This window comes from Kitasatospora sp. NPDC059088, from assembly GCF_042738155.1.
Taxonomy (GTDB): domain Bacteria; phylum Actinomycetota; class Actinomycetes; order Streptomycetales; family Streptomycetaceae; genus Kitasatospora.
In genome coordinates, this window is sequence record NZ_JBHYGR010000005.1 from 80,037 (window position 1) to 128,666 (window position 48,630).

General features: G+C 72.4%; 43 protein-coding genes, 1 tRNA gene and 1 pseudogene. 8 read left to right on the plus strand and 37 right to left on the minus strand.

From position 1 onward, the window contains the following. Window positions 1-2,369, plus strand: a pseudogene (locus tag ACFWXO_RS03960) (hypothetical protein); the annotation flags it as partial. A 117-nt stretch (window positions 2,370-2,486) separates the two neighbouring features. Then, a complete protein-coding gene (locus ACFWXO_RS03965) occupies window positions 2,487-3,416 on the plus strand; it encodes a cellulose-binding protein (RefSeq protein ID WP_188306039.1) in 930 nt (309 codons plus the stop codon). A gap of 112 nt (window positions 3,417-3,528) precedes the next feature. Here the strand turns inward: ACFWXO_RS03965 and ACFWXO_RS03970 are convergent, their stop codons facing one another. Together ACFWXO_RS03970 and ACFWXO_RS03975 are read right to left on the minus strand one after the other, a co-directional pair. Further along, window positions 3,529-3,840 (minus strand): hypothetical protein, encoded by a 312-nt coding sequence (locus ACFWXO_RS03970; protein WP_380521989.1) that lies wholly within the window; start codon window positions 3,838-3,840, stop codon window positions 3,529-3,531. Then, window positions 3,837-4,634, minus strand: a complete 798-nt coding sequence (locus ACFWXO_RS03975) for an alpha/beta fold hydrolase (protein ID WP_375892947.1) — start codon at window positions 4,632-4,634, stop codon at window positions 3,837-3,839. The genes ACFWXO_RS03970 and ACFWXO_RS03975 overlap by 4 nt, the downstream gene beginning before the upstream one ends. A gap of 92 nt (window positions 4,635-4,726) precedes the next feature. On the opposite strand from ACFWXO_RS03975, the gene ACFWXO_RS03980 reads away from it, so the two are divergent. Together ACFWXO_RS03980 and ACFWXO_RS03985 are read left to right on the plus strand one after the other, a co-directional pair. Further along, window positions 4,727-5,731, plus strand: coding sequence for an ABC transporter ATP-binding protein (locus ACFWXO_RS03980; protein ID WP_375892948.1), 1,005 nt, complete (start codon window positions 4,727-4,729; stop codon window positions 5,729-5,731). Window position 5,732: 1 nt separating this feature from the next. Then, window positions 5,733-6,500 carry an ABC transporter permease subunit gene (locus ACFWXO_RS03985; protein WP_380521992.1) on the plus strand — a complete coding sequence of 256 codons (768 nt, stop codon included), beginning with the start codon at window positions 5,733-5,735 and terminating at the stop codon, window positions 6,498-6,500. A gap of 13 nt (window positions 6,501-6,513) precedes the next feature. On the opposite strand, the gene ACFWXO_RS03990 is transcribed toward ACFWXO_RS03985, so the two are convergent. Continuing rightward, on the minus strand, window positions 6,514-6,837 hold the full coding sequence (locus tag ACFWXO_RS03990; RefSeq protein ID WP_375892951.1) for an ATP/GTP-binding protein: 324 nt from the start codon (window positions 6,835-6,837) through the stop codon (window positions 6,514-6,516). A gap of 230 nt (window positions 6,838-7,067) precedes the next feature. Between ACFWXO_RS03990 and ACFWXO_RS03995 the strand changes: the two genes are divergently transcribed. Continuing rightward, window positions 7,068-8,375 (plus strand): LLM class flavin-dependent oxidoreductase, encoded by a 1,308-nt coding sequence (locus ACFWXO_RS03995; RefSeq protein ID WP_380521994.1) that lies wholly within the window; start codon window positions 7,068-7,070, stop codon window positions 8,373-8,375. A 65-nt stretch (window positions 8,376-8,440) separates the two neighbouring features. Here the strand turns inward: ACFWXO_RS03995 and ACFWXO_RS04000 are convergent, their stop codons facing one another. Next, on the minus strand, window positions 8,441-8,833 hold the full coding sequence (locus ACFWXO_RS04000; protein ID WP_350504362.1) for an SCO5389 family protein: 393 nt from the start codon (window positions 8,831-8,833) through the stop codon (window positions 8,441-8,443). A 481-nt stretch (window positions 8,834-9,314) separates the two neighbouring features. Between ACFWXO_RS04000 and nucS the strand changes: the two genes are divergently transcribed. Further along, window positions 9,315-9,974: an endonuclease NucS gene (gene nucS, locus ACFWXO_RS04005; protein ID WP_188306031.1), complete on the plus strand. Its 660-nt coding sequence runs from the start codon at window positions 9,315-9,317 to the stop codon at window positions 9,972-9,974. A gap of 4 nt (window positions 9,975-9,978) precedes the next feature. On the opposite strand, the gene ACFWXO_RS04010 is transcribed toward nucS, so the two are convergent. The 5 genes from ACFWXO_RS04010 to ACFWXO_RS04030 all read right to left on the minus strand — a co-directional run bounded on the left by ACFWXO_RS04010 (window position 9,979) and on the right by ACFWXO_RS04030 (window position 16,214). Further along, window positions 9,979-12,324, minus strand: a complete 2,346-nt coding sequence (locus ACFWXO_RS04010) for an ATP-binding protein (protein WP_380521997.1) — start codon at window positions 12,322-12,324, stop codon at window positions 9,979-9,981. Window positions 12,325-12,608: 284 nt separating this feature from the next. Continuing rightward, the gene (locus ACFWXO_RS04015) at window positions 12,609-12,926 is read right to left on the minus strand and encodes an STAS domain-containing protein (RefSeq protein ID WP_375892956.1); all 318 of its coding nucleotides are present in this window, start codon (window positions 12,924-12,926) and stop codon (window positions 12,609-12,611) included. Between the two features lie 390 nt (window positions 12,927-13,316). Further along, entirely contained in the window at window positions 13,317-14,186 is an 870-nt protein-coding gene (locus ACFWXO_RS04020) for a 3-hydroxyacyl-CoA dehydrogenase family protein (protein ID WP_380522000.1), read from the minus strand. A gap of 178 nt (window positions 14,187-14,364) precedes the next feature. After that, on the minus strand, window positions 14,365-15,015 hold the full coding sequence (locus ACFWXO_RS04025) for a response regulator (RefSeq protein ID WP_375892959.1): 651 nt from the start codon (window positions 15,013-15,015) through the stop codon (window positions 14,365-14,367). Beyond that, complete coding sequence (locus tag ACFWXO_RS04030) at window positions 15,012-16,214, minus strand: sensor histidine kinase (protein ID WP_380522003.1); 1,203 nt, start codon at window positions 16,212-16,214, stop codon at window positions 15,012-15,014. Before ACFWXO_RS04030 ends, ACFWXO_RS04025 begins: the two co-directional genes overlap by 4 nt. A 157-nt stretch (window positions 16,215-16,371) precedes the next feature. Between ACFWXO_RS04030 and ACFWXO_RS04035 the strand changes: the two genes are divergently transcribed. Continuing rightward, on the plus strand, window positions 16,372-16,977 hold the full coding sequence (locus ACFWXO_RS04035; RefSeq protein ID WP_380522005.1) for a hypothetical protein: 606 nt from the start codon (window positions 16,372-16,374) through the stop codon (window positions 16,975-16,977). Window positions 16,978-16,985: 8 nt separating this feature from the next. On the opposite strand, the gene ACFWXO_RS04040 is transcribed toward ACFWXO_RS04035, so the two are convergent. The 26 genes from ACFWXO_RS04040 to ACFWXO_RS04165 all read right to left on the minus strand — a co-directional run bounded on the left by ACFWXO_RS04040 (window position 16,986) and on the right by ACFWXO_RS04165 (window position 45,017). Beyond that, window positions 16,986-17,558: a cob(I)yrinic acid a,c-diamide adenosyltransferase gene (locus ACFWXO_RS04040; protein ID WP_360233640.1), complete on the minus strand. Its 573-nt coding sequence runs from the start codon at window positions 17,556-17,558 to the stop codon at window positions 16,986-16,988. Window positions 17,559-17,580: 22 nt separating this feature from the next. Then, window positions 17,581-18,081 carry a DUF2550 domain-containing protein gene (locus ACFWXO_RS04045; RefSeq protein ID WP_030057523.1) on the minus strand — a complete coding sequence of 167 codons (501 nt, stop codon included), beginning with the start codon at window positions 18,079-18,081 and terminating at the stop codon, window positions 17,581-17,583. Window positions 18,082-18,231: 150 nt separating this feature from the next. Then, a complete protein-coding gene (locus ACFWXO_RS04050; protein ID WP_375892967.1) occupies window positions 18,232-18,615 on the minus strand; it encodes a F0F1 ATP synthase subunit epsilon in 384 nt (127 codons plus the stop codon). Between the two features lie 184 nt (window positions 18,616-18,799). Then, window positions 18,800-20,245: a F0F1 ATP synthase subunit beta gene (gene atpD, locus ACFWXO_RS04055; protein WP_375892969.1), complete on the minus strand. Its 1,446-nt coding sequence runs from the start codon at window positions 20,243-20,245 to the stop codon at window positions 18,800-18,802. Window positions 20,246-20,247: 2 nt separating this feature from the next. After that, a complete protein-coding gene (locus tag ACFWXO_RS04060; RefSeq protein ID WP_375892970.1) occupies window positions 20,248-21,162 on the minus strand; it encodes a F0F1 ATP synthase subunit gamma in 915 nt (304 codons plus the stop codon). A 32-nt stretch (window positions 21,163-21,194) separates the two neighbouring features. Continuing rightward, the gene (atpA, locus tag ACFWXO_RS04065) at window positions 21,195-22,769 is read right to left on the minus strand and encodes a F0F1 ATP synthase subunit alpha (RefSeq protein WP_375892972.1); all 1,575 of its coding nucleotides are present in this window, start codon (window positions 22,767-22,769) and stop codon (window positions 21,195-21,197) included. A gap of 162 nt (window positions 22,770-22,931) precedes the next feature. After that, window positions 22,932-23,747: a F0F1 ATP synthase subunit delta gene (locus tag ACFWXO_RS04070; RefSeq protein ID WP_380522011.1), complete on the minus strand. Its 816-nt coding sequence runs from the start codon at window positions 23,745-23,747 to the stop codon at window positions 22,932-22,934. Then, the gene (locus ACFWXO_RS04075) at window positions 23,744-24,304 is read right to left on the minus strand and encodes a F0F1 ATP synthase subunit B (RefSeq protein ID WP_375892975.1); all 561 of its coding nucleotides are present in this window, start codon (window positions 24,302-24,304) and stop codon (window positions 23,744-23,746) included. Before ACFWXO_RS04075 ends, ACFWXO_RS04070 begins: the two co-directional genes overlap by 4 nt. Window positions 24,305-24,341: 37 nt before the next feature. Beyond that, on the minus strand, window positions 24,342-24,575 hold the full coding sequence (gene atpE, locus ACFWXO_RS04080) for an ATP synthase F0 subunit C (RefSeq protein WP_350504378.1): 234 nt from the start codon (window positions 24,573-24,575) through the stop codon (window positions 24,342-24,344). An 84-nt stretch (window positions 24,576-24,659) separates the two neighbouring features. Next, window positions 24,660-25,472, minus strand: coding sequence for a F0F1 ATP synthase subunit A (gene atpB, locus ACFWXO_RS04085; protein ID WP_375892976.1), 813 nt, complete (start codon window positions 25,470-25,472; stop codon window positions 24,660-24,662). A gap of 285 nt (window positions 25,473-25,757) precedes the next feature. Further along, the gene (locus ACFWXO_RS04090; RefSeq protein ID WP_375892977.1) at window positions 25,758-26,201 is read right to left on the minus strand and encodes a hypothetical protein; all 444 of its coding nucleotides are present in this window, start codon (window positions 26,199-26,201) and stop codon (window positions 25,758-25,760) included. A 300-nt stretch (window positions 26,202-26,501) separates the two neighbouring features. Continuing rightward, window positions 26,502-27,782, minus strand: a complete 1,281-nt coding sequence (locus ACFWXO_RS04095; protein WP_375892979.1) for an MraY family glycosyltransferase — start codon at window positions 27,780-27,782, stop codon at window positions 26,502-26,504. Window positions 27,783-27,955: 173 nt separating this feature from the next. Further along, entirely contained in the window at window positions 27,956-29,236 is a 1,281-nt protein-coding gene (gene glyA / locus ACFWXO_RS04100; RefSeq protein WP_380522015.1) for a serine hydroxymethyltransferase, read from the minus strand. A gap of 291 nt (window positions 29,237-29,527) precedes the next feature. Further along, complete coding sequence (locus tag ACFWXO_RS04105) at window positions 29,528-30,169, minus strand: protein-tyrosine-phosphatase (RefSeq protein WP_360233710.1); 642 nt, start codon at window positions 30,167-30,169, stop codon at window positions 29,528-29,530. Window positions 30,170-30,201: 32 nt separating this feature from the next. After that, window positions 30,202-30,849, minus strand: a complete 648-nt coding sequence (locus ACFWXO_RS04110) for an L-threonylcarbamoyladenylate synthase (protein ID WP_375892982.1) — start codon at window positions 30,847-30,849, stop codon at window positions 30,202-30,204. 130 nt (window positions 30,850-30,979) lie between these two features. After that, entirely contained in the window at window positions 30,980-31,846 is an 867-nt protein-coding gene (gene prmC, locus ACFWXO_RS04115) for a peptide chain release factor N(5)-glutamine methyltransferase (protein WP_375892984.1), read from the minus strand. A gap of 63 nt (window positions 31,847-31,909) precedes the next feature. Next, window positions 31,910-32,986 carry a peptide chain release factor 1 gene (gene prfA, locus ACFWXO_RS04120; RefSeq protein WP_375892986.1) on the minus strand — a complete coding sequence of 359 codons (1,077 nt, stop codon included), beginning with the start codon at window positions 32,984-32,986 and terminating at the stop codon, window positions 31,910-31,912. Window positions 32,987-33,133: 147 nt separating this feature from the next. Further along, window positions 33,134-33,355 (minus strand): 50S ribosomal protein L31, encoded by a 222-nt coding sequence (gene rpmE, locus ACFWXO_RS04125; RefSeq protein WP_327680707.1) that lies wholly within the window; start codon window positions 33,353-33,355, stop codon window positions 33,134-33,136. 194 nt (window positions 33,356-33,549) lie between these two features. Further along, window positions 33,550-34,686 (minus strand): LCP family protein, encoded by a 1,137-nt coding sequence (locus ACFWXO_RS04130; protein WP_380522022.1) that lies wholly within the window; start codon window positions 34,684-34,686, stop codon window positions 33,550-33,552. Between the two features lie 139 nt (window positions 34,687-34,825). Further along, a complete protein-coding gene (rho, locus tag ACFWXO_RS04135) occupies window positions 34,826-36,952 on the minus strand; it encodes a transcription termination factor Rho (RefSeq protein ID WP_375892990.1) in 2,127 nt (708 codons plus the stop codon). A gap of 577 nt (window positions 36,953-37,529) precedes the next feature. Next, complete coding sequence (gene thrB / locus ACFWXO_RS04140; protein ID WP_375892992.1) at window positions 37,530-38,468, minus strand: homoserine kinase; 939 nt, start codon at window positions 38,466-38,468, stop codon at window positions 37,530-37,532. Between the two features lie 365 nt (window positions 38,469-38,833). Then, complete coding sequence (gene thrC / locus ACFWXO_RS04145; RefSeq protein WP_375892994.1) at window positions 38,834-39,931, minus strand: threonine synthase; 1,098 nt, start codon at window positions 39,929-39,931, stop codon at window positions 38,834-38,836. 10 nt (window positions 39,932-39,941) lie between these two features. Further along, window positions 39,942-41,234: a homoserine dehydrogenase gene (locus tag ACFWXO_RS04150; protein ID WP_380522025.1), complete on the minus strand. Its 1,293-nt coding sequence runs from the start codon at window positions 41,232-41,234 to the stop codon at window positions 39,942-39,944. Window positions 41,235-41,371: 137 nt separating this feature from the next. Then, the gene (gene lysA, locus ACFWXO_RS04155) at window positions 41,372-42,763 is read right to left on the minus strand and encodes a diaminopimelate decarboxylase (protein WP_375892997.1); all 1,392 of its coding nucleotides are present in this window, start codon (window positions 42,761-42,763) and stop codon (window positions 41,372-41,374) included. Between the two features lie 88 nt (window positions 42,764-42,851). Next, a complete protein-coding gene (gene argS / locus ACFWXO_RS04160) occupies window positions 42,852-44,513 on the minus strand; it encodes an arginine--tRNA ligase (protein WP_380522028.1) in 1,662 nt (553 codons plus the stop codon). 84 nt (window positions 44,514-44,597) lie between these two features. Then, complete coding sequence (locus ACFWXO_RS04165; RefSeq protein WP_375893040.1) at window positions 44,598-45,017, minus strand: response regulator; 420 nt, start codon at window positions 45,015-45,017, stop codon at window positions 44,598-44,600. A gap of 181 nt (window positions 45,018-45,198) precedes the next feature. On the opposite strand from ACFWXO_RS04165, the gene ACFWXO_RS04170 reads away from it, so the two are divergent. Continuing rightward, window positions 45,199-45,270: transfer RNA gene (locus tag ACFWXO_RS04170), tRNA-Arg, on the plus strand. A gap of 139 nt (window positions 45,271-45,409) precedes the next feature. Here ACFWXO_RS04170 and ACFWXO_RS04175 read toward each other — a convergent pair. Both ACFWXO_RS04175 and ACFWXO_RS04180 read right to left on the minus strand, forming a co-directional pair. Then, window positions 45,410-46,411, minus strand: coding sequence for a trypsin-like serine peptidase (locus ACFWXO_RS04175; RefSeq protein ID WP_375893000.1), 1,002 nt, complete (start codon window positions 46,409-46,411; stop codon window positions 45,410-45,412). A gap of 361 nt (window positions 46,412-46,772) precedes the next feature. Next, window positions 46,773-48,392 (minus strand): MFS transporter, encoded by a 1,620-nt coding sequence (locus ACFWXO_RS04180; RefSeq protein WP_380522030.1) that lies wholly within the window; start codon window positions 48,390-48,392, stop codon window positions 46,773-46,775. Between the last annotated feature and the right edge of the window lie 238 nt (window positions 48,393-48,630).

A 48,630-nucleotide genomic window follows, 5' to 3' on the forward strand; every position in this document is an offset into this window, starting at 1 on the left:
AGGCCTACGCCGACCGCGTCCGCACCGAAGCCGAACAGCACGCCACCGACCTGCGCACCGAGGCCGAGCAGTACGCCGCCGACCACCGCACCGAGGCGGAGCAGTACGCCGCCGAGCACCGTGCCGAGGCGGAGCGGGCCGCGGCCGAGCTGCGCGCCCTCGCCCAGCAGGAGACCACCCAGCAGCGCGAGAGTGCCGAGGCCTACGCCGACCGCGTCCGCACCGAAGCCGAACAGCACGCCACCGACCTGCGCACCGAGGCCGAGCAGTACGCCGCCGACCACCGCACCGAGGCCGACGAGCTGCTGGAGCAGGCCGGCGCCGCCGCCGAGCAGCGCCGGGCCGAGGCCGCCCAGGACGCCAAGGCCACCCGCGAGAAGGCCGCCGCCGAACTGGCGCTGGCCGACGAGCAGGCCGAGACCGTCCGGGCCGAGGCCGGCCGGGAGCTGTCCGAGGCCCGCGCCACCGCCGACGCCATCCGCGCCGAGGCCGCCGCCGAGCTGGAGCAGGCGCGCGCCGACGGCCAGGACGTGGTGGCCGCCGCCCGGGCCGAGGGCGCCGAGCTGGTCTCCACCGCCGAGGACGAGGCCGCCGAGGTCCGCCAGTCGGTGGCCGGCCTGCACGAGGCCGCCGCCGAGCAGATCGCCGCGCTGCGGGCCACCGCCGAGCAGGACGCCGCGGACACCCGCGAGCGGGCCGAGCAGGACGCCGCCGAGGTGCGCGAGCTCGCCGACCGCGAGACCGCCGAGCAGCGCGAGGCCGCCGACCGGTACGCCGCCGAGGTGCGCGAGCTCGCCGACCGCGAGACCGCCGAGCAGCGCGAGGCCGCCGACCGGTACGCCGTCGAGGTGCGCGAGCTCGCCGACCGCGAGACCGCCGAGCAGCGCGAGCTCGCCGACCTCGAAACGGCCGAGCTGCGCGCCCGGACCGAGGCCGAGACCACCGCCCTGCGCGAGCGGACCGAGCTGGAGCTCGCCGCCGAGCGCGAGGCCGCCGAGGCCGAGCTCGGCCGGCAGCGGGCCGAGGCCCAGGCCTACGACGAGCAGCTGCGCGCCGAGGCCGACGCCGAACTGCGGGCCGCCCAGGAGGCCGCCGAGCAGCTGCGCGCCGACTCCGAGGCGCAGGCCGTCCGTACGGTCGCCGAGGCCGACGCCCAGGGCCGGCGGGCGATCGCCGACGCCGAGGAGCTGGCCGCCGGGCTGCGCGCCGAGGCCGAGGAGTACGCGCTCGCCACCCGCACCCTGGCCGACGAGTACGACGCCTCCACCCACGCCCGCGCCGACGCCTACGACGCGCAGACCCGGGAGGCCGCCGAGCAGTTCGACAAGGCCACCCGGGACCGCGCCAAGTCCGTGCTGGAGAAGGCCTTCGCCGACGCCGAGTCGCTCGGCGAGGACGCCCAGACCACCGCGCTGGCCACCACGGCCGCCGCCGAGGAGCAGGCGGACGCGATGGTCGCGGCCGCCCGCAAGGAGGCCGACCGGCTGGTCGCGGCCGGCGAGGCGGCCGGTCAGGCCGAGGTCGAGAAGGGCCGCTCCGACGCCGACGTGCTGCTCGCCGAGGCCCGCCGGGACGCCACCGCGATCCGCGAGCGCGCCGAGGAGCTGCGCGAGCGCACCGACGCCGAGGTGGAGGCGCTGCACGAGCGGGCCCGCAAGGAGAACGCGGCGGCCATGAAGTCGGCCGGCGAGCGGGTGGACGCGCTGGTGACGGCCGCCCAGGAGCAGCTGACCGAGGCCGAGGAGCAGGCGGTGGCCACCGTCGCCGAGGCCGAGGACCGCGCCGCCGCCCTGGTCGCGGCCGCCGAGGACCGGGCGTCCGAGCTCACCTCGGAGGCCTCCGCGGAGGCCAGCAAGGTCCGGCTGTCCGCCGTCCGCAAGGCCGAGGGCCTGCTCAAGGAGGCGGAGACCAAGCTCGCCAACTCCACCGACCGGGCCGAGTCGCTGATCGAGAAGTCCGAGGCGAAGCTGCGCGCGGCCGAGACGGAGGCCGAGGAGCGCCTCGACGGCGCGGCCGCCGAGGCGGAGAAGCGGCTGCGCGACGCCGACCGCACCGCGGACGAGCAGATCGAGCTGGCGAAGGCGGAGGCCGAGCGGCTGATCGCCGAGGCGAAGGCCGAGGCCGAGCGGGTCACCGGCGAGGGCCGGCGCGAGCTGGACGAACTGGTGCGCCGCCGCAAGGACATCAACACCGAGATCTCCAGGGTCCAGGACGTGCTCTCGGCGCTGGAGGCGTTCGAGGCACCGACACCGGTCGCCCAGGTCAACGGGGGAAGCAACACCAAGAAGGACGGGGGCGCCAAGGCCGGTGCCGGAGTTGGCTCCCCCCGGTCGGGTGGCAATCGTTCCAAGAACGCACCACCCGATTGAGCGGACATTGACGGTCATTGTCCGTGAGACAACGGCATTTCGCCGTCGACACTCCGGTACCGTGTCAGGATTCCCTCAACCACCTCAGCGGTTTGACGACAGGAAGCCCAGAGTCCCATGAGCGACAGTCACTCCCCTCACGGCTTCGACCTGGTACGCCGTGGGTACGAGCGCGCCCAGGTCGACGAGCGGATCACCAAGCTGGTGGCCGACCGTGACAGTGCCTTGACCCGGATCAGTGCACTGGAGAAGCGCATCGAGGAGCTCCACCTCGAAACCCAGACCGCCCAGGCGGCGGTCGCCGAGCAGGAGCCCTCCTACGCCGGTCTCGGCGCCCGGGTCGAGAAGATCCTGCGGCTCGCCGAGGAGGAGGCCAAGGACCTGCGCGACGAGGCGCACCGCGCTTCCGAGCAGCACCGCGAGCTGGCCGAGGCCGCCGCCCAGCAGGTCCGCACCGAGGCCGAGAACTACGCCAAGGACCGCAAGGCCAAGGCGGAGGACGAGGGGCTGCGGATCGTCGACAAGGCGAAGAGCGACTCCGCCCAGCTGCGCGCCGAGGCCAACAAGGACGCCCAGAACAAGCGTGAGGAGGCGGACGCCCTCTTCGAGGAGACCCGCACCAAGGCCGCCCAGGCCGCGCTGGAGTTCGAGACGAACCTGGCCAAGCGCCGCGAGCAGTCCGAGCGCGACCTGGCCGCCCGTCAGGCCAAGGCCGAGAAGCGCCTGGCCGAGATCGAGCACCGGGCCGAGCAGCTGCGCCTGGAGGCCGAGAAGCTGCGCACCGACGCCGAGCGCCGGGCCCGCCAGACCGTCGAGACGGCCCAGCGCCAGTCCGAGGACATCGTGGCGGACGCCAACGCCAAGGCGGACCGCATCCGCAGCGAATCGGAGCGCGAGCTGGCGGCGCTGACCAACCGTCGCGACAGCATCAACGCCCAGCTGACCAACGTCCGCGAGATGCTGGCGACGCTGACCGGCGCGGCCGTGGCCGCCGCCTCGCTGCCGAACGACGACACCATGGGCGTGCCCGCCCAGCAGTCGCGCTGACGCAGCCGCTGACGCAGTCGCCGGCACAGCCGCCGACCCGGTCGTACGACAGGCCCTCACCCGCCCGGGTGAGGGCCTGTCGCGCGTGCGGCTGTCACCACCTCGGGGGCATTTACCGGGGGTAGGCCCCGTCCGGCCGCTGGTACCCGCTGCTGAGCTGGTTGCCCTCGTCGTCCGACACGGTGCCGTACCAGGAGGTGCACCAGACCGACACCGAGTCGGGCCAGTACTGCACCTCGAAGGGGTGCCCGGACCCGTAGTCGCCGTACGAGGTGACGATGAAGGTCTCGCCGGGGCGCAACCAGTAGTCCTCGCCCAGCGGCTCCAGGGTCAGCTCCACCAGCCCCTCGCCGCGGTTGGTCACCGGCATCCGGCCGGTGACCTCCAGCGCGGAGAAGTCCCAGCCCTGCTCGTCCGGGCTCATCCGGCGGCCGCCCGGGCGAGCAGCCGGCGCGCGGCCGCGTCGAACGCGCCCGGGGACTCCAGGGCGCTCAGGTGGCCCACCCCGGGGACGACGGTCAGCTCGGCGTCCGGGCGGGCCCGGTGCATCAGTTCGGCCTCCTCGGGCGCCACCAGGGCGTCCAGGGCGCCCGCGAGGAACGTCACCGGCACCCGGAGCCCGGCCAGCACCTCCAGGGAGTCAGGACGGGCCGCCATGGCCCGCTGGGCCCAGGCGACGGAGGCGGGCGGCGCGGCGGCCACCATCGCCTGCACCCGCTCCACCAGGTGCTGGGAGTCGGGCCCGAGCTGCCCGGCCGCGACCCGCTCGTCCAGCAGCAGCTGGACGCTGCCCCGGGCGGTCACGGCGGCGGCGATCCGCTCCCGGTCGGCCCGGGTGGCGTCCCGGTCCGCGGTGGCGCGGGTGTTGGCCAGCAGCAGGCCGGACAGCCGGTCCGGGTGGCGGCGGGCGAAGGCGAGCGCCACGTAGCCGCCCATGGAGAGCCCGCCGACCACCGCGCGGTCGATCCCGGCCGCGTCCAGCAGCAGCGCCAGGTCGTCGGCGACGAGGTCCAGCGAGGGTTCGTCGGCGCCCAGCTCGGTCCCGCCGAAACCCCGCTGGTCGGGGGCGAGCACCCGGGCCTCGTCCCCGGTCAGTCCGGGCAGCGCGTCCAGCTGGGCGGACCACATCGAGGCGTTCAACGGAAAGGCGTGCAGCAGCACGAGGGGTGTTCCGGTACCGCTCTCGCGGACGGACACTGCGGAGGGGAGCTGACTCATGCAGCCACCGTATTGCGGCACGCCCGACGGGCCCACTCAGCGGGCCGCGATATCCGCTTTGTCCTAGCCTGCCAGAGAGCAAGGGAGCGCCAATGATCGAGTTGCACGACCTGACGAAACGTTACGGCAAGACGCTCGCGGTGGACCGGCTCAGCTTCTCGGTCCCGCAGGGAGTGGTCACCGGCTTCCTCGGCCCCAACGGCGCGGGCAAGTCCACCACCATGCGCATGATCCTCGACCTGGACCGCCCCACCAGCGGCCGGGTCACCCTCGACGGCAAGCGCTACGGGCAACTCAGCGAGCCGCTCAAGTACATCGGCGCCCTGCTGGAGGCCAAGGCCGTCCACCCCGGCCGCACCGCCCGCGACCACCTGCTCTGGCTCGCCCAGAGCAACCGGATCCCGGCCGGCCGGGTGGACGAGGTGCTCGCCCTGGTCGGCCTCACCCCGGTCGCCCGCAAACGCGCCCGCGGCTTCTCCCTCGGCATGGGCCAGCGCCTGGGCATCGCCTCCGCCCTGCTCGGCGACCCGGAGATCGTCATGTTCGACGAGCCGGTCAACGGCCTCGACCCGGAGGGCATCCTCTGGATCCGCAACCTGATGAAGCGCCTGGCCGGCGAGGGCCGGACCGTCTTCGTCTCCTCCCACCTGATGAGCGAGATGGCCGTCACCGCCGACCACCTGGTGGTCATCGGCAGGGGCCGGCTGCTCGCCGACCTGCCGATGCCGGAGTTCATCCGGCGCAACTCCCGCTCCGCCGTCCGGCTGCGCACCCCGCAGCCCGAGCGCCTGCTCGACGTCCTGGCCGGGGCCGGACTGCGGCACGAACCGGGCCCCGACGGCTCCTACGAGGTGGTCGACGGCGACATCGCCCGGCTCGGCGAACTGGTCTCCGCGCACGGCGTGGTGCTGCACGAACTCAGCCCCCAGCAGGCCTCGTTGGAGGAGGCGTTCATGCAGATGACGGCGGACTCGGTGGAGTACCACGCGGGCGACGGCCCCGGCCGGGACGCCGCCGGCGCGCCCGGCACCTGGGGCGCGGGCTGGCAGACGGACGGCGCGGCGCCGACCGCGGCGGCGCAGCAGGAGGAGAACTGAGATGACGTCCTTCCCGGCGATCCTGCGCTCCGAGTGGACGAAGATCCGCAGCGTCCGCTCCACCGTCTGGACCCTCGCGCTGGCCTTCGTGGTCACCGTCGGCATCGGCGCGCTGCTGTCCCTGCTCACCAACAACAACTTCACCGAGTTCAGACGCCACGAGGAGACCCCGTTCGACGCCACCGGCACGGCCTTCTCCGGCATCATGCTCGGCGAGCTGGCCATCATCGTCTTCGGGGTGCTGGCGATCGGCAACGAGTACAGCAGCGGCATGATCCGGGTCACCCTGGCCGCCGTCCCCCAGCGCGGCACCCTGCTGGCCGGGAAGGCGACGGTGCTGGGCGGGCTGGCCCTGGCGGTCTCGCTGGTGACCGCCTTCGTCACCTTCTTCGTCGGCCAGGCACTGCTCGGCCCGCACTCCACCGCCCTGGGCGAGCCGAACGTGCTGCGCGCGGTGCTCGGCGCCGCGCTCTACCTGACGATGCTCTGCCTGTTCTCGGCCGGCGTCACCGCCATGCTGCACAACCAGACGCTCGCCCTGGGCGTGCTGGTGCCGTTCTTCTTCCTGCTCTCGCCGATCCTCTCGGCGGTGCCGAAGGTCAAGACCCTGGCCCACTACTTCCCCGACTACGCCGGCTCGCGGATGCTGCTGGTGTACGAGCAGAACGGCCAGCCGTACGGGCCGTGGGCGGGCTTCACGATCTGCCTGGCCTGGACCGCGGCCGCGCTGGTCGGCGGCGCGCTGGTGCTCAAGAACCGGGACGCGTGACGGCCCGGCGGACTCAGTGGCGCGGAGCGCCGCGGCCCCGCAGCACGTTGGAGGCCCGGCGCTCCCGCGCTCCCCAGCACGCCCGGTGCCAGTGCCGCCGGTCGTCCACCCCGGCGCCGTGCATCGGCCAGGCCACCACGTGGCCCACCCCGGGCGGGATCTCCTGGTCGCAGCCCGGGCAGCGGTAGAACCGTCCCGACGTCCCGGCGACCGTCTGCACCACCCAGTCGTCACCCTGGTAGTTCTCGGTGCGGCGCAACGATCCGCCCAGCGGGGCGGCGGCCGGTTCGGCGTTCTCGCGGTCGGCGGCGCTGTTGATCCGGTTGCGGCGGGGCACGGCGGACTGCCTCTCTTCCGGGGGCTCGAAGTCGCTCCAGCCTACGGGTGTCAAACCCTTTTATTGGCCCCTATCACGGCTTCGGCCGACCCGTCCGGGGTTTTTGCCGAGATCCACCCGATCATCGGGGAAATTCGGGGTTCCGCGTGCCATTGGCACATGACATCGGATACCCACGAGTGGACAGGCGGGGCCCGCAGACCCTGCGTGCACCCGAGGAGGCCCCCAGGATGACCAAGACCAGCCCGCGCGCCGAGACCCGCCGACCCGTCGGCGTGCGCCCACCCGCCCCGGGTCCGGCGCTCACCTGCGTACCGCCGCTGGCCGTCACCGGCGAACCGCTGACCGCCGCCCAGCGCGCCGGCGCACTGCCGCCCGACACCGCCCCGGTACGGGTCGGCGCGTTCCTGTTGTCCGCGCAGTTCCCCGGGCAGAGCCACGGCGAGGTGCTGGAGCGCACCGTCCGGGCCACCGTCGAGGCGGAACGCGCGGGCCTGGACAGCGTCTGGCTGGCCGAGCACCACTTCGTCCCGTACGGGGTCTGCCCGGACGCCGCCACCCTCGCCGCGCTGCTGCTCGGCCGCACCCGCCGGATCGGCATCGGCACCGCCGTCAGCGTGCTCTCCACCAGCCACCCGGTGGCGCTCGGCGAGCAGGCCGCGCTGCTGCACCTCACCTCCGGCGGGCGCTTCACGCTCGGGGTGGGCCGCGGCGGGCCGTGGATCGACCTGGACGTGTTCGGCAGCGGCGTGGACGCCTTCGAGAACGGCTTCCCGGAGCGGCTGGACCTGCTGCTGCGCTGGCTGCGCGGCTCCCGGGTCGGCGCGGACGGACCGCAGTTCTCCTTCCCCGAGGTCGCGGTGGTGCCGCGGGCCACCGAGCCGGTGCGCCGGCCGGGCCTGGGCAGCTGGCTCGGCCTGGACGAGCCGACCGGCCCGGTGCGCTTCCCCCGCCAGCGCCAGGACGCCGACGGCCTCGCCGAGGAACGCGACCGCACCGGACGGCCGGTGGCCGGCCCGCCGGTGGTGGTCGCCTGCACCTCCCCGGGCGGGGTGCGGCTGGCCGCCGAGCGCGGCCTGCCGATGCTGCTCGGCATGCACTCCGGCGACGAGGACAAGGTGCGGATGCTGGAGCTCTACCGCACCGCCTGGCTGGCCGCCGGGCGCGGCGAGGAGCAGCTCCGCCGGGTGACCCGCCAGCACGTCGCGGCGGGCGTGGCCCAGGTGGACGACCGCACCTCGGCGGCCCGGGCCACCCTGCTGAACGCGATGCCCGGCTGGTTCGAGTACGGGCTCGGCGCCCACCGCACCGTGGACGGCCGCGAACGCAAGATGCGCGACCCGCACCAGTACACCGAACTGCTCTGCGACCTGCACGCGGTGGGCACCCCGAAGCAGTGCGCCGACCGGCTGCTGGCCACCGCCGAGCGCACCGGCATCCGCCGCTTCGCCCTGCTCGCGGAGGGCAGCGGCGACCGCGAGGCGACCCTGCACAACATCGCCCGGCTCGGCTCCGAGGTGCTGCCGCAGCTGGGCTGACCGCCGGCCCGGACCGCCGCCCCTCCCCCCGCACCGGGGGACGGGGGCGGCCGGCTCCGGCCGGATCAGCAGTCCCGCAGCTCCTCGGACTGGTTGAGCAGCTGCTCCCGGACGGAGGTGAAGCGGTCGTACCGCGCCTCGTTGGCCTCCGACGGCACGAACACCGCCACCCGGTGACAGTTCTGGAAGGCCAGCCGGACACCGAAGTGGCGCTGCAGGGCGCCCCGGATGGCATCGCTGGCCAGGGCGCGCAGCAGCTGGCCGCGGGCCTGCTCGCTGGGCGGCGGCACCTGGTTGTCGGCGAAGTCGGTACCGTCGACCTTCGCCTGGGCGACCAGCGAGCTGATCAGGTCCCAGGCGTACGGCAGCGAGACGCGGACGCAGTCGACGAATTCCCGCTCGTCGACCTCGCCCCGCTCGGCCTTTTCCAGCAGGGCCGGTGAGACGTCGAGCGACATGGATTCTCCTCTCGCGGTCCACCCGCGCGGCGCCCGGGTGGTCATGCGTAGTCCAAGCTCACAGTGAGGGTGGGCGAAATCGCAGGAGGTGTCCGGAACACCGTCGGACCGGGGTTTCCGGCACCTGTTGCGAAGGCGGCGGCGCCACGGGACGTGACGTCCTGAACACCGACCGCGTCAGAACAGCGTGGCAGTCAACGGCGGAGCAGGCCGGTCGTTCCTGCGGATTGCTCCGGAAATACGCCGTGGTGCACCAGATTGGCCTGATCCCGTCGGATCGTTCATCTGAAGTCTCCGTCCCCGTTGACAGCGACCCCGCATCCGTAGCGTCACACACCGTAGCGACCCCGGGGGGCGTACGCCAGAGCGCGGCGAGCGGCGGCGGGTCCGCCGAACCTCCATGTTCGCGGGGTTCGCGCTTTCTTCACCCGGTCGTCTCGGAATCGCATCAACTGGCCCCGGTGGGCTAGCGTGGTCGACCGTGCGTCTCGTAATTGCCCGCTGCTCAGTCGACTATGCCGGTCGGCTCTCCGCCCATCTGCCCTCCGCCACCAGGCTCATCCTGGTCAAGGCCGACGGCAGCGTCAGCATCCACGCCGACGACCGCGCCTACAAGCCGCTCAACTGGATGTCCCCGCCGTGCGCCCTCAAGGAGGCCGACGGGGTCTGGACGGTGGTGAACAAGGCCGGCGAGAAGCTCATCATCACGCTGGAGGAGGTGCTGCACGACTCCTCCCACGAACTCGGGGTGGACCCCGGCCTGATCAAGGACGGCGTCGAGGCGCACCTCCAGGAGCTGCTCGCCGACCGGATGGAGGTGCTCGGCAGCGGCTGGTCGCTGATCCGCCGCGAGTACCCGACCGCGATCGGCCCGGTCGACATCCTCTGCCGCGACGCCGACGGCGCCACCGTCGCCGTCGAGATCAAGCGCCGCGGCGAGATCGACGGCGTCGAACAGCTCACCCGCTACCTCGAACTCCTCAACCGGGACCCGCTGTTGGCCCCGGTCAAGGGCGTCTTCGCCGCGCAGGAGATCAAGCCCCAGGCCCGCGTCCTGGCCACCGACCGGGGCATCGGCTGCGTGGTGCTGGACTACGACGAGCTGCGCGGCATCGACGACGACAAGCTCAAGCTGTTCTGACCGGTCACGGGGACTTCGTCCCCGTCGGGGACGGGGTGGCCGGACCGGTCGGCACGGCCGGGGTCGTCGCGGGTGCGGTCGGCGTGGCCGAGCCGGTCGGCTGGCTCGGCGACGGCGAGTTGCCGCTCCCGCCACCGGTGCCGCCGCCGCTCTGACCACCGCCGCCGTTGCCCCCGCCGTTGCCGCCCCCGCCCGACCCGCCGGACTTCTGCCCCGGCGGCTGCTCCGACGGCTGCGGCTGCCCCGGGCCGGGCTGCTGCGACTGCTGCGGGGCCGACGACCCGGTGGCCCCCGGCGAGGCGCTCGACCGCTTCGACGGCGTGGCGCTCGGCGCGTGCGAGGCACTGCCGCTCGCCGAGGGCTCCGTACCGGCCGCCGTCCCCGCCGGGGCACCCGGCTCGGTGCCGCCCGTCCCGGCCGTGCCCGGGGAGGCGTCGGGGGACGGCGCCGGCACCGGCGCGTTGCCGGTGTCCCCGACCTGGTCCAGCTGAGCGTGCGGGTCCTTCCCCTGGTGCTCCTCGGGCCCGGCGAGGCTCATCGCCACCGCCGTGCCGAGCACCCCGAAGGTGAGCAGGGCCGCGGAGGCCACCACCACCTTGCGCCGCCGCCCGGCCCGGGCCCGGGCCTTGAGGCCGGCCGGCACCCGGGCGGCGATCTTCCGGATCACCGGTCCGCGGCCCGACGCCGCCGGGGTCGCGGCGGCCGGCAGCTGACGGCCGTCGGCGCGCAGCAGGTCGATCATCCGGCCCGCGGCGGCCACCCCGCGCGGCTCCCCCGCGGTGGCCCGCAGGGTCAGGGCGGTCTCCAGTTCGGCGATCGCCCGGGAGGGCTGCCGCAGGCAGATCGCGAGCACGCCCGCCTCGTGGTGGAACCAGGCCTGGTCGACCGTCGAACCGGTCCGCCGGGCCGCCTCCAGGCCGAGCTGGAGGACCCGCTCCCAGGCGCCCCAGCGCAGCGCCAGCGCCAGTGCGGGGGCGGCGGCCCGGGCCAGTCGGACGACCGCCTCGTGCCGCCCCGCCGTCCGGTCCGCGAGCAGCACGCCGATCAGCACCTCGGCCTCGGCGGCGATCTGCGCCAGCGACACCGAGCTGTGCCCGACCCACCAGGCGAAGTGCTGGGCGGCGCCGTCCACGCAGCCGCGGGCCGGCCAGTGCGGGGCGAGCAGGTCGAGCGCCCCGGCGGTCAGCCGGTGGTGCCCGCCGATGGACACCGCGAGCCCGGCGTCGGCGAGTTCGGCCAGCGCGCTCTCGCCCTGGCCGACGTCGATCAGCGCGGGCAGGTGCGGCGCGGTGGGGCACTCGCCGCCGAGCGCGACGGCCAGCCGCAGCACGGCCTGCGCGGCCTCGCCGAGCCCTTCGGCGAGCCGGACGGCGGGCGAGGCGGTCTCGGCGACCGAGGGCAGCGGCACGGTGCGCCGCAGCGCGTTCTCCCGGATCGCCGGGTCGGGGTCGTGGGCGGGCTCCTCGACCGCGCCGAAGACGTCCCGCCGGTCCTCCTCGGCGGCGACCAGCGCGTCCACCGAGACGTCCCGCTGGCGCAGCAGCGCGGCGGCCTGGACGAAGCGCAGCGGCAGGCCCTCGGACTCGAACCAGAGGTCGACCGCCCAGGCCTTCTCGGCCACGTCCAGCGGCCGCCCGGCGAGCCGGGCGGTGAGGGCCAGACAGGCGGGCCGGGAGAGGCCGGGGACGAGGTGGTCGCGCAGCCGGGAGTCGGCGGGCAGCACCGGGCCGCCGGGGGCGACCGAGATCAGGAAGGCGCAACCGGGGGCGGCGGCGAGCAGCTCCTCCAGGTCGTCCCCGGCGGGCTCGGCCTCGTCGATCACGACGACCGCGCCGACCCCGGCGAGGTGGGCGGCCAGTTGGCCCGGGTCGGGGCGGTAGCCGGGGGCGTGGTGGGTGGCCGCGAAGAGGTCCTGGAGCAGGTCGGCGGCGGTGCGGCGGTGGCCGCAGAGCTGGACGACGCCGCCGGGGGCGAGGTCGGCGGCGGCCGCGGCGACGGCCGACAGCAGGGTGCTGCGGCCCGAGCCGGCCTGGCCGACCAGGCGTATCGAGCGGCCCTCGGCGAGCAGGCCGAGGAGTTCGGCGATGTCGGCCTCGCGGTCGAGCAGCGGCAGGTCGGTGGGGCCGGCGCCGAGGGCGAGCGGGCCGACCGCCCGGCCGACGCCGCCGACCGGGCCGCGGGCGGGCTCGCTGCGTTCGATCCGGCGCGGGCGGGGCCGCCACTCCTCCGGACAGGGCCGGGCCTCGGAGCCGTCCGGGGCGCCGACGCCGACCAGCAGGCCGCCGGAGACCAGTTCGCCGCCGCGGGTGCGGGCGGCCTCCTGCCGGAACTCCCCGGATGGCTGTGCCACGTTCTGCTCCGCATCGTGTTCGGCCGCCGGCGCCCCGCGCCGGCCGGCACACGTCTCGGTCGCGGCCGCGGGCGGGCTGTGGGCAGCCGGCCCCGGGCGGCCGTCATCTGACGGGCAGACTCTCGCACATCCGGGCCCGGCCGTGCAGTGCGGTCCCGGTGCGGGGAAGGTGAAGGCCGGAGGCGCCGGTCGGGCCCGGCCCGGTCAGGAGGGCGGCCCGAGGGGCGCGCGAACGGGCGTGCGGCATGTTCCGCGAGCCGCTCCGTACGCCCCCGGAACGGGCGTCAGGAGGCCTGGACCTCGGGGATCCCGCCGTCGACGGCGAGGATGCGGTGCAACTTGGTGGCCACCAGCAGCCGCTGGAGCTGGGCGGGGACGGCCCGCAGCACGAGCCGGCGGCCGATCCGGCCGGCCCGCCGGTGGGTGCCCATGATCACGCCGAGGCCGGTGGCGTCCCAGAACTCCAGCCGGCCGAGGTCGAGCACGAGGTCGCCGAGGCCGCCGTCCACGGCCTGGTGCAGCCGGGCCCGCGCGTCGGCGGCGGTGCGCACGTCGAGGCGGCCTTCGATGGCCAGCGCCGTGTGGTCGCCGGTGATGCGCATGCTCTCCTCCTTCGCCTGGGTGGTCTGGTGCGGGGCGGGTCCGGCCCCGGCCGGGACGGACCGGGAGGCGGGACGGCCCCTGGATCGGAGTGGGAGGGCCCGGGCGGAACGCCTGCGACGGCTCGGCTCGCGCCCGGCCCCGGTCGGAGTGCCGGGTTCCCTCATCTGACGGTGGAGCAGCGCCGCAGGTTGCTGGTTTCCGCCCTGATCTGAAGCAACTTCACTCGTCCGAGGGAATATACGCAGGAACTCTCCACACCTACGCTCGATTACCGCCCAAATCACCCGTCTGCGGCACCGGGCGTGAGGAAACTCACCCGGCCCGGTACGGCGGGCCGTACGATGCCCCGATCGCACGGCCCACCAGGGCGTTCGCTCAGTCCCGCGGGCTCACTTGCCCTCGTACGGGTAGAAGCCGCGGCCGCTCTTGCGGCCGAGGTCACCGGCCGTGACCATGCGGGCCATGATCTCCGGGGCGGCGAACTTCTCGTCCTTGGTCTCGGTGTAGATGTTGTGGGCGGCGTGCAGCAGGATGTCGACGCCGGTCAGGTCGGCGGTCTGCAGCGGGCCCATCGCGTGGCCGAAGCCGAGGCGGCAGGCGGTGTCGATGTCCTCGGCGGTGGCGACGCCCGACTCGTACAGCTTGGCGGCCTCGACGACCAGCGCGGTGATCAGGCGGGTGGTGATGAAGCCCGCCACGTCGCGGTTGACCACCACGACGTCCTTGCCGACGCCCTCGGCGTACGCGCGGGCGGCGGCCAGCGTCTCGTCGCTGGTCTTGTAGCCGCGGACCAGCTCGACCAGCTTCATCATCGGGACGGGCGAGAAGAAGTGGACGCCGACGACCGACTCCGGCCGCCGGGTGACGGCGGCGATCCGGGTGATCGGGATGGCGGAGGTGTTGGAGGCGAGGACGGCGCCGTCCTTGGCGAGCTTGTCCAACTCGCGGAAGACGCCCTCCTTGACCTCCAGGTTCTCGAACACGGCCTCGACCACGATGTCGGCCTCGGCGACGGCGCCCAGGTCGGTGGTGGTGGTGATCCGGCCCAGCGCGGCCTCGGCGTCCTCGGCGCTCAACTTGCCCTTCGAGACGAACTTCTCGTACGAGGCGCGGATGCCGGCCAGGCCCCGCTGCAGCGCCTCCTCGGTCACGTCCCGCAGCACCACCGGGTGGCCGGCCTGCGCGGACACCTGGGCGATGCCGGCGCCCATCAGGCCGGCACCGATCACGGCGATCTGCTTGCTGGACGCATTGCTCATGGCTGGGTCTCCCGACGCCGTCGCCGCCCTGCGGGCGGGCCCTGAAGGCGGCTCAGGGCAGGGGTCGCCGCCAAGGAGCCGCATTGCTCTGGCGGGGACTCTAATGCCCAGATCGCCCGTGCCATAGCAATCGGGAGTGTGATCTGCAACCGACCTGGTCACCCGACCAGGATGGTCGTCAGATGGTCAGACCGAGGTCCTGGGCGAGGATCGCCGCCTGCACCCGGCTGCGCAGCCCCAGCTTCGCCAGGATCCGGCTGACGTGGGTCTTGGTGGTCGCCTCCGCCATCTCCAGCCGGAGCGCGATCTCCCCGTTGGACATCCCCGCCCCGAGACAGGCCAGCACCTCCCGCTCACGCGCGGTCAGGCCCGTCACCGCCGTCCGGGCCTCCGGTCCGACCGGCCGCCCGGGGCGGGCGAAGGTGCCGATCAGCCGCCTGGTCACCGAGGGCGCCAGCATGCCGTCCCCGCGCGCCACCGTGCGGATCCCCTCGACCAGGGTGTCCGCCTCCAGGTCCTTGAGCAGGAAGCCCGCCGCGCCGGCCCGCAGCGCGCCGTAGACGTACTCGTCCAGGTCGAAGGTGGTCAACACCAGCACCTGGGCCGCGCCGGCGTCCACCACCTGGCGGGTCGCCGAGACGCCGTCCAGCCGGGGCATCTGCACGTCCATCAGCACCACGTCGGGGCGCAGCTCCAGGGCCAGCCGGACGGCCTCCTGCCCGTCGGCGGCCTGCCCGACCACCTCGAACCCGGGCTCGGCCCGCAGGATCATCACCAGCGCCGCCCGCACCGCCGCCTGGTCCTCGGCCACCAGTACCCGGATCGTCATGCCCGCCCCCCGCTCTCCCGGCCGCGCGGCAGCTCCGCGCGCACCCTCCAGTACCCGTCCCGCGGCCCGGCCTCGAAGCTGCCGCCGAGCAGCGCGGCCCGCTCCGACATCCCCACCAGCCCGGCCCGGGCGCCGGGCAGTTCGCGGCCCGGCCCGCCGCGGTACGGGCTGTCGACCGCGATCCGCAGCGCGTCCGGGCCGAACTCCAGTCGCAGTGCGACCAGTCCGGGCCCGGCGTGCTTGAGCGCGTTGGTCAGCGACTCCTGCACGATCCGGTAGGCGGCCAGCCCGACCGGCACCGGGAGGTCGCCGCGCTCGCCGCTCTCGGTCAGCTCGAAGTCCAGTCCGACGTCCTGCCCGGCGGCCCGGGCCCCCTCCAGCAGGGCGTCCACCGCGGCGAGGTCGGGGGCCGCGTACGACTCGTCGGCCACTCCCCCGCCGCTGTCCCGGAGCAGCCCGATCATGCGGCGCATTTCGGCCAACCCCTGGACGCTGTTCTCCCGGATCACCGCCAGCACCTCGACCAGCGGATCGCCCTCCGGCAACCGCCGCCGCCGGGCGGCCGACTGGGCGCCGGTGGCGTGGATCGCGATCGCCGACAGGTGGTTGGCCACCACGTCGTGCAACTCCCGCGCCATCCGGGCGCGTTCGGCGACGACCGCCTCGCGCCGGTCCATCTCCGAGAGCAGCGCGGTCTGTTCGGCCCGCAGCCGCTCGTTCTCCGCCTGCTCCCGGTGCTTGCGCACCAGGTCCCCGGTCCACACCGGCGCCAGGAACACCAGCGAGCCGACCACCACGACCAGCAGCCCGGCCGAGGTCCCGGCGACGTACCAGACCAGGCTGGAGAGCACCAGCACGGTCGCGCCGCCGGTCAGGTGCAGCACCCGCGACATCCGGCCGGTGCCGTAGAGCACCGCCGCGTACAGCAGGTCGGTGTACATGATCGTGGTCGCCAGCAGGCTGCCGGCGACCAGGCTGCCCGCGAAGGCCAGCCCGCCCAGCGACACCGCCAGCACCGGCCGGGTCCGCCGGACCAGTTCCAGCCCCGCCATCACCAGCAGCGGGGCCGTGACGGCCCACAGCGGCAGCCGGTCCGCCCGGTCGTAGACCTTGAAGGCGATCAGCACCGCGCCGCCGAGCAGCCCGCTCAGGGCGATCAGCCGGTCCATCCGGCGCGGGGCGAGGGAGGGTACGAGCACGCCCCCATCTCACCATCCCCGGCGGCCCGCCCGGCTCCGGTGCGCGGAGGAGGCCGCTACATCGAAAGGTGCAGGCCCGGACGGCACCGGGCGACGACGACAACAGCGCGCCCGCGCACGAGGCTGGGGACACCGTCGGAACGACCGGGAGCAGAAAGTGATCGTCACCCTCATCGTCGCGGCCGAGATCTCCTGGTGGATCGTGCTCGGCCTCGCCCTCTCCGCCCGCTACCTGCTGCGGATGCGCCGCACCAGCACCGTGCTGCTGATCGGCCTGCCGGTGGTGGACCTCGCCCTGTACGCCCTCACCGTGCTGAACCTGCGCGGCGGCGCGCAGGCGGGCTGGACGCACGCCCTGGCCGCGAGCTACGCCGGCTTCTCGGTCGGCTACGGCCCCTCGCTGGTCGCCTGGGCCGACCGGCACTTCCTGCACCGCTTCGCCGGCGGCCCCGCGCCGCTGCCCTCGCCCACGTACGGCCCGGAGCGGACGGCGCACGAGTGGCGGATCGCCCGCCGGACGGTCGTCTCCGCCGTGATCACCCTGGCCCTGATCAGCCTGCTCGTCCCGCTGTCGGCCGGATCCGCCCACTTCGGCACCTTCGCCCAGTGGTACTGGAAGCTGGGCATCGCGGCCGTGGTCAACGTGGTCGTGGCCGGCTGCTTCTCGCTCTGGCCCAAGGAGGCGCCGGCGGGCGTCACCGTGGTGGACGGCCGGGTGGTCGAGCGGCCCGCCCCGGAGAAGGCGTCCCAGGACGCCTCCTAGGGCAGGCCCTAGCGGTTCTCCCCCGGCACCCAGAGCACGTCGCCGCGCTCCTTGTTGGCCACCCGGGCCAGGATGAACAGCAGGTCGGACAGCCGGTTGAGGTACTTCGCGGTCAGCGGGTTGACGGAGTCCCCGTACGCGTCGATCGCCGCCCAGGTCGAGCGCTCGGCCCGCCGCACGACCGTGCAGGCCAGGTGCAGGTGGGCGGCGCCGGGGGTGCCGCCGGGGAGGATGAAGCTGCGCAGCTTCTCCACCTGCTCCAGGTAGTGGTCGCAGTCCCCCTCCAGCCGGTCGACGTAGGACTGCAGCACCCGCAGCGGCGGGTACTTCGGGTCCTCGACCACGGGCGTGGAGAGGTCGGCGCCGACGTCGAACAGGTCGTTCTGGACCCGGACGAGCACGGCCGCGACGTCCTCGGGCAGTGCGCCGACCGCGAGGGCCACCCCGATCGCCGCGTTCGCCTCGTTGGCGTCGGCGTACGCCATCAGCCGCGGGTCGGTCTTGGTGGTCCGGCTCATGTCACCGAGCGCGGTGCTGCCGTCGTCCCCGGTACGGGTGTAGATGCGCGTCAGATTGACCATGCGGCCAGCCTAGCCGGGCACGTTAGGCGACGTTAACCCTTTGCCCCGGGGGAGCCGCCTCCAGCCAGGCCAGGAAGCCGGTGAGCGCGTCCTCGCTCATCGCCAGCTCCAGCGGCGCCCCGTTGTGCAGGCAGCGCAGCACCACCGAGCCGGAGAGCAGTGCCAGCTCCTCCTGGCCCTCCGGGTAGCGCCGGCCGAGGACCTCGATCTCCCGGCGGGGCAGGACCTTGCGCGGGCGGGGGGCGTACGAGAAGACCCGGAACCACTCGATCGAGTCGCCGCTGTACCGGCCGATACCAAAAACCCACCCCTTGCCGTCGGTCGGTGGGACCGGGGCGGAGGTGGGTTTGCCGTTCTCGTCGAGGTCGGGCTGCGTCGAGGCGTCGGCGGGCATTTTGAGCCGGTAACTGCAGTCGAACGTGCCGCCGACCCGCTGGATCAGGCGGCGGCGTACGGCGAAGGCCATCAGGCCGATCACTCCCAGCGCCACGACCGCCGCACACACCACAAGCGCGAGGACCATGCTCACCTACCTCCTCGCTACCCGCGTTCCCCGTTTCACGGCCGTCCCGGACGGCCGCGCTGACCTACCAACTACGACGACAGTCCCGGGGTCACGCTCGCGCGTCCCCGGGACCGTCGGTCGACCCCGCCAAGTCGGGGTCCGGCACACTCAGGCGTGGGCCTTGAGGCCGCGCGCCGCGAACAGCCGGACCTCGGCGCGACGCTCGGCGTGCGCGTCCAGGTCGGACTTGGCCTCCTCCAGCGCGCGCTCGGCACGCGCGACATCGATCTCGTCCGCCAGCTCGGCGATCTCCGCGAGCAGAGACAGCTTGTTGTCGGCGAAGGAGATGAAGCCGCCGTGCACCGCGGCGATGACGGTGCCGCCGTCCACCGTGCGGATGGTGACCGGACCGGTCTCCAGCACGCTCAGCACCGGGGTGTGGCCCGGCATGATGCCGGTGTCACCGGAGGCCGTACGGGCGACGACGATGGTGGCCGCACCGGACCACACCTTGCGGTCGGCTGCGACCAGCTCGACGTGCAGCTCAGCCAACGTGGGCTCCTAGGCTCATGCAACCCCCGATTACTCGGGAGTTTCGGTAAGAATAACGGCCCCGCGCCTCCGGCATGAAACCGGCGGCACGGATTTGACCGGAATCACAGCCGATGTGCCGCGAGGGGTGGTCCCCAGGCTCGGGGGCCACCCCTCACGGTCACTCAGCTGCTACCGGCCGCGATTACTTCTTCGCCAGCTCGGCGGCGTTCTTCTCGAGGTCCTCGATGCCACCGCACATGAAGAAGGCCTGCTCCGGAACGGAGTCGTACTTGCCGTCGGCGATCGAGTTGAAGGCCTCGATGGTCTCCGACAGCGGCACGGTCGAACCCTCGACACCGGTGAACTGCTTCGCCACGTAGGTGTTCTGCGAGAGGAAGCGCTCGATGCGACGGGCACGGTGGACCGTGATCTTGTCCTCTTCGGACAGCTCGTCCATACCGAGGATGGCGATGATGTCCTGGAGGTCCTTGTACTTCTGCAGGATCCCCTTGATACGGACGGCCGTCTCGTAGTGGGTCGCCGTGATGTACCGCGGGTCGAGGATGCGGGACGTGGAGTCCAGCGGGTCGACGGCCGGGTAGATGCCCTTCTCCGAGATCGGGCGCGACAGAACGGTCGTCGCGTCCAGGTGGGCGAAGGTGGTGGCCGGGGCCGGGTCGGTCAGGTCGTCCGCGGGGACGTAGATCGCCTGCATCGAGGTGATCGAGTGACCGCGGGTCGAGGTGATGCGCTCCTGGAGGAGGCCCATCTCGTCGGCCAGGTTCGGCTGGTAGCCCACCGCGGAGGGCATGCGGCCGAGCAGGGTCGACACCTCGGAACCGGCCTGGGTGAACCGGAAGATGTTGTCGATGAAGAGGAGCACGTCCTGCTTCTCGACGTCACGGAAGTACTCCGCCATGGTCAGCGCGGAGAGCGCGACGCGCAGACGGGTGCCCGGCGGCTCGTCCATCTGGCCGAAGACCAGCGCGGTCTTGTCCAGGACGCCCGAGTCGACCATCTCGTCGATGAGGTCGTTGCCCTCACGGGTGCGCTCGCCGACGCCGGCGAACACCGACACACCACCGAAGTTCTCGGCGACGCGGTAGATCATCTCCTGGATCAGAACGGTCTTGCCGACACCGGCACCACCGAACAGACCGATCTTGCCACCCGTGACGTACGGGGTGAGCAGGTCGATGACCTTGATGCCGGTCTCGAACATCTCGGTCTTGGACTCGAGGTCCTTGAACTCGGGGGCCTTGCGGTGGATCGGCCAGCGGACCTCGACCTGCTTGTCGAACTCCGCCTTGTCGACGTTCAGCACGTCACCGAGGGCGTTGAACACCTTGCCCTTGGTGATCTGGCCGACCGGCACCGAGATGGCGGAGCCGGTGTCGGTGACCTGCGAACCGCGGACCAGGCCGTCGGTCGGCTGCATCGAGATGCCGCGGATCAGGCCGTCGCCGAGGTGCTGGGCGACCTCGAGGGTGAGGGTCTTCTTGCCCGAGCCGTCGGGGTTGTCCACCTCGACGTGCAGGGCGTTGAACATGTCCGGAATCGCGTCGACGGGGAACTCCACGTCGACGACCGGGCCGATGACCCGCGCGACGCGGCCCGTCGCCGTGGTCGGCTCAACAGTGGTGGTCATACTCATTCGCTCCCGCGGCTAGCGTCGGCGAGGGCGTTGGCGCCGCCGACGATCTCGCTGATTTCCTGGGTGATCTCGGCCTGACGGGCCGAGTTGGCAAGCCGCGTGAGCGACTTGATGAGCTCGCCGGCATTGTCCGTCGCGCTCTTCATCGCGCGGCGGCGGGCGGCGTGCTCGGAAGCGGCCGACTGCAGCAGCGCGTTGTAGATCCGGCTCTCGACGTACCGCGGCAGCAGCGCGTCGAGCACGCCCTCCGCCGACGGTTCGAAGTCGTACAGCGGGAAGATCTCCGACTTGGCCGGCGTCTGGTCGCTGAGCTGGACCTCGTCCAGCTTCAGCGGCAGCAGCCGCGCCGCGACCGCGTCCTGCGTCAGCATGGACACGAACTCGGTCGAGACCACGTGGAGTTCGTCCACGCCGCCGGTCTCGGCCGTGAAGGCCTCGATCAGCTCGGCCGCCACCGTCTTCGCGTCGCCGTAGGTCGGCTTGTCCGAGAAGCCCGTCCACGAGTTCCCCACCGCCAGGTTGCGGAAGGTGTAGTACGACAGACCCTTCCGACCGACGATGTAGGTCACGACGTCCTTGCCCTCGCCGCGCAGGCGCTCGGAGAGCGTCAGCGAGGCCTTGATGGCGTTGGACGAGTAACCGCCGGCCAGGCCGCGGTCCGCCGTGATCAGCAGGACCGCCGCGCGGGTGGCGTTCGGGTTCTCGGTGGTGAGCGGGTGCTTGGCGTTGGACCGGGTGGCCACCGCCGTCACCGCCCGGGTGAGCTCATCGGCGTACGGAGCGGAGGCCGCCACCGCGCGCTGCGCCTTGCCGATGCGCGCCGCGGAGATCATCTCCATCGCCTTGGTGATCTTCTTCGTCGCGGTGACAGAGCGGATCCGGCGCTTGTAGACCCGAAGCTGTGCTCCCATGGGTCGTTACGTCCTTTCCCTCGCTACCGGACTCAGGCCTGCTCGGAGAGCAGCTTGCCGTCGGCGGTCTGGTACCCCTGCTTGAACGACTCGATCGCGCCGGTCAGGGCGTCGACGGTGCCGTCGGCCAGCAGGCCGGTCTCGACGATGCCGGCGAGCAGGTCCTTGTGCTGCAGGCGGACGAAGTCGAGGAACTCGCGCTCGAAGCGGCGGATCTCCGCGACCGGGACGTCGTCCAGCTTGCCGGTGGTGCCGGCCCAGATGGAGACGACCTGCTCCTCGACCGGGAACGGCTGGTACTGGCCCTGCTTGAGCAGCTCGACCATGCGCGCACCGCGCTCCAGCTGGGCCTTGGAGGCCGCGTCCAGGTCGGAGCCGAAGCCGGCGAAGGCCTCCAGCTCACGGTACTGGGCGAGGTCCAGGCGCAGACGGCCGGCGACCGAGCGCATGGCCTTGATCTGGGCGGAGCCACCGACGCGGGAGACCGAGATGCCGACGTTCACGGCCGGGCGGATGCCGGCGTTGAACAGGTCGGACTCCAGGAAGCACTGGCCGTCGGTGATGGAGATGACGTTGGTCGGGATGTACGCCGAGACGTCGTTGGCCTTGGTCTCGATGATCGGCAGACCGGTCATCGAGCCGCCGCCGAGGGCGTCGTTCAGCTTCGCGCAGCGCTCCAGCAGGCGGGAGTGCAGGTAGAAGACGTCACCCGGGTAGGCCTCGCGCCCCGGCGGGCGGCGCAGCAGCAGGGAGACGGAACGGTAGGCCTCGGCCTGCTTCGACAGGTCGTCGAAGATGATCAGGACGTGCTTGCCGTCGTACATCCACTCCTGGCCGATGGCCGAACCGGTGTACGGCGCCAGGTACTTGAAGCCGGCCGGGTCGGACGCGGGAGCGGCCACGATGGTGGTGTACTCCAGCGCGCCGGCCTCCTCCAGGGCGCCGCGGACGGACGCGATGGTGGAGCCCTTCTGGCCCACGGCGACGTAGATGCAGCGGACCTGCTTCTCCGGGTCGCCCGAGCGCCAGTTGTCGCGCTGGTTGATGATCGTGTCGACGGCCACCGCGGTCTTGCCGGTCTGGCGGTCACCGATGATCAGCTGACGCTGGCCACGGCCGATCGGGGTCATCGCGTCGATGGCCTTGATACCGGTCTGCAGCGGCTGCTTGACCGACTTGCGGGCCATGACGCCGGGGGCCTGCAGCTCAAGGGCGCGACGGCCGCTGGCGGCGATCTCGCCGAGGCCGTCGATCGGGTTGCCCAGCGGGTCCACGACGCGGCCGAGGTAGCCGTCGCCGACCGGAACCGAGAGGACCTCGCCGGTGCGGCGCACGGTCTGGCCCTCTTCGATACCGCCGAACTCACCGAGGACGACGACACCGATCTCGCGGGTGTCGAGGTTCAGCGCGAGGCCGAGCGTGCCGTCCTCGAACTTCAGCAGCTCGTTCGCCATGACCGAGGGCAGGCCCTCGACATGCGCGATGCCGTCCGCCGCGTCAGTGACCGTGCCGACCTCTTCCACAGAAGCGGCGTCCGGCTGGTACGACTGGACAAAGTCGGCCAGCGCGTCCCGGATCTCCTCCGGACGGATCGTAAGCTCCGCCATCAGGCTTCCCTGCTCTCCTAGTTTGCGATCCTCGGCCCGCCGTTGAGGGCCGGCCGCAAGTACTCGACTCTCGGCCGGGTCGTATGAACCGGCCGTACGTTTTGCCGACTCCTTGGGGAGCCGGTTTCCCGACCGAGGGTCGGATGTGCTGCTCGGTCCTGCTCAGCCTTCGAGCGACTGGCGAGCGCCTTCGAGGCGGCTCGACACGGTGCCGTCGATGATCTCGTCGCCGATCTGCACCCGGACACCACCGACGACCTCGGGGTCGACGTCGATGTTCAGGTGGACCTGGCGGCCGTACATCCGGCCCAGAGCACCGCTGAGACGCTCCTTCTGGGTGTCCGACAGCGGCACCGCGCTGGTGACCAGGGCCACCATGCGGCCGCGGCGCGCGGAGGCGAGCTTCGAGTAGGACTCGAGGCCCTGCTCCAGGCTACGACCACGCGGCGCGTTGACGAGGGCGGTGACCAGCCGCACGGTGCCCGCGTTGGCGCGGCCGCCGAGCAGCTTGTTGATCAGCGCGGTCTTCGCGACGGCGCCGGCCTTCGGCTCGGTGAGCGCGGCGCGCAGCTCGTGCGAGCCGCTCACCACCCGGCCGAAGCGGAACAGCTCGTCCTCGACGTCGTCCAGGGTGCCGGCCTTGTCCGCGGCGATGACCTCGGCGTAGGCGGCGAGCTCCTCGGTCGCGTCCACCAGGTCACGCGCACCCGACCAGCGGGACCGGACCAGGCCGGAGACCAGGTCGACGGTCTCGCCCGAGACCTGACCGGTCAGCAGCGAGGTGACCAGCTGGGCCTTGTCCTGACCCGACCGGGACGGGTCGGTCAGGACGCGGCGCAGCGACACCTCGCGGTCCAGCACGACCGTGACGGCGGCGAGCTCCTCGGCCAGCTTCGCCGCGTCCACCGAGGTGGAGTCGGTCAGGCTGTCCAGGTTCTTCCGGCCGGCGGCGAGCGCCTCGCGGCTGGCGCCGATCACTTGGCCGCGCCCTGAGCCACGGTGGCCTTGGCCTCGAGCTCGTTCAGGAAGCGGTCGATCACGCCGCTCTGCCGGGCGTTGTCCTCGAGGGACTCGCCGACGATGCGGGAAGCCAGCTGGGTGGCCAGCGAACCCACGTCCTGACGCAGGGCGGCAGTCGCCTGCTTCTTGTCGGCCTCGATCTGGGCGTGGCCGGCGGCGACGATGGCCTCGCGCTGACGCTGGCCCTCCTCGCGCATCTCGGTGAGCTGGGCGGCGCCCTGCTCGCGAGCCTGCTCGACGATGCGGGCGGCCTCGTGGCGCGCCTCGGCGAGCTCGGCGCGGTACTGCTCAAGCAGGGCCTGGGCCTCGGCCTGAGCGGCCTCGGCACGCTCCATGCCGCCTTCGATGGCGTCCCGACGCTCCGACAGCACCTTCTCGATGCTGGGGAGGAGCTTCTTGCCGAGCAGACCGAAGACGATGAAGAAGCAGAGCAGGCCGATGATGACCTCGGGCCACGCGGGAAGCAGGGGGTTCATCTTCTCCCCCTCCTCCGCGAGGTTAGCCACGAAACTCATATCTGGACCTTCCTCGAAAGGGTCTAACGGCGGGGAATTACTTGCCGGCGCCGAAGACGAACGGCATGACGATGCCGATGAGGGCGAGCGCCTCGGTCAGCGCGAAGCCGATGAACATGTTGGAGCGGATCAGGCCGGCAGCCTCGGGCTGACGGGCCATGGCCTGGACACCGTTACCGAAGATGAGACCAACACCGATGCCGGGGCCGATCGCGGCGAGGCCGTAACCGATCGAGGCGACGGAACCGTAGACCTCAGCGAGGTTCTGCATTTCAGCTTGTCCTTTGCGGGGTGGTGGACCGGTGGTGGTTGGCCACCGGGCGTTCGGGAGGGGAAGCAGCCGGGGCTGCGAGGCTCAGTGCGCTTCTTCCAGGGCACCGGCGATGTAGCTGCTGGCCAGCATCACGAAGATGTAGGCCTGCAGGAACTGCACCAGCAGCTCGAAGGCGGTGAGGCCGACGGCGACCACGAAGGAGGCCGAGCCGTACAGCGCGCCCAGGGTCGGGCTGAGCAGGTACCAGGAGGCGACGGAGAACATCACGACCAGCAGGTGGCCCGCGAACATGTTCGCGAAGGCTCGGACCGCCAGGGTGAAGGGGCGCACGAAGATGTTCGAGAAGAACTCGATCGGGACCAGGATGAACATGACCCAGCCGGGGATGCCCGACGGCCAGCAGAGGTTCTTCAGACCGCCGACGAAGCCGTGCTTCTTGAAGGTCAGCGTCATGTAGGTGATCCACACGACCGCGGCCAGGCCCGCGGGGAAGGCGATCGACGCCGTCACCGGGAACTGCGCGAACGGGATGATCGACATGATGTTCATCAACCAGACGAAGAAGAACATCGAGACCAGCATCGGAACGTACTTCTCGCCGTTCTTGCCGATCGTCTCCATCACGATGGAGCGCTTGACGAAGTCGTAACCGATCTCGCCGACCAGCTGCAGCTTGCCGGGGACCAGTCGCGGCTTGGCGAAGGCGGCCCAGAAGAACACGACGACCAGCAGCGCGACGATGATCGACAGCAGCATCGGCTTGTTGAAGTCGATGCCGCCGACCGAGAAGATCGGCTTGAACTGGAACTCGTTCAGACCCGGGGCCGGGAAGCCGCAGCCAGCGTCCCCGAAGTGGCAACTGCCTGAGGCGAGGGACGTGAGTTCAGCACTCACCACGGACTCCTTCGTCGTGACGCATGGTTACGGCAACCTCGGTGTGTCGGCGTGGCCTGCGACCACGGAGCGGCACTGGAACTTGATGGGTATCTCGCCGACCCCGCACGACGGCGCGCTGCGCTGCTGCGGGATCATCGAAGACTGCGCGGGTCCGGGGGGCGATCAGTCCGCGATCCGGACAGACCAGGCCTCTTCCCGTACTCCGTTGTTGCGACGGACGATAGCAGCCCGTCAGTGCGGCATAAACACCGCCCCCCTCGTTGGGGGGACAGTCGGGCCTCGTCACTGTTGACGACCCTTGTCGGAGGGCTTGTCACCCTTGCTTTCCGAGGCGTGAGGGTCGACGTAGAACATCTTGGCCTTGAGTGCGCCGCGCACCTGGAAGCCGGTGAAGATCAGCACGCAGCCGATCAGCGTGAACGCGAAGGTCTGCCGGTTGAAGAGGTCGGTGTCCTTGAAGACCGCCAGGACGATGCCGACCAGCAGGATCTGGGTGGTGTACACCAGCAGCGCCGCGGCCATCATGATCTGCGGGTTCGACCTGGTCAGCCGGTCGAGCGCGATCTGGCCGGAGCTGAAGAAGGCCAGGACGAGCAGGGCGCCGAAGAGGGCGCCGAGCAGGCCCTTCCCACCGGCGACGGCGAAGGAGATCGCCATGGCGATGATCCCGGCGACCGCAGTGGGAATCGCGGCGCCTCGGAGGACCCGGGCGTCGGGGGACGGCATGTCGGCAGCTCCGGCGGCATGTCGATGTGGCGGGGGACGGGCACAGATGGTGGCGGGTGACACCGGACCGAGTGGCCGCCGCCGGACCGCCCGCGGTGAGCGGCGGATCCGTCGAAGGAGACCGACCAGGGACGGAAGTCCTCCACCTGTCAGGTCTTTCGGCGCGTTCTCGGTACTCGTGAACGGTATCACAAACTATTTGATGAGAGCTTTACCATGAATGTGTGGCTCCTGTCACACCGATGGCGCAACGAATCCGCCGTACGGGTGAGCCCATTTGACGGATCGTCAACTTCGGTGTCACCGGCGGCCGGTGGCCTTGTGGTGGTCGGCGGACGCGGAGGACCCGTGGCCCGCTTCACCCAGAAGTTGCTTGTCCTTCGCCGACAGTTCGGCCATCGGGGCGGACGACGAGCGCCGCCGGTACCGCGGCGGGACGAAGGACTGCACCGCCCGGGGCGCCCGCGGCCGGAACCGCGGCGTCAGCAGGACCACCAGGCCGACCAGGCAGAGCCCGGCGAGGGTCAGCACCACCGTGCGGCCGGTCTTGGTCACCGAGAAGGCGACCGTGCCGAAGGCGATCAGCGCGGCCCAGAAGTACATGATCAGCACGGCCCGGCTGTGCGAGTGCCCGACCTGGAGCAGCCGGTGGTGCAGGTGGCGCTTGTCGGCGGCGAACGGGGACTGGCCGGCCCAGGTGCGGCGCACCACCGCGAGCAGCAGGTCGGCCAGCGGCAGCGCGATGACCGTCAGCGGCAGCAGCAGCGGGATGTAGATCGGCACCAGGGTGTGCACGGTGGCGGTCTGCGAACCGGTCTCGCTGTTGATCAGGTCCGGGTCGACCCGGCCGGTGATCGAGATCGCGGCGACGGCCAGCATCAGGCCGAGCATCATCGAGCCGGAGTCGCCCATGAAGATCCGCGCGGGGTGCATGTTGTGCGCCAGGAAGCCCAGGCACATGCCGATCAGCAGCACGCTGAACAGCACGGCGGGGGCCGCGTCGGAGATCGTGTAGCCGTACCAGAGCCGGTAGCTGTACAGGAAGAAGGCCATCGCGGCGATGCAGACCATGCCGCCCGCCAGGCCGTCCAGCCCGTCGATGAAGTTCACCGCGTTGACCATGACGACGACCAGGGTGACCGAGATGACCATGCCCTGGGTCGGGCTCACCGCGACCGAACCGACGCCGGGCACCGGGAGGCTGATCACCGTGACGCCCTGCCAGACCATCACGCCGGCGGCGATCATCTGGCCGCCCAGCTTGACCAGGGCGTCCACGCCCCACTTGTCGTCCAGCACCCCCAGCAGGAACATGATCCCGGCGCCGGACAGCAGCGCGCGGATGTCACTGCCCCCGTTGAACACCTTGCTCAGGTTGTCCAGCTGGGAGGCGACCAGGATGCCCGCGCACAGTCCGCCGAACATCGCGATGCCGCCGAGCCGCGGAGTGGGCTCGCGGTGCACGTCGCGGGCGCGGACCGGGGGCATCGCGCCCGCCGCGATGGCGAACTTCCGGACCGGACCGGTCAACAGGTAGGTGACGGCGGCGGTGCAGAACAGCACCAGCAGATACTCACGCACCACTGGCCTCCTGCATCACTGTCGAACGGGGAGGTACCGAAGGTACTCCCCTGCCTTCCCGGGGTTCGAGGTGCGTCGCCACGGCACACACCTTATTGAGTCGGACGCCCGGGACGTGCATCGCGGTTCGCTCTCCCGGGTAGGAGATCCGAATACCTGTGGACCCGCGGGCCTCAGACTCCCCCGGCGAAGGCCGCCGCCAGCTCCCGGACCCGCGCCGCGACCGGCCCCGGGGCCTCCCCGGCGAGCAGCCGGGCGATCAGGGCGGCGATCGCGGTCAGCTCCGCCTCCCCCATCCCCTGGCTGGTCACGGTGCCCGTGCCCAGCCTGATCCCGGAGGTGTCGGCGGCCGGCGCCGGGTCGTACGGCAGTGCGCACTTGCCGAGCAGCAACCCGGCCGCCGCGCAGCGCCGTTCGGCCTCCGCGCCGGTCACGCCGAGCGGGCTGACGTCGGCGGTCACCAGGTGGGTGTCGGTACCGCCCGTCAGAGGGCGCATTCCGGCCTCTGCGAGCCCCCTGGCGAGCGCCTGCGCCCCGGACACCGCCCGCTGGGCGTACGCCCGGTAGGCGGGCGTCCCGGCCTCCGCGAGGGCAACCGCCTTGCCGGCCACCTCGTTCATCGCCGCGCCGCCCTGGCTGAACGGGAACACCGCCCGGTCGATCCGCTCGGCCAGCTCCGCGGTGGACAGCAGCAGACCGCCGCGCGGGCCGCGCAGCAGCTTGTGGGTGGCGGCCACCGTGACGTCCGCGTACGGCACCGGGGAGGGCGCCACACCGGCCGCGACCAGGCCGGTGGTCTGCGCGACGGAGGCGATCAGATAGGCGTCCACCTCGTCGGCGATCTCCCGGAAGGCCGCCCAGTCCGGGTGCCGGGGGTGGGAGATCGAGCCCGCCACGACGGCCTTCGGGCGGTGCCGCCGGGCCAGCTCGCGCACCTGGTCGAGGTCGATCAGGCCGTCGTCCGCGCGCACGCCGTAGCCGGTGAACTCGAACCAGCGGCCGGAGAAGTTGGCCCGCGAGCCGCAGCTGAGGTGGCCGCCGTGCTCCAGCGACATCGCCAGCACCCCGTCACCGGGCCGCAGCAGCGCCGCGTAGGCCGCGAGCATCGCCGAAGTCGCCGAGCGGGGCTGGACGTTGGCGTGCGGCGCGGCGAACAGCGCGCGGGCCCGGTCGATCGCCAGCAGCTCCGCGGCGTCCGCCAGCGCGCAGCCGGTGTGGTGCCGGCGGCCGGGGTAGCCCTCGGCGTACTTGTCGATCAGCGGCCCGGTCAGCGCCGCCAGCACGGCGGGCGAGGTGAGGTTCTCCCCCGCCAGCAGCTGGATCGTTTCGGCGCGCCGCTCGGACTCGGCGGCCAGCAGGTCGGCGATCTGCGGATCCGCCCGGTGCAGCGCCTCGGACGCCCACGGGCGCCCCGTCGTCGTGGTCGGGCCGGTCGCGGCATCGGTGACGGTCATGGCAGGGCTCCCGGGCGCGGCAGGGACGGTGCCCCCAGCGTAGGACCGCCGCCCCCGTACGGCCCGCCGAGAAGGGGCCGTTCGGGCCCGTTGTCCGGCGCTCGGCTCGCTCTGTTTGTCTGGCGCTCGGCTCGCCTCCGGGCCGCTCTCACCCGGTGCCGACGGTCGGCGCTCCAATGTCCCTCTCCCCCAGCCTTCGGCCGGGGGTACCCCCATCTCGGGGCCTCCTCGCTTCTCCCTTTCGGCACCGGCGCGGCCCTTCGGCTCGCTCGCGCGGCTCGCTCGGGCGCGTCAGCGCGGCGCGGGCACGCCCGTCAGCGCGGTGACCACCGGGTCGACCGCGTGGAATATCTCCTCGCCGCAGTTGCGGAACATGCCGATCGGAGCGCCGTACGGGTCGTCCACCTCGTCGGACTCCGGGGTCGCGGCCAGCAGCCAGCCGCGCAGCGCGGCGGCGGCCCGCACCAGGGCGCGGGCCCGCTCGGTGACGTCGGCGCCGCGGCGCGGGTCGGGCAGGGTGCCCGGGTCGATCGTCCGGACCAGCCGGGTGAACTCCTTCATCGTGAAGGTGCGCAGGCCCGCCTCGTGGCCCATCGAGATCACCTGGGCGCGGTGGTCCAGGGTCGCGGTCAGCACCAGGTCGGCCTCGACCACGTGCTCGTCCAGCAGCTCCCGGCCGGTGAAGCCACCGCTGTCGGCGCCGTACTCGTCGAGCACGGTCGCCGCGTGGTCCTCCATCGGCGCCCCCACGTGGCCCCAGGTGCCGGCGCTCTCCACCAGGATCCGCCCGGCCACCCGGGGACTCAGCCGGGTGTCCAGCTCACGCCGGGTGAGCCGCTCGGCTATCGGCGAGCGGCAGATGTTCCCCGTACAGACGAACAGGATCCGGAAGTGGTCCAGCGGCCTGGGACCCACGCTCAGGTACGGCGCTATGCCGGGCCCGTCATGGAGCGAGGCGGTGGGTGTCAACTTCCGGCCTCCAGGTCGGGGACGACCTCCCTCAGCTGCTCGATGCTGATCGCCCCGGCCCGCAGGAGCACGGGCACCTTGCCGGTCACGTCGACGATGGACGAGGCGGTGGCGTGGTCGGCCCTGCCGCCGTCCAGGTAGACCGAGATCGCGTCGCCCAGCTGGGCCTGCGCCTCGTCACAGGTCGCCGGGGACGGGCCGCCGGTCTTGTTGGCGCTGGAGACCGCGAGCGGGCCCGTGCTGTTCAGCAGCTCGATGGCGACCGGGTGCAACGGCATCCGGACCGCGACGGTGCCGCGGGTCTCGCCGAGGTCCCAGCGCAGCGAGGGCTGGTGCTTGGCGACCAGGGTGAGGCCGCCGGGCCAGAACGCGTCGACCAGTTCCCAGGCCTGCTCGGAGAAGTCGGTGACCAGGCCGTGCAGGGTGGTCGGCGAGCCGACCAGGACGGGCGAGGGCATGTTGCGGCCACGGCCCTTGGCGGCCAGCAGCTCGCCGACGGCCTCCGGGGAGAAGGCGTCCGCACCGACCCCGTACAGGGTGTCGGTGGGCAGCACGACGAGTTCGCCGCGGCGGATGGCCGATGCGGCCTCCCGCAGGCCGGTGGCGCGGTCCCCGGCGTCGGCACAGTCGTAGCGGCGGCTCATCGGTGCGGTCCCCTTCCGGAAAGGCTCATGACGTTCACGGCGAGCTTCACAGCGCGGCCCTGCGGGCGGTCGTGCTGTGCTCGATCGTTCACAACCCGACCCTTCGGGCGGTTGTGCTGTGCTCGATCGTTCACAACCCGACCCTTCGGGCGGTTGTGAAGCGCGGTCGGTTGTTCAGGTCGCGGTGGTCGGCGGTGTCCGTCCACCCGCGTTCCTCGTTGAAGATCCACGGCACCTGGCCGCCCTGCTGGTCGGCGTGCTCGATCACCACCGCGCCGCCCGGGCGCAGCAGCCGGGCGGCCACCCGCTCGATGCCGCGGATGGTGTCCAGGCCGTCCTCGCCGGAGAACAGGGACATCTGCGGGTCGTGGTCGCGGGCCTCCGGCGCGACGTACTCCCACTCGGTGAGCGGGATGTACGGCGGGTTGGAGATCACCAGGTCGAAGCGGCCGTCCCAGGAGCGGTCGTCCTCGAAGGCCTTGGTGGCGTCACCGGCGTGCAGGGTGACCCGGGCGCGGTCCGGGCTGGCCTCGATGTTGCGCCGGGTGTACTCCAGCGCCCCCTCGTCCAGCTCGAAGGCGTGCACGGTCGAGCGCGGCAGCTCCTGGGCCAGGGCGAGCGCGATGGCGCCGGAGCCGGAGCACAGGTCGACCACCAGCGGCTCGGCGACGTCCATGTCGCGCACGGCGTCTATGGCCCACTCGACGACCGTCTCGGTCTCCGGCCGGGGCACGAACACCCCGGGGCCGACCGCCAGTTCGAGGTAGCGGAAGAACGCCCGCCCGGTGATGTGCTGCAGCGGCTCGCGGGCCTCGCGGCGCGAGACCGCCTCCCAGTAGCGGGCGTCGAAGTCGGCGTCCTGCACGGTGTGCAGCTGGCTGCGCTTGACGTTGTGGACGTAGGCGGCGAGTTCCTCCGCGTCGAAGCGCGGCGACGGCACGCCGGCCGCGGCCAACCGCTGGGTGGCCTGGGCCACCTCGGCGAGCAGCAGGTTCATCCGTACGACCTCATGTTTCTGCGCTCCGGCTCCGGTCTTGCGTCGGGCCGGGGCGCGCCGGTCTCAGTTCTCTTGGGCCGCGGCGAGCTTGGCCGCCGCGTCCTTGTCGACACAGGACTGGATCACGGCGTTCAGGTCGCCGTCCAGGACCTGGTCCAGGTTGTACGACTTGAACCCCGTGCGGTGGTCCGAGATGCGGTTCTCCGGGTAGTTGTACGTCCGGATCCGCTCGGAGCGGTCCACCGTGCGGACCTGGCTGCGACGCGCGTCCGAGGCCTCCCGCTCGGCCTCCTCCTGCGCGGCGGCCAGCAGCCGCGAACGCAGGATGCGCATCGCCTGCTCCTTGTTCTGCAGCTGGCTCTTCTCGTTCTGGCAGGACGCCACGATACCGGTCGGCAGGTGGGTGATCCGGACCGCCGAGTCGGTGGTGTTGACCGACTGGCCGCCGGGGCCGGAGGAGCGGTAGACGTCGATCCGCAGGTCGTTCGCGACGATCTCGACCTCGACCTCCTCCGCCTCGGGGGTGACCAGCACGCCCGCCGCGGAGGTGTGGATGCGGCCCTGCGACTCGGTGGCGGGGACGCGCTGCACGCGGTGCACGCCGCCCTCGTACTTCAACCGGGCCCAGACGCCCTGGCCGGGCTCGCTGTTGCCCTTGGTCTTCACGGCGACCGAGACGTCCTTGTAGCCGCCGAGGTCGGACTCGTTGGAGTCGATGATCTCGGTCTTCCAGCCGATCCGCTCGGCGTAGCGCAGGTACATCCGGAGCAGGTCGCCGGCGAACAGCGCGGACTCCTCGCCGCCCTCACCCGCCTTGATCTCCAGGATGACGTCCTTGTCGTCGCTCGGGTCGCGCGGGACGAGCAGCAGCCGCAGTTCCTCGGTCAGCTCGTCGCGGCGCGCCTCGGACTCCTTCACCTCGGAGAGGAACTCCGGCTCCTCGGCGGCGAGTTCGCGCGCGGCCTCGATGTCCTCGCCGGCCTGCTTCCACTGCCGGTAGACCCGGGTGATCGGGGTCAGCTCGGCGTACCGCTTGGCCAGCTTGCGGGCGTTGTTCTGGTCCGCGTGGACGGACGGGTCGGCCAGCCTCGTTTCGAGGTCGGCGTGCTCGACGAGGAGCTCTTCGACTGCCTCGAACATGGGGTGGCCTTCTTCCCGGTGACTCGGATCGTGCGGAGGGCGGAACGGGGCGGAGCTGTGCGGTACGCGCTGGGACGCGAACGGCGCCGGCCCCCAGCGCCCCCGACAACGAGTACGGGGGCACCGGGAACCGGCGCCGAGGGAGCGCTAGGCCTTCGCGCTGTGCTGCTTGCCGAAGCGGGCCTCGAAGCGGGCCACGCGGCCGCCGGTGTCGAGGATCTTCTGCTTGCCGGTGTAGAACGGGTGGCACTGCGAGCAGACCTCGGCGCGGATCACGCCACTGGTCTCGGTCGAGCGGGTGGTGAACTCGGCGCCGCAGGTGCAGGTCACGTTGGTGACCACGTACTCCGGGTGAACGTTGGGCTTCAAGGGGTTCTCCTAGTTTTCGGGAGGGCACCGGGTCGGCGACTGGAGTGCCGCACGTGAACCGGGACCGACGGACCAGTCTGCCAGGACCGGCCGCATCTTCCCAAACCGGGGCCCGCCGCGGCTTATTCCGGGGGACATTCCGGACGCTTCGCACCGGCCTCCCGGAGGGTGGCGCAGGCGCGCGGGCCGGCGGCTCAGCGGACGGCGGAGGCCTTCGCGGTGGGCTGCACGGACGACTTCACGGACGGCCCGGCGGCGCCCGCCGCCGGGGCCGTGGGGGCCGCCTGGGCGGGGTTCTCCGGCTGGGCCGAGACGACCGCCTGCGGGAGGGGCTGGTCGGCCTTGAGCGCCGCCCAGACGTTCCCGGCCTGCGGCTGCTGCTCGACCACCCGGTTGGGGTCGCTGGGCGCGGTCACCACCGGCAGGGTGACCATGGACAGCTGGTCCGGCCCGATCCCCTTGAGCTCCTGCACCAGCCCGACCAGGGAGTTCACCGAACCGAGCGCGGAGTCGGTGGTGACGCTCTTGGTCATGGTGTCGCCGATCGACCACAGCTTGACCGGGTTGGAGAACAGTCCGATCCCGCCGGCCTGCTGGAGCAGCGACTTGACCATCTGCTTCTGCAGCTCGATCCGGCCGAGGTCGCTGCCGTCGCCGACGCCGTGCCGGGTGCGCACGAAGGCCAGCGCCTGCTGCCCGTCCAGGTGGTGCTCGCCGGCCGGCAGGTCGAGCCCGCTGTCCTTGTCGTGGATGGCCACCGTGGTGGTCACGGTGGCCCCGCCTATCGCGTCCACGACCCGGGCGAAGCCGGCGAAGTCCACCTGGAGGTAGTGGTCCATCCGCAGCCCGGTGAGCTGCTCGGTGGTCTTGACGGCGCAGGTCGCGCCGCCCGCCTCGAAGGCGCTGTTGTACATCGCGCGCTTGGCCGCCGGGACGGCCTTGCCGGCGCCGTCGGTGCACTGCGGGCGGTCGACCAGGGTGTCGCGCGGGATCGAGACGATCGAGGCCCTGGAGTGGTCCTGGTAGACGTGGACCACCATCGCGGTGTCGGACCGGGCGGAGTCGCCGGTGTCCCCGCCGGCCAGGTCGCCGTTCTCGCCGACCCGCGAGTCGGAGCCCAGCACCAGGATGTTGAAGGAGCCGTCGGTGGCGGCCGGGGGCCGCGCCTCGCCGAGGCGGGAGTCGATGTCGACGCTCTTGATGTTGCCGTTGAGCTTCAGGTACGCGTACGCCCCCGCGCCGCCGCCGGCGACGACGAGCGCGGCGACCGCGCAGGCGGACCACCGCAGGACCTTGCGGCGGCGACTCGGGACCCTCTTGTGCTCGGCCATACGGTCCAGAGTAAATCGGACAAGAAGATCAAATAGTCCCAAGCTGTCCCAACTCTGGAACAAAGCGGCCCTGAACGCACGGAACCCCGGACCGCTCGCGCGATCCGGGGTTCCGTGCTGCAGCGGAGTCCGCCTACGGTCAGTCGCCCGAACCGGGGGTGGTCTTGGCGATCTGCATCAGGAACTCGGCGTTGCTCTTGGTCTGCTTCATCTTGTCCAGGAGCAGCTCGATCGCCTGCTGCGAGTCGAGCGCGTGCAGCACCCGGCGCAGCTTCCAGACGATGGCCAGCTCCTCGCTGCCGAGCAGGATCTCCTCCTTGCGGGTGCTGGAGGCGTCCACGTCGACGGCCGGGAAGATGCGCTTGTCCGAGAGCTTCCGGTCGAGCTTGAGCTCCATGTTGCCGGTGCCCTTGAACTCCTCGAAGATCACCTCGTCCATCCGCGAACCGGTCTCGACCAGCGCGGTGGCCAGGATGGTCAGCGAGCCGCCGTTCTCGATGTTGCGCGCGGCACCGAAGAACTTCTTCGGCGGGTACAGCGCGGTCGAGTCGACACCACCGGACAGGATGCGGCCGGAGGCCGGCGCCGCCAGGTTGTAGGCGCGGCCCAGGCGGGTGATCGAGTCCAGCAGGATGACCACGTCGTGGCCCAGCTCGACCAGGCGCTTGGCGCGCTCGATGGCCAGCTCGGCGACGGTGGTGTGGTCCTCGGCCGGGCGGTCGAAGGTCGAGGAGATGACCTCGCCCTTGACCGACCGCTGCATGTCGGTGACCTCTTCCGGACGCTCGTCGACCAGGACGACCATCAGGTGGCACTCGGGGTTGTTGTGGGTGATCGCGTTGGCGACCGCCTGGAGCACCATGGTCTTGCCGGTCTTCGGCGGCGCGACGATCAGACCGCGCTGGCCCTTGCCGATCGGCGACACCAGGTCGATGATCCGGGTGGTCAGCACGCCCGGGTCGGTCTCCAGGCGCAGCCGCTCCTGCGGGTACAGCGGGGTGAGCTTGTTGAACTCGGGGCGGCCGCGGCCGGTCTCCGGGTCCATGCCGTTGACGGAGTCCAGCCGCACCATGGCGTTGAACTTCTCGCGGCGCTCGCCCTCGCGCGGCTGGCGCACGGCACCGGTGATGGCGTCACCCTTGCGCAGGCCGTTCTTGCGGACCTGGGCGAGCGAGACGTAGACGTCGTTCTGGCCCGGCAGGTAGCCGGAGGTGCGCACGAAGGCGTAGTTGTCGAGGATGTCGAGGATGCCCGCGACCGGGATCAGGACGTCGTCGTCGCCGATCTGCGTGTCGACCGCCGGACCGGCCTCGAAGCCGTCACGGCCGCGACGGCCCCGACGGTCGCGGTAACGGCCCCGACGGCCGCGACGGCCGTCGCCGAACTCGTCGTCGTCGTAGCCGCCCTGCTGGACCTGCGGCTGCTGGGCCTGCTGGCCCTGGCCGCCCTCGCGGCGCTGCTGGCCGTCGCCCTGGGCCTGCTGCTGGCCCTGCTGGCCCTGGCGGTCGGTGCGCTCGCGGCGGTTGCGGCGGTCGCGACGCGACTCGCGGCCGTCGGCGTCCTGCCCGGCCTGGGCCTCGCCGGCGTCCTGACGCTCGGTGCGCTCGGTGCGCTCCGTACGCTCGGTGCGCTCGCCGCCGTCCCGGCGGTCACGGCGCTCGCGGCGGTCGCGACGGGTCTCGCGACCCTCCTCGCGGCCCTCGAAGGCGCGGGTCTCGGCCGGACGGTCGGCCTGCTTGGGCTCGGCCACGGCGACGGTGGCGGCCTCGGCGACGGCCTCCGCGGCCGCGACGGGCGCGGTCGGGGCGCCGGCGGCCGAGGTGGCGCGGCGGCGGGTGCGCTCGGCACGGGCCGGCGCGGCGGTCTCGGCGGCGGCCTGGACCGGGATCTCGATCTGGGCCTGCGGCTCGGCGGCCGGGGCCGCGGCAGCGGCTGCGGCGGCCTTGGTGCGGCGGGCCGGCTTCTCGGCCGGGGCCTCGGCGTCCGCCTTGGCGGCGGTGCGCTTGGCGGCCGGGGCGCCACCGGCGGCGAGCAGCGGGTCCCCGCCGCTCTTCTCCTTGATGGTCTCGATCAGCTGGCTCTTGCGCATGCGTCCGGTACCGGTGATGCCCAGGTCCGCGGCGAGCTTCTGCAGCTCGGCGAGGACCATGCCGTCCAGGCCAGCGGCGGCACTGCGGCGGCGGCGAGCCGGGGCAGCGGGGGCGGCGGTCGCGTCCGACGCTTCGGCGTCCGGGCGCGCGCCCATCAGATCGGTGGAGTCGCTCACTAAGGGTCCTTCCCTGGAGCGGACGTCGGCCTGTCTGGCTCGGCGACCGGTTGTGCTGTCCTGACCAACGCTCGACTGCGTCGGTCCGAGGCGGTGATCCCTCGAATGGCGGGAGCCCGTCGAGGGAGAGCTGCGAGGTGCGGTGCGTGAAGCACGGTGGTGCTGAGGTGGCGCGTGGGCCGGTCGTGTGTCGACCTCCCCAGAGGGCGTTGCGCCCACGCTGCCTGCGAATCCCGGGCCCCCGTCGCGTGACGGTGGCCCGCGCTCCGCCCGTCCTGGCCCCTAGTGGGAGGCCGCGGGTGGGAGTCAGGTGCCGTCACGGCTTCGGGATGCGACCGCTTGTCGCGCAGGCAGGCTGCGTACGCGCTGCGGTGGGCTCCCGGAGAATCGTCGCCCCGGACCTCGCGGCGGTTCCACGGCAGTGGAACGCTGGGATCGGGACGCGGCGCACCTAGCCCCGGAGGGCACCTGGTGCAGCAATGAGGTTAACACTACCGACCCCCTCAGACATTCCCCGACCTCGAGCTTGCCAATCGTGTCCGGACGGCCCGGCTCTGCACCGGGCCGAACCGGCAGCTCAGACGCCCAGTGGGAGCACGGTGGCCCCGGTGCGGTCGACGTCGAGCCGGTGCGCGGCGAACGCCGGGTCGCCGCCGTGGCCGTGGTGCCCGGCGAAGGAGAGCACCTTGTCGACGCCCGCCTCGTCGGTGAGCGCCAGCACGGTCGGGCCGGCCCCGGAGATGACCGCGGGGACGCCCTCCGCGCGCAGCGCGCCGACCAGCGCGGCGCTGTCCGGCATGGCGGAGGAGCGGTAGTCCTGGTGCAGCCGGTCCTCGGTGGCGGCGAGGAGCAGTTCGGGGCGCCTGGTCAGGGCCTCCACCAGCAGGCCGGAGCGGCCCGCGTTGACGGCGGCGTCGGCCAGCGGGACGGTCTTGGGCAGCAGGCCGCGGGCGGTCTCGGTGAGCACCTCGCCGGCCGGCACGAACACCACCGGGACGACCTGCGCGGAGGGCTCCAGGGCGACCGCCTTGGCCGACTCCTCGTCGGTCCAGGCGATGGTGAAGTTGCCGCGCAGGCAGGCCGCGACGTTGTCCGGGTGGCCCTCCAGCTCGGAGGCGAGGGCCAGCAGCGCGTCGTCGTCCAGCGCGGACGGGCCGCCGATGGTGACGGCGCGGGCGGCCACGATCCCGGCGCAGATGGCGGCCGAGGAGGAGCCCAGGCCACGGCCGTGCGGTATCCGGTTGGCACAGACCACTTCGAGGCCGCGCGGCTGGCCGCCGAGCCGGTCGAAGGCGGCCCGCATCGAGCGGACCAGCAGGTGGCGCTCGTCCCGCGGCAGCGTCTGCGCGCCCTCGCCGGCGATGTCGACGGAGAGGCCGGAGTCGGAGACCCGGACGACGACGTCGTCGTACAGGCCCAGCGCGAGCCCGAAGGCATCGAAGCCCGGGCCGAGGTTGGCGCTGGTCGCGGGAACCCGGACCCGGACGGCGGCGGCACGGAACGCAGGACCGGCCATGCGGTGGACTCTCCTGGGGAAATCGGGCGGCGCGGAGCGCGTCGTCGGTGCGAGGTGGGGAAAGGGCCGCGGCCTCTCGGGCCTGGCGGTCGCTGTCGTCGGCGCGGCCCGTACCAGGACGGGCCCGGGGCATGTGCCACACGGCCGGTCCCAGAGTATCGAAGAGAGGTTCCCCAGTGGTACACCCCGTGGGCCTTCGATCTGGTGTGTTGCCGGTTCTGGCCGGAATGCGCACCCCCCGCGGTCAGGGAGTGGGGTGGAATCGGATCGGAATGCGCAGCGGAATTGACACAAAAGTGTCACCGGAGAACTGTGACGGGCCGACCCCCGAAAGGGTCGGCCCGTCGAACTGTCAGGCCCCGCCGTCAGTCCAGCAGTCCGAGCCGCTGGGCCGCGGCCTCCGGGTCGACCGGGACGACCTGCGGCTGCGGCGCGCCGGCCACCGCCCAGTCCGGGTCCTTGAGGCCGTTGCCGGTCACCGTGCAGACGATCCGCTGGCCCGGGTCGACCAGGCCGGCCTCCGCCTTGGCCAGCAGGCCGGCCACCGAGGCGGCCGAGGCGGGCTCCACGAAGACGCCCTCCTGCGCGGCCAACAGCCGGTAGGCGGCGAGGATCTGACGATCCGTCACCTTGTCGATGAGGCCGCCGGACTCGTCCCGCGCGGCGAGCGCGAAGTCCCAGGAGGCCGGGTTGCCGATCCGGATCGCGGTGGCGATGGTCTGCGGCTTGAGGACGGGCGCGCCGTCCACGATCGGGGCCGAGCCGGCGGCCTGGAAGCCCCACATCCGCGGGGTGCGGGCGGCCATCCCGTCGGCGGCGTACTCCCGGTAGCCCTTCCAGTAGGCGGTGATGTTGCCCGCGTTGCCGACCGGCAGGACGTGGATGTCCGGGGCGTCGCCGAGCATGTCGACGATCTCGAAGGCCGCCGTCTTCTGGCCCTCGATCCGCACCGGGTTCACCGAGTTGACCAGCGCCACCGGGTACTTCTCGGACAGTTCACGGGCGAGCGTCAGGCAGTCGTCGAAGTTCCCGTCGACCTGGAGGATCTTGGCGCCGTGCACCAGCGCCTGGCCCATCTTGCCCAGGGCGATCTTGCCCTGCGGGACGAGCACGGCGGAGACCATCCCGGCCCGCACCGCGTAGGCGGCGGCGGAGGCCGAGGTGTTGCCGGTGGAGGCGCAGATGACGGCCTGGGCGCCCTCCTCCTTGGCCTTGGAGATGGCCATCGTCATCCCGCGGTCCTTGAAGGAACCGGTCGGGTTGGCGCCCTCGACCTTGAGGTAGACCTCGCAGCCGGTGCGCTCGGAGAGCACCTGGGCCGGTACCAGGGGCGTGCCGCCCTCCAGCAGGGTGACCACCGGGGTGGCCGCGGTGACCGGCAGGCGGTCCCGGTACTCCTCGATCAGGCCGCGCCACTGGTGGGTGTGCGCGCCTCGGACGACGTTCTCGGCAACGGCGTTCATGGCTGGTTCCTTATTCCCCTTCGACCCGCATGATGCTGGCCACGTCCCGCACGCTGTCCAGCGCGCGGAGCTTGTCGACCGTCGCCGACAGCGCGGCGTCGGTGGCACGGTGGGTGACCACGACGAGCGAGGCGTCGCCGTCGCGGCCCTGCTGGCGCACGGTGTCGATGGAGACGCCGTGCTCGGCGAAGACGGACGCGACCTGGGCGAGCACGCCCGCCCGGTCGTCCACGTCCAGGCTGACGTGGTAGCGGGTGACCACCTCGTCCATCGGCTTGGCGGGCAGCTGCGTGTACACGGAGTCACCGGGACCGGTGGACCCGGCCAGCTTGTTGCGGCAGACCGCGACCAGGTCGCCGAGCACCGCGGAGGCGGTCGGCGAGCCGCCCGCGCCCGGGCCGTAGAACATCAGCCGGCCGGCCGCCTCGGCCTCGACGAACACCGCGTTGTACGCCTCGCGGACGGACGCCAGCGGGTGCGAGAGCGGGATCATCGCCGGGTGGACCCGCGCGGTGACGGACGCGCCGTCGGCGGCCCGCTCGCAGATCGCCAGCAGCTTGACCACGCAGCCCATCGCCTTGGCGGAGGCGATGTCGGCGGCGGTCACCTCGGTGATGCCCTCGCGGTAGACGTCCGCCGCGGTGACCTCGGTGTGGAACGCGATCCCGGCCAGGATGGCGGCCTTGGCGGCGGCGTCGAAGCCCTCGACGTCGGCCGTCGGGTCCGCCTCGGCGTAGCCGAGCGCGGTGGCCTCCTCCAGCGCCTCCGAGTAGCCGGCGCCGGTGGTGTCCATCTTGTCGAGGATGAAGTTGGTGGTGCCGTTGACGATGCCCAGCACCCGGTTGACCTTGTCCCCCGCGAGGGACTCGCGCAGCGGGCGCAGCAGCGGGATCGCGCCCGCCACCGCGGCCTCGTAGTACAGGTCCACGCCGGCCGCGGCGGCCGCCGCGTGCAGCTCGGTGCCGTCCTTGGCGAGCAGCGCCTTGTTGGCGCTGACCACCGAGGCGCCCTTCGCGAAGGCGGACAGGATCAGCGATTTGGACGGCTCGATGCCGCCCACCACCTCGACCACGACGTCGATGTCGCCGCGGCCCACCAGGGCCTCGGCGTCGGTGGTGATCAGGTGCTCGGGCACCCCGGGGCGCACCCGGCCGGCCCGGCGGACCGCGATCCCGGCGAGCTCGACCGGGGCACCGATGCGAGCGGCGAGGTCGTCGGCCGTCGTCGTCATGATGCGCGCCACCTCGGAGCCCACCACACCACAACCCAGCAACGCCACCTTCAGCGGGCGCGTACGCATCATCCGACTCCGCTCTGCATTCTTCGTGCTTCGGTATTTCCGGCGGTTTTCAGGGGCCGCCGGTCACTTCGGTCCGTACCAGTCTCGGGGACTTTCCGCACGGATCTACGGTCGTTCCATGATCTGAGACGAGAATTTCGTCATCCGATATCCAGGCGCAGGAGATCCTCCTCCGTCTCGCGCCGGACGATCACCCGGGCCGCGCCGTCCTTGACGGCGAGCACCGGAGGCCTGAGGGCGTGGTTGTAGTTGCTCGCCATCGAGCGGCAGTAGGCGCCGGTGGCGGGCACCGCGATCAGGTCGCCCGCGGCCAGGTCGGACGGCAGGAAGGCGTCCCGGACGACGATGTCGCCGGACTCGCAGTGCTTTCCGACCACCCGCACCAGCATCGGCTCGGCGTCGCTGGTGCGCGACACCAGCGCCACCGAGTACTCGGCGTCGTACAGCGCGGTGCGGATGTTGTCGGACATCCCGCCGTCCACGCTGACGTAGGTGCGCAGGCCCTCCAGCGGCTTGACCGTGCCGACCTCGTACAGCGTGAACGCCGTCGGGCCGACGATCGCCCGGCCCGGCTCCACGCTCAGCCGGGGGGCGTTCAGGTCGGCGGCGGCGCACTCCCGGCGGACGATCTCGGCCAGCGCGGCGGCGATCTCGGCCGGCTCGCGCGGGTCGTCCTCGCTGGTGTAGGCGATGCCCAGGCCGCCGCCCAGGTCGATCTCGGGCAGCTCGACGCCGTGCTCGTCGCGGATCCCGGCCAGCAGGCCGACCACCCGGCGGGCGGCGACCTCGAAGCCCGCCATATCGAAGATCTGCGAGCCGATGTGCGAGTGGATGCCGCGCAGCTCCAGGCTGTCGTGGCCGAGCACCCGGCGCACCGCCTCGGCGGCCGCTCCCCCGGTGAGGGACAGGCCGAACTTCTGGTCCTCGTGTGCCGTGGCGATGAACTCGTGGGTGTGCGCCTCGACGCCGACGGTGATCCGGATCAGCACCTGCTGGCGCACGCCCTGGCGGGCGGCGATCGCGGCCAGCCGCTCGATCTCCTCGTAGGAGTCGACCACGATGTGCCCGACGCCGGTCTTCACGGCGTGCTCCAGCTCGTCCACCGACTTGTTGTTGCCGTGCAGCGCGATCCGCTCCGCCGGCATCCCGGCGGCCAGCGCCACCGCCAACTCCCCGGCGCTGCACACGTCGAGGTTGAGGCCCTCCTCGTGCAGCCAGCGCACGACCGCCTTGGAGAGGAAGGCCTTGCCGGCGTAGTAGACGTCCGCGTCGGCGCCGAAGGCGTCCCGCCAGGCGCGGGCCCGGCTGCGGAAGTCCTCCTCGTCCAGCACGTAGGCCGGGGTGCCGAACTCGGCCGCCAGCCGCTTGACGTCGATCCCGCCGACGGTGGCCACGCCCTCGGCGTCGCGGGCGACGGTGCGCGACCAGACCTTGGGGTCGAGCGCGTTCAGATCGGCCGGCGGGGCCTGGTAGTGGCCCTCGGGCAGGACATCGCCGTGACGGGGGCCTGCGGGGTGTGCGGAGCGACTCATGTCCAAAGTCCTTCGAGACCTATGGCGAGGGGCGGCGACGGTCCTCGTTGACCGTCAGCCGCCCCCGCTGTGCGCTTGGGGGTGGTGCTTACATCCGCTCGGGCGCCGTCACGCCCAGGAGCGTGAGGCCGTTGGCGAGCACGGTGCGCGTCGCCTCGACCAGCCAGAGGCGGGCCCGGTGCGTGTCGTTGAGCTCCTCGTCGCCCTTGGGCAGGAACATGCAGTTCTCGTACAGGCGGTGGTACTTGCCCGCGAGCTTCTCCAGGTAGACGGCGACGCGGTGCGGCTCGCGCAGCTCGCCGGCCGTGGCCAGCACGCGCGGGAACTCGGCGAGGTGGCCGAGCACGTCGGACTCCCACTCGGTGGCGAGCAGCTCGGGTTTGAACTGCTCGGCCGTGCCCTTGTCCACGCCCAGCTCGGCCGCCTTGCGGGCGACACCGCACATCCGGGTGTGGGCGTACTGGACGTAGTAGACCGGGTTCTCGTTGGTCTGGCTGGTCAGGATGTTGATGTCGAGCGTGATCGTCGAGTCCGTGGAGGAGCGCGCCAGGGTGTAGCGGGCGGCGTCGACGCCGATCCAGTCGACCACGTCGTCGATCGTGATGATGTTGCCGGCCCGCTTGGACATGCGGACCTCTTCGCCGTCGCGAAGCATCTTCACGAACTGGCCGATCTTCACCTCGATGTTGTGGTTCATGTCGTCGCCCGCGCAGGCCGCGATGGCCTTGAGGCGGTTGACGTAGCCGTGGTGGTCGGCGCCCAGCATGTAGAGCGCGACCTCGGCGCCGCGGTCCCGCTTGGACAGGTAGTACGCGGCGTCGGCGGCGAAGTAGGTCTTGTCGCCGTCGGCCTTGATCAGGACGCGGTCCTTGTCGTCACCGAAGTCGGTGGTGCGCAGGAAGACCGCGCCGTCCTGGTCGAAGACGTGGCCCTGCTCGCGCAGCCGCTCGATGGCCTTCTCGACGGCGCCCGAGTCGTGCAGCGTCTTCTCCGAGAACCACACGTCGAAGTGGGTGCCGAACTCGTCCATCGAGCGCTTGATCTCGGCGACCATGAGCTTGAGGCCCTCGGTGCGGAAGACCTCCAGCTGCTCGGCCTCGGGCAGGTCGAGCACGCCCGGGACCGCCTCGGTGAGCGCCTTGGCGATGTCGACGATGTACTCGCCGACGTAGCCGCCCTCGGGCACCTCGCGGCCGTTCGCGGCGGCCTGGAGCGAGGCGGCGAACTTGCTGATCTGCACGCCGGCGTCGTTGAGGTAGTACTCGGTGGTGACGTCGGCGCCGGAGGCCCGCAGCACGCGCGCCAGCGAGTCGCCGACGGCGGCCCAGCGGACGCCGCCGATGTGGATCGGGCCGGTCGGGTTGGCGGAGACGAACTCCAGGTTGATCTTGAGGCCCTTGAGGGCCTCGTTGCGGCCGTAGGCCTCGCCCGCCTCGACGACGGTGCGGGCGAGCGCACCGGCGGTGGCGGTGTCCAGGGTGATGTTCAGGAAGCCCGGACCGGCGATGTCGACCTTGGCGACGCCGGTGATCCCTCGCAGGCGCTCGGCCAGGGCCTCGGCAACGGCTCGCGGCGGCTTGCCGGCCGCCTTGGCGAGCTGGAGGGCCACGTTCGTCGCGTAGTCGCCGTGGTCCCGGTTCTTGGGCCGCTCGACCGTCACGTGCTCGGGCACGGCGACGGCCAGCTCGCCCGCCTCGACGGCGGAGCTCACTGCGGCCTGGATTGCCTGGGAAAGGTCTGCGGGGGTCACGACGCCAAGCGTAGGCGAGACGGGGTACCCGCCCGCCACCCGGTTTGCCGGTTGAGACGCCGCGGGACGGCGCCCCCTGGGGTGTCAGCCGCGATCCGCACGCCCTGTTCGCTCAGGGCGAAACCCGGCGGGCCGTTCCGCGGCCGGCATCAGGCGCCGGACCAGGGCCACCAGGTCGGCGGGGTCGAAGGGCTTGCCGAGGTAGCCGTCCACCCCGACCGCCTCCCCCAGATCGAGGTCCGCCGGGGTGCAGGCGCTCACGATCGCGATCGGCAGCCCGCTGGTGTCCGGGGTCGCGCGCAGCCGGGCCGCCGTCCGCAGGCCGTCCAGCCGAGGCATCACCACGTCCAGCGTCACCACATCGGGCTTCACCCGGCGGACGACCTCCAGGCACTCGGCGCCGTCGGCGGCGGTCACCACCTCGAAGCCCTCGAGCTCCAGGTTGACCCTGATCAGCTGGCGGATCACCTCGCTGTCGTCCACCACGAGGACCCGCCCGGACACGACCGACACCTCACCGAGGGTATCGGCGGCCCCGCCGCCCCGTCCGGCCTTTGGACACTTCCGCCCGCCGGGCGGCCGCCCGGCGCCCCGACGATCTTTCCGGAAACCCGTGCACGGACCCTGCTGGAAGCCTGGTAGTGTTCATCCCGTCGGAACGCGCGAGTGACCGACAGGCCAACCGGCCCCCGTAGCTCAGGGGATAGAGCACCGCCCTCCGGAGGCGGGTGCGTAGGTTCGAATCCTACCGGGGGCACTTCGCAGGAAGTGCAATCGAGGCCCAGATCAGTGGAGTTGATCCACGGATCTGGGCCTTCGTCATGTCCGGGCGCGGACGCCCGGGACGGGGTGCCGACGGGCCCGGGCCCCGGGGGGAGGGGCCCGGACCCGTCGGGTCAGGGGGCGCTGCCCTCGACCTGGGTGTACAGGGTCGCGATGGTGTGGTCGAAGTAGGCGCTGTACGAGGTGTCGTCGCTGTCGCCGCCCTGCTGGTAGCCGCCGATCGCGCCGACCACGTCCCCGGTCGCGGTGTTGATCCAGGGGCCGCCGCTGGTGCCGGACGGGTACGCCGGGCAGTCGATCACCCGCTGGTAGGCGCTCTGCTGGGCGGTGGTGTTGGTGCAGAGGCTGGGCGTCTCGGCGCCGGCCGGGTAGCCGTAGAGGCGGACGGTCGCGCCGAAGGACTCGTCGGTGCCGAGCTTGTTGCCGCCGACCACGTCCTCGACGTTGCGGCCGTTGCTGGGGGCGGTCTCCAGGATCGCGAAGTCCTCGTCCACGTCGCCGTTCTGGGACCAGCCGCTCGCCGTGTGGACCGCCGTCACCTGCCAGGTGCCGTACGGCGCGGAGCCGTCCCGGTAGCCGGGGGCGAAGGTCACCCCGCCGGGGCTGCTGACGCAGTGCGCGGCGGTCAGCAGCAGGTTGCCGGTGGCGCTGTGCAGCACGCTGGCGGTGCAGAAGTGGTTGCCGGGCCCGACCGGGCCGCTGAACAGCGCGCCGACGGTGGAGGACTCCCGGTCGTCGGCGGGGGCGGCGGCGGTCCTGCCGAGCGCGGCGCTGCGCACGTCGGGTGCGGCGGACGTGGTCGGGGCGGGGGCCGTCGGGGTGTCCGTGGCGGTCGGCGTCCCGGTGGGCGTCGGGGTGTCCGTCGGGGTCGGGGTCGCGCTCGGGGTGGTGTCCGCGGCCGGGCCGGGCGAGGCCGGCGCCGCGGTGGCGGTGGCCGGCTCCGGGACGACGGCCCGGGTGCTGCGGGCCACCTTCCCGGCGGCCGTCGCGTCGGACAGGCTGAACCCGTGCGTCCCGGCCAGCACGGCGGCCACCACGAGGGCCGCCAGCGCGGTGAACAGCGAGGGGGCGAGCAGACGGTGACGGCGCGACCTCTCGCGGCTGTGCTGGCCCATTCCTGACTCCCCTGCCCTGGTCGGTGGCGCCTCGTTCGGTCAATGACTATGGCGCCCCAGCCTGGAAGCCTCGTTACCGTCGGCTTGGAGCTCGATGAGAAAAGCGCCCACCGGAGCAGGAGCGTAACCGGAACGGGCCCTGCGATGAAGGCGGTGGACGTCGAAGACCGTGGACGTCGAAGGGCGGTGGACCTCGCGGCACGGCGGCGGGCGCGCCCGCCCCGCCCCCGGGGCGGGGGCGGCCCGTCTCATTGCTATCACCACACTGGGGGGGGGCCCGCCCCGCCCGCGGGCCCCCCCCCGCCCCCCCGGGGGTGGGGGGGGGCGGGGGGGCCGCGGGGGTTGCGGTGCGCCGCCGCGGTCAGTCGGCCGGCGGCCGGTCGGACCCCGCCTCCGCGCGGACCTCCGCCGCCGGCTTCACGTTGGCCTTCACGTCGGCCATCGCCGCGGCGCGCGGGCTCGGCCGGCCGTCCACGGCAGCCGGTGCGGCGGCCGCCGCCTCCACGCCGCCCGGGACGGCGGTCGCCTCGGCGGGCGCCGGCCGGTGGTCGATCATCAGGAAGGCGACCAGGGCGGCCAGCAGCAGCACGCCCATCGCGACCCAGGTCGCGACCACGTAGCCGTGCACCGCACCCTGGGCCCGCACCAGCGGATCGCTCGTGATCCGGGTGGCCAGGTACGTCGCGGTGGCGCTGGCGGCGATCGTGTTCAGCAGCGCCGTGCCGAGCGAACCGCCCACCTGCTGGGCCGAGTTGATGGTGGCCGAGGCCGCACCGGCCTCGTGCGGGGCGACCCCGAGGGTGGCCAGGCTCATCGCCGGCATGAACACCAGGCCCATGCCGAAGCCGATCAGCAGCACCGAGGGCAGCACCATGGCGGCCCACGGGCTGTCCACCTTCATCTGGGTCAGCCAGGCCATGCCGCCCGCGGCCAGCAGCAGCCCGGGGGTGATCAGGTTCCGGGACGGCACCCGGGTCATCAGCCGGGCCGCGACGCCGGTCGAGCTCAGGATGATGGCCGCCGTCATGGGCAGGAAGGAGACGCCCGAGACCACCGGCGAGAAGTGCTTGATGGCCTGCATGTAGTAGGTCAGGAACAGGAACAGGCCGAACATGCCGACCATGGCCAGGCCCACCGAGAGGGCGCCGCCGCCGCGGTTGCGCTCGGCCACGATGTGGATCGGCAGCAGCGGGTGCGCGGAGCGCTTCTCGACCAGGACGAACACCCCGAGCAGCGCCACGCCCAGCAGCAGCGAGCCGATCACCAGACCGTCGCTCCAGCCCCGGGTGACGGCCTCGGAGGTGCCGAACACGATGGCCAGCAGGCCGCCGCAGCCGAGCAGCGCCCCGGGCAGGTCCAGCTTGATCCGGCGGCCCTTCTCGACGTGGTCGCGGTGGAGCACCCGGAAGGCCGCGAAGGCGGTCACCACGGCGATCGGGGTGTTCACGAACAGGCACCAGCGCCAGTCCAGGTACTCGGTGAGCAGCCCGCCGGCGATGAAGCCGATCGCGGCGCCGCCACCGGCGATCGCGCCGAAGATGCCGAAGGCCGTACTGCGTTCCTTCGGATCGGAGAAGGTGGTGGAGAGCAGGCCCAGCGCGGACGGGGCGAGCAGGGCGCCGAACGCGCCCTGGAGGGCGCGGGCGCCGAACAGCATGGCCGGGTCGACCGCCGCGCCGCCGAGGGCGGAGGCGAGGGCGAAGCCCAGCAGGCCGACGATGAACACGCGCTTGCGGCCGAAGAGGTCGCCCAGCCGGCCGCCGAGCAGCAGCAGGCCGCCGAAGGCGAGGGTGTAGGCGGTGATCACCCATTGCCGGTTCGCGTCGGTGATGCCCAGGTCCCGTTGGGCCGACGGCAGCGCGATGTTCACGATGGTGATGTCGAGGACGATCATGAGCTGGGCGATGGCGATGACCGTCAGCGCCCACCAGCGGCGACTGTCGGCGGTCCCATGACCGATGGCGGCGGGTTGAGCAGACACTGGTCGAGCCTTCCGGAGGGGGTACGGAGAGGTCACGCAGTCGCCTTCCAGCCAAACGCCGACCTCGGCGAATGGCAAGGAAAAACCTCACCAAATCGACCTTTGTCGGACAAAAGGACCAGGACCCCGGGGGGCCGCCCCCCCGCCCCGCCGGCGGGCCCACCCCCACGCCCCCGCCCCGCCCGCCCCGGCCCCCCCCCCCCGCCTCCGGCGCCCGCCCACTGCCCCAGCCACGCCG

Coding starts and splice junctions, on each gene's coding strand:
- ACFWXO_RS04175 (WP_375893000.1), bottom strand. CDS start 46,411: ATGGGCCAGCACAGCCGCGAGAGGTCGCGCCGTCACCGTCTGCTCGCC.
- ACFWXO_RS03970 (WP_380521989.1), bottom strand. CDS start 3,840: ATGAGCCCGGACGAGCAGGGCTGGGACTTCTCCGCGCTGGAGGTCACC.
- ACFWXO_RS04150 (WP_380522025.1), bottom strand. CDS start 41,234: ATGATGCGTACGCGCCCGCTGAAGGTGGCGTTGCTGGGTTGTGGTGTG.
- ACFWXO_RS04020 (WP_380522000.1), bottom strand. CDS start 14,186: ATGAGCAATGCGTCCAGCAAGCAGATCGCCGTGATCGGTGCCGGCCTG.
- ACFWXO_RS04075 (WP_375892975.1), bottom strand. CDS start 24,304: ATGAGTTTCGTGGCTAACCTCGCGGAGGAGGGGGAGAAGATGAACCCC.
- atpD (WP_375892969.1), bottom strand. CDS start 20,245: ATGACCACCACTGTTGAGCCGACCACGGCGACGGGCCGCGTCGCGCGG.
- ACFWXO_RS04090 (WP_375892977.1), bottom strand. CDS start 26,201: ATGCCGTCCCCCGACGCCCGGGTCCTCCGAGGCGCCGCGATTCCCACT.
- thrB (WP_375892992.1), bottom strand. CDS start 38,468: ATGGCCGGTCCTGCGTTCCGTGCCGCCGCCGTCCGGGTCCGGGTTCCC.
- ACFWXO_RS04015 (WP_375892956.1), bottom strand. CDS start 12,926: ATGCGCATCACCGGCGACCACACGGCGCTGGCCATCGAAGGCCGCCTC.
- ACFWXO_RS03965 (WP_188306039.1), top strand. CDS start 2,487: ATGAGCGACAGTCACTCCCCTCACGGCTTCGACCTGGTACGCCGTGGG.
- ACFWXO_RS03975 (WP_375892947.1), bottom strand. CDS start 4,634: ATGAGTCAGCTCCCCTCCGCAGTGTCCGTCCGCGAGAGCGGTACCGGA.
- ACFWXO_RS04060 (WP_375892970.1), bottom strand. CDS start 21,162: ATGGGAGCACAGCTTCGGGTCTACAAGCGCCGGATCCGCTCTGTCACC.
- lysA (WP_375892997.1), bottom strand. CDS start 42,763: ATGAGTCGCTCCGCACACCCCGCAGGCCCCCGTCACGGCGATGTCCTG.
- ACFWXO_RS04110 (WP_375892982.1), bottom strand. CDS start 30,849: ATGAGCCGCCGCTACGACTGTGCCGACGCCGGGGACCGCGCCACCGGC.
- ACFWXO_RS04045 (WP_030057523.1), bottom strand. CDS start 18,081: ATGGTCCTCGCGCTTGTGGTGTGTGCGGCGGTCGTGGCGCTGGGAGTG.
- prfA (WP_375892986.1), bottom strand. CDS start 32,986: ATGTTCGAGGCAGTCGAAGAGCTCCTCGTCGAGCACGCCGACCTCGAA.
- prmC (WP_375892984.1), bottom strand. CDS start 31,846: ATGAACCTGCTGCTCGCCGAGGTGGCCCAGGCCACCCAGCGGTTGGCC.
- ACFWXO_RS03995 (WP_380521994.1), top strand. CDS start 7,068: ATGACCAAGACCAGCCCGCGCGCCGAGACCCGCCGACCCGTCGGCGTG.
- ACFWXO_RS04130 (WP_380522022.1), bottom strand. CDS start 34,686: ATGGCCGAGCACAAGAGGGTCCCGAGTCGCCGCCGCAAGGTCCTGCGG.
- ACFWXO_RS04000 (WP_350504362.1), bottom strand. CDS start 8,833: ATGTCGCTCGACGTCTCACCGGCCCTGCTGGAAAAGGCCGAGCGGGGC.
- atpA (WP_375892972.1), bottom strand. CDS start 22,769: ATGGCGGAGCTTACGATCCGTCCGGAGGAGATCCGGGACGCGCTGGCC.
- ACFWXO_RS03985 (WP_380521992.1), top strand. CDS start 5,733: ATGACGTCCTTCCCGGCGATCCTGCGCTCCGAGTGGACGAAGATCCGC.
- glyA (WP_380522015.1), bottom strand. CDS start 29,236: ATGACCGTCACCGATGCCGCGACCGGCCCGACCACGACGACGGGGCGC.
- thrC (WP_375892994.1), bottom strand. CDS start 39,931: ATGAACGCCGTTGCCGAGAACGTCGTCCGAGGCGCGCACACCCACCAG.
- atpE (WP_350504378.1), bottom strand. CDS start 24,575: ATGCAGAACCTCGCTGAGGTCTACGGTTCCGTCGCCTCGATCGGTTAC.
- ACFWXO_RS03980 (WP_375892948.1), top strand. CDS start 4,727: ATGATCGAGTTGCACGACCTGACGAAACGTTACGGCAAGACGCTCGCG.
- ACFWXO_RS04025 (WP_375892959.1), bottom strand. CDS start 15,015: ATGACGATCCGGGTACTGGTGGCCGAGGACCAGGCGGCGGTGCGGGCG.
- ACFWXO_RS04040 (WP_360233640.1), bottom strand. CDS start 17,558: ATGGTCAATCTGACGCGCATCTACACCCGTACCGGGGACGACGGCAGC.